Source organism: Williamsia sp. 1135 (assembly GCF_002095395.1).
GTDB lineage: Bacteria > Actinomycetota > Actinomycetes > Mycobacteriales > Mycobacteriaceae > Williamsia.
In genome coordinates this window covers 114,895-157,784 of the sequence record NZ_MJEI01000096.1, presented here as the reverse complement: position 1 = coordinate 157,784, position 42,890 = coordinate 114,895, and the positions used below count along the sequence as shown (strand labels likewise).

The following is a 42,890-nucleotide window of genomic DNA, read 5'->3' as shown; positions in this document are numbered from 1 at the left end:
TCCGAGGGTGGTCAGTTCAAGGCTTTGACCCCCTGTCCGTGCAGGGCTTGTGCGAGGCGGACTGAGTCTCCGCTGGTCTGGCAGAGGTGTGCGTGGTGGAGCAGTCGGTCCACGGTGGCGGTCGCCAACGTTTTGGGCATCAACTCATCGAACCCGCTGGGATGCAGGTTCGACGAGACCGCGACCGATCGGCGTTCGTAGGCTGCTTCCACGATCCGGTAGAGCCCCTCGGCAGCGTCGGCGCCGACCGGGAGGAGCCCGACGTCATCGACAATGATGAGCTCGGCGCGGACGATCTTGGCGACGGCTTTGCCCAAAGAATCATCAGCACGATGGGCACGTACGAGTACCCCGAGCTGTTCGAGGGTGAACCAAGCCACCGGCATACCTGCTTCAATAACATTGTGTCCCAATGCTTCGAGGAAAAATGTCTTCCCCGTCCCAGCTGGCCCGCACACGACCAGGTTCTCCCGCCGCCCCACCCATTCCAGGGTGCGCAGCGCGTGCTGGGTGGGCAGTGGGATCGAGGAGGCATTCTCGTCCCACACATCGAAGGTTTTGCCGGTCGGAAACCGTGCGGCTTTGCGGCGGGTGGTGAGCATCGACCGGGCTCGACCAGCGGCTTCTTCAGTCAGCAACGCTTTGATGACCTCGGCCGGATCCCAGCGTTGTGAGCGGGCGGTGGCCAACACGTCGCCGGCGACCGCCCGTGCGTGGGGAAGCCGCAGTTGGCGCATCAACTGCTCCACCTCGGCCGGCAGCGTCGGGGTACTCATGCGATGTCCTCGTCGTTTACGTGAGAATTGTTGAGGCCGAACGAGTTCCATCCGGTTGTTCCTTGAGCCAAGGAGGTGTCTTCGGAGGCTTGGTGGCGAGTCGGGTCCATTCCTTTGCTGGCGAGGATCGAGTCGAGGTCGCCGGTGGCGAACCGGCCGTGCACCGCGGCGTGACCCAATGCCCAATCCACATCCGGGCGGCTACTCAGGGTCGAAAGGTCCACGGCGTGGGTCATCTTCTGAAAGATCCGTTCGGTCCCGACGGCGGCGGCTTCTTTGAGCCACACCACCGCGCCCTCTCCGATCGCCAGGAAAGCGTGCTCAGCAGCGCTACGAGCGCGGATCCGGTAGTCACCGGGGATCTTGCCGGGCTGATCCGGGAAGTGGGCGTCATCGATTGCGGGGGTGCCGCGGGTGGTGCGGCGGTGCCGGGCCACTTCGACCGGGCCACCGCCGTCGAGGGCGCAGATGATGACCTCATCGGTACCCGGGTGGTGGCGCACCCACACACTGTGTCCCAATAATGTTGACGGGATGGAATATTGGCCGTGCTCGAAAGTGATCATCGGAGTGTTGTCCGGTACTTTGCGGGTCACCCCCAGGCCCGCGGTGTGCGGCAGATCGGGCACCGCATGGAGCTGGGTGCGTTCGATCTCGAGCATCTCGGCCGGTACCCGGCCGGTGGCCCTGTGGACCCGGTTGTTGACAAGCGTCATGAACTCGCCGCACGCGGTCTCGACGTCGACGAAACTCGCGTACTCGCCTAGCAGGTTCGTCTCGGTCGGCACGATGTCGGCTTTAGCGAGTTTGACGGCGTTCTCCACCCCGCCTTTGGAGGCCGGGTCGGCCGGCTCACACGTCAGGACGGAGATGCCGTAGTAGCGGCCGAAGGTCACCGCATGACGGTTGCGGACCGGAACCCCCGCCACGTGCCCGGTCGTGACCGTTTTCTCGTTGTCGGTCAGCAGGTACGTCGGAGCGCCGCCGACGATGCGAAATACACGGTCGAGGCCGGCGAACACGCTCGGCCCGGTCCGGTCGTGCAGGGCGATGACGATCCGAAAGCGGCACCACGCCAACCACGCGACCAGCAGCACCACCTTTCGGCCGTTCACGATCGGGCCGTCACCGAAGTCGTACTGCAGCCACAATCCGGGTTCGGTGACCCACGGTCGGTGCACTCGCGTATTGCCCAGGCGCCATTGAGCTTTGATCTCCGCCAGTGCCCGGCGGGTGGTGCGTTCGTTGCCGGTGTACCCCAACGCGGCCAAGCGTTCGTGGGCTTTGTCGCCGCGGATCTTGCCGTGCGAATCCTGCACCCACTTCTCCAGGTTCGGGGTGAAGTCGTCGATCAGTCGGGCCCGGCGAACCTGCGGCGGCAGGCCGGCATCGCGGTCCTCGACCGCCTTCTTGACCGTGTGATGCGAGCACCCGCAAAGTTCGGCTGCCGCGCGATACGACCCAGTCAGATCGTAGGCATTGAGTATTTCCATGAGTTCTCCGTCAGACTTCAATGTGGTCTCTCCCGGGTGATTCGAATCGACTAGGCATCGACATCGAACCTCGGGAGAGGCCCCCACGGCGCAGACGCGCCGCACTGGGATCAACAGGACTGGGCAGATTCATGGCCGGCAACGGGCACATTCGTGCCCGCCAGTGAGCAGTTCTTATTGGCCGTCAGTGGGCACTTTCATGTCCGCCTACGGGCAGTTTTTCATGTCCGCCGACAAGACACCGAGTGGTCACTCAATTCGGTTTCGAGGTCGACGTACACCGCCGAGCGAATGTGCCCTCTTTCGTATGCCTCACGACCGTCGGGGGCCTGCAGGGACCAGCGCACGTCGAGCAGTCGCAACCCACCCCGCCGTTCTTCCAGTTCGGTTGCCAACTCGGAAACACTGATGAGACTCACGTCGACCCTCTCAAATCGCTTGGTGGGATTTCGCCCTGACACCTCCATCTCAGCATGCACGGAGGGCATACTGCCCTTCACCACCTCTGACATGGACGATCTCAGGGCCGAATGCGGTGCCGGTCGGCACGGGTGATGGCGCGGATGTCCTCGAGAACGTCGTGCCAGCCGTACAGGACGTCGTCATACGTGATCCGCATCGTCAGCCATCTGCCTAGCAGGGCATTGCGGTCCCGGCGCCGGTCGTTCCGATAGTTCTCAAGGCTGGTGTGGTGACGTTCGCTGTCGCATTCGATCAACAGGCGGCCGACCCGGAGATCTACCCACCCGACGTCTGGAATATCCGGTTGCACGTGGACAGTGAATCCGGCCGCCCGCAGGCGCAGGCGGGTCAACGACTCCGTTCCCGACTGCGACTTCGGGTCGCATTTCCTCATCAACGCCCGCAACTGCTCAGGCACCACTCCCATGTGAAGTTGCAGATCGGGAATGGTCCATCCGGCACTGTTCAGCGCGGAATCGCAGACCGTTATCCAATCCTCATCCGTCATACACTTCGCCGCAGTTCCGAGCGCCACGGGAACGGAGTCAATCGCTGTGACCACCGGAGTCGCAGTGCCGTAGCCATGGCAGAACTTTGCGACTTCTCGTCTGCCGTGTTTACTGACCCGCACGTGCACGCGCTCGTATCCGGGCGGTACCCACAGTCCGTGGTGCCGCAGGGCGGAGACGCAGCCGAGGGCTCCACCCATCCGGACTGCCTCCACTGCGACTGGATCAGCGATCGGTGTCGCGTACCAACCAGGACGCAGTCGGATCAACGATCCGTCACGGACCTGCTTACGCACAAGCCAGTAGTTCATCTGCCGCTCTCGCAGCTCAGCCAGGCTGAACACCCCACACCCCATGCATATTCGACGCGCAGCGGGCCGGTGGCGACCCACCGAGCCTGAGATCGTCCATCTGGGCACCGATAAAGGGCATATTTCCGTTTGGCTGCGCTGAAATGGACGATCTCAGGGGGATTACCCGAGCATGTTCCGAATATCGTCGGCACCGACGGCCGAGGAGAACATCTCACCATCGTCGACGACAGCGGTGAACAGTTCGCGTTTGCGATCCTGGAGCGCAACAACTTTGGCTTCGATGGTGTCGGCGGATACGAGCCGGTAGACGGTGACGGGTCGGGTCTGGCCGATCCGGTGGGTGCGGTCGATCGCCTGGGCCTCGGCGGCGGGATTCCACCAGGGGTCGCAGACGAAGCAGTAGTCGGCCTCGGTCAGGTTGAGTCCGAAACCACCGGCTTTGAGGCTGATCAGGAAGACCTGGGTCTTGCCTGATGTGAATGTCTCGACTGCGGTGGCCCGTTCTCGCGACGACAACGAACCGTCGAGGTAGCTGTACCGGATTCCCTTAACGTCGAGAGCCTTCCGCAGCACATCGAGGAATCCGGTGAACTGACTGAAGATCAGGGCGCTGTGCCCCTCGGCGATCAATTCCGGCAGTTGTTCGCAGATGAAGGTCACCTTCGCCGAGTCGACGTCGCCGTGGGCGGGATCGACGAGACCGGCATGCAGGCTCAGTTGCCGCAGCATCGTCAGCGACCGGAAGATCTGGAAACGGTTCTTCTCCCAGTCCCCCAGCAGGCCGAGGACGACTTCGCGTTCCCGGACGAGCCGGGTGTCATAGATCTTGCGGTGCTTCTCCGACAACTCGATCTCGAGAGTCTGCTCCTGCTTGGCCGGCAGGTCCCGGGCCACCTGATCCTTGGTGCGCCGCAGCATCACCGGTTTGATCCGCTTGCGCAAAACCGGCAATCGCTCCGGATCCTCACCCTTCTCGATCGGCTTGCGGAAGAAGGCCGCGAACGACTTCGGGTCGGGGAACAGGCCGGGCACCGTGATCGACAAGAGCGACCACAGTTCCATCAGGTTGTTCTCCATCGGCGTGCCGGTGATGGCGAGTTTGAACGGCGTGTTGAGCCGTCGGGCGGCCTGGTGATTCTTCGCGTTGTGGTTCTTGACGAACTGCGCTTCGTCGAGAACCATTCCGGCCCAGTCCTGCCCGTTGTAGGCGTCGATGTCGAGCCGGAGCAGGTTGTACGTGGTGATCACGACGTCGGCGTCGGCGATCACATCGGCCAGGAGCGTACGGCGCTTGGCCTGGGTCGCGGTGACGGTCACGGCCTTCAAGTCGGTGAACCGATGGCACTCGGCGGCCCAGTTGATGAGCACGCTGGTGGGCGCCACCACCAGAAAGCGCCGGGTCTCCCCGTGCTCCCGGGCCCGCCCGAACATCGCCAGGGTCTGCAAAGTCTTGCCCAGGCCCATGTCGTCGGCCAGGATCCCACCGAAACCGTTGTCCCACAGAAACGACAGCCAATTCAGACCCTCTAGCTGATAGTCGCGCAGAGTGGCATGAAGCATGGCCGGGGGTTCCACCGCGGTCGGCGGGCGCGCGGCACTGAGCTTCTCGACCCGCTCCTGCCACTGCTTGAGTTGGTCGTCGACGACCCCGAGCTGCAGGAGCTCCTCCCACAACGTCACGTTGGCCGGCTCTGCTTTGGCGCCGCGGTCATCGTCGAACTCGCCGAGCGCCTCGGCCTCGTCCATCAACTGTCTGAGCCGGTTCAGTTCGGGCGCGTCCAGCGGGAAGTACACGCCAGACGGAAGCAACATGTGGGTTGCGCCCGTCGACAACTCGCTGATCACGTCTTTGATCGGCACCTGCTCGTCGTCGACGTCCATGGTGATCTCGAGGTCGAGCCAATCCGACCCGATCGTCTCTGCACCGGTGAACCGCAGACGGGCCCGCTCCTTGACGCGGCGGTAGCGCTGCGACTTCTCGTCGACCTCGACCACCAGGTCGTCGCGTTCGTGGAGCCCGGGAAGGACTTCGGCGCAGAATCGGGCCGTCTCCAGTGCGCCGAGATGCAGACCCCGCCGGAGCGTCGTCAGCGACTGCGCCCGGACCGCCTCGTCATAGTCGGACTGTTCGATCTGGTCGGCCGGCGGCAGCACCCCCATGGGATATCCGCCGCCGGTGTAGGCGGCGAGGGCCTTGAGCGATGCACGGTCGACGACGAGCACCACCGATGCCAACGCGTCACGCAACCGTTCCCACAGTTCGTCTTCCGCCGCGCGGTCGCGCCAACGTGGCACCGTGCTCACCGCACCGGGATCGATGTCGTGGGGTTCACCGTTGACCAGATACCGGGTCGCCCACTCGGTGTGGGCGACGTCCTCGGTGAAGGACACGGTGAGAAGCCCGATCGGCCCGGTGACCGTCGGCGGCGTGAACAGTCCCTCGGGTACGTGCACCGGTACCGCGTCGAGGAGTCGCGGCAAGAAGTCATTGGTGAACGTGAGGGCGTCGGCAGCCGGGATGATGATCGGCTGAGTATGGAGCAGCTTTGCGATGTGCCGAAATTCAGGATCGAACGGCGCGAGCGTCGCCACACCCTCGTCGTCCAGGTAGCAGATGCCATGCGGCTCATGCTTTCCCAGCACAGTCACGTCGTCCGCCGTCAGCACCTTGTCGTCAATTGCCATCTCGACAGTGACGTGTGCGTCTTCGCCGTGGTCTCCGCTGAGGTCGACGGTCAGCGTCGCCTCCTTGGTGATGCGGATCTCGACGATGCCCGACGCCGGGTCCCCGAGAATCGGGATTCCGGCCGCCAGGGCCTCGTCGAGTTGATGCCAAATGGTCGACGGCGCGGTGGCGAGGATCAGGCCGTGCGGTAGCCCGTAATCCGTGGCCCGGAGCGAGTCGGACCCCATCCTCGTCAGGATCGAGAGGTGCCGCCCGTCGAAGTGATCGGGGCTCGCCTGCATCAGCGTCGGCCAGTCGATCCCGGATCGGATCCACTCGGTGCGCGTCCCGGGGCGCAATGGGCGCAGCGCGACCTGGGGTGCGCCGCTCCGCCGCCGGGGGTCCGGTGTGGTCACGAACATCTGCAGACCCAGAGGTTCGTTGCGTGGTGGGGTCGGGGTCAGCAAAGGCCGCAGCTTCTGCTCCCAATCCGGGGTGGGTGGCACGAGCGTCAGAGCGGACCGAGGCGACTCCGGTGCGTCACGGGCGAAATCGAGAAGCAGGGCGACGGAGTGTTTGCAGAAATAGCCGACCGGGCAGGTGCACGAGGCGTCGGCGATCTTCCAGGCCGGTCCCAGATGGCTGAAGACGATCTTGATCGAGTAGATCGAGACTCCCGAGCCTTGGCAGCGTCCGGTCAGGCGGCGTTTTGCCTCGTCCCAGGTCACGCCCACGAGCCGCCGCTGTCGCGCGTAGGCCGACCCACGCTGGATCGTCCCGGCGTCGTAGTCGCTGCTCAGCGACGCCGCGGTGATCAGGTACGCCCAGTCGGTGGTCATTGGTTGCAGGTTAACGCGACCCGCCGACTGATCACCCCATCTGCTGCCGTCGTCGCCGGTTGTACACAGAGAGGGCGGCTATCCACACTCCGGCGTCAGAGAGCCTCGAGGGTCTCCGTCATTTGTTTCTCGGTCTCGTCGGCCAGTCGCAGAAACACCAGTTTGACGATGGGGTCGGCCAACTTCGCGGCGCCGTTGAAGACCACGTGCGCGTGATAGGTCACCACGGTTTTGTCAGGGCCTTCGGCTTCGAACCTGATGTCGTCGACACTCGTCGCGGTCTTGTTGGTCCCGGTGAGCACGATGTGTTCGGGATCGTCGCGGGTCAGCTCGTAGACCAGTTCGGTGGAGATGCCCGCGATCTTCGACGTGTTGTCCCACTTGGTTCCCAGCGTGACGGGACCCGGTGTGCTCTGGACGCAACTCTGGGTCCCCGGGTCCCATCGGGTGGCGTTGGCGAAATCGCGCAAGAATGTACGCACCTTTTCCTTGTCCGCGCTGACGGTGAAGGTGCGTTGCACGTCGACCATGGGTCGTCCTCTCGTAGATCTCGGCCCCGACCGATGGCACCGAGAGCCGGATTGCTGCCTGCCGGGTCACGGGCGCCTGAACCCGACTGTAGGCGAACTCTCGTGCCACCTCGATGACCTGCGATGATGACGGGCGAAGCGAACGGTCAGGCGTCGGAACCACCGATCCGCTGTCGACGTATTTCGCGGCGGCGCGCTCGCTCCGCCTGGTCCGTCGCGGCGAGGTCTGCGAGTTCGATGGCGAGCTGCGCGCCGAGCTCGGGCAGAAATCCACCTGCCGCGCCGGTCTCGGCGATGACCACATCCACGATGCCGGAGGCGTGGAGATCCGTGGCCCGAATACCTTGTCGCGCGGCCATGTCGGGCGCATAATTGACGTCGCGGTGCACGATCAGGCTCGCTCCCTCGGGTGGGAGCGGTGAGAGCCAGGAGTTCGCCATGGCGATGACCCGATCGGCGGGAAAGAGCGCCAGTGCGGCACCGCCTGCACCTTGACCCAACAGCACCGACACCGATGGCACCTCAAGTGCGGTCAATTCGGCTATGCAGTGGGCGATCTCGTTTGCGAGCCCGCCTTCTTCTGCGTCGACCGACAGATCTGCACCCGGGGTGTCGATCACCGTGACCAACGGCAGACCCAGGCTCTGCGCCATGCGCATCCCCCGCCGGGCCAGTCGCAGGTCCGCGGGGCCGACCAACGCTCCGGGCAATTGCCGATTGCGGTCCTGTCCGACGAGCACCACCGAGTGGCCACCAAACCGCGCCAGTGCCAGCACGATTCCGCTCCGGGCGTCGATCTCGCCACCTCCGGCAAGCTCTGCGGCCTCCTCCGCGGACACTCGGAGCAACTGCGCGACCCCCGGCCGGTCCGGTCGCCGCGACGCCTCGACGACGTCCCACGCCGACGACTCGGCGACACCGGCGTCCGGCGACCGCGGCGCCGCTTCGCCGACAGTGCGTACCGGGTCAGCGAGAATCCGAACGATCTTCGCCACCGTCGCACCCAGATCAGCAACGGACACAACAAGATCGATCAGCCCGTGCGACCGCAGGTTCTCGGACACCTGGACCCCGGCAGGAAAAGGCGCACCATAGAGACCTTCGAAGACCCGCGGACCGAGGAAACCGACCAGCGCACCGGGTCCCGCCATGCTCACGTGGCCCAGCGAACCCCAGGACGCGAAGACGCCACCGGTGGTCGGGTGCCGCAGATAGACCAGGTACGGCAGCTTCGCGGCCTTGTGGTCGACCACAGCCGCGGTGATGTTGACCATCTGCAAGAACGCGGCCGTCCCTTCTTGCATGCGGGTTCCACCCGAGGCCGGGAGCGCCAACAGTGGGAGCTCCTGCGCGGTGGCCCGGCGGATGGCGGACACCACCCGGCGACCTGCATCCCGGCCGATCGATCCTCCGAGAAAGCCGAACTCGCTCACCACGATTGCGACGCGGACGCCGTGCACGGTCGCCTCACCGCAGATGATCGATTCGTCCAGACCGGTCTTCTCACGAGCTCGCGCGATGTCGGCGGCATAGTCGGGATCTGCGGGCAGCGTCGTGATCTGCGTGTCCCAGGGTTGCCAACTGCCTTCATCGGCCAACTTCGCCAACAACTCCGTCGCGGGCACCTTCTCCGGCCCCTGTGTTTCGTCGCTCACCCGTCAACCGTAGAGGGGCTTGCGCGATGCGCTACTATTGATAATCATTCCCATTAAGCAGGAGGCGTCGTGAAAGTCAGAAACTCGTTGAAGTCACTCAAGAACCAGGCCGGATCCCAGGTCGTCCGCCGTCGCGGCAGGACCTTCGTGATCAACAAGAAGAACCCTCGCCTCAAGGCCCGGCAGGGCTGATCCGTCCCGGTGTTGGTGGGTTCTGGCGGCGCCGACCTGGGCAAACGCTCGCCACAACCCACCAAGATCGGGATCAGAAGTACTGGGCACCGCCGTCGACGGACAGGTGTTCGGCGGTCATGAAGGACGACTCGTCCGATGCGAGGAAGGCGACGACGTTCGCCACCTCTTCGGGTTCGGCGAAGAACTGCTCGAGGAACGAGGTGCCCATCGAGGCGAGCTTCGGGTTCGCCGCGTTGGTCTCCTCGATCCGCGCCACCATGTCCCCGGAACCCATCGGCGTGCTCACCGCACCTGGGTGAACGCTGTTGACGCGAATACTGTGCGCCCCGAGTTCGGCCGCGAAGGCCCTGGTCATGCCCGTGACCGCGTGCTTGCTGGTCGTGTAGTGCACCATGAACGGCTGCACCTTCTTTCCGGCATACGAGCTGATCAAGATGACCGAACCGCCGCCACGATCTATGAGATGAGACGCCGTCGCCATCACGGTGTTCCAGACGCCGGTCACGTTGATGTCCATGTGGTCGCGGAAGATCTCCGGCGTCGCCTCATCCCAGGTCGCCGGGATACAGATGCCCGCATTGGCGACCACGATGTCCAGGCCACCGAGCTCGGTCACGGCATCTGCGGCCAAGACCTTCAATCCATCGAGGTCCCGGACGTCTCCTTGCCGCAGCAACGCCTTTCGACCTTCGGCCTCGACCAGCCCGGCGGTCTCCGCGAGGTCGGCCGGCGTCGCCGACTCGTACGGCACCCGGGCAACGGGCCTGCCAGATCGACGCCGACGATGTCCGCGCCCTCCCGTGCCAGGCGAACCGCGTGCGCGCGACCCTGCCCGCGGGCAACCCCGGTGATGAATGCGACCTTGTTGGTAAGACGTCCCACGTGCGCTACCCACTCTCGGTTCGGTGCAGTACGCCCACACTCTAGGCAGGAGAGGCGAACCCGCACGTCAGGACGGCCCCGCCGGACTACGATCAGGGCCATGATCGACCACCTGAGTCTGCAGTCCGCCGACCCCGGCGCGAGCGCGGCGTTCTACCTTCGCGTCTTCGAGCCACTTGGGGTGAAAGAAGTGATGCGATTCGACGGGCCCGATGGCCTGCTGGTCGCACTCGGCAACGGCGACTTCCCGGAACTCTGGTTCGGGCCGCTCGTGGACCCCGGCGTTCGGCCGGTGCATCTCGCGCTGGCCGCCGCGAGCCGCGAAGTCGTCGACGAGGTGCATGCTCTCGCCGTCACGGCAGGCGCGGAGATCCTGCACGAGCCGCGCGTCTGGCCCGAGTATCACCCGACCTACTACGGCGTTTTTCTCCGCGACCCAGACGGAAACAACGTCGAGGCCGTCAGCCACGGGTTCGAGCGCCTGGGCTTCTAGCGCGTCACCACCCGTTGAGGTGTATGACCGAGTCGAGGTCTTTGCGGGGTGCAGGCTTGAAGTCGGTGCCCTTGGTATACGCCACGGGCAGCAGCGATCCCCAGAGGCCGGCCTGATTGCCTGCGGGCAGGTCGTCCTCGTCGATCTCGATGGCCCCGATGACCAACACCGGCACGTCCCCCATCACCTGCGCGAGGTGCTTCGAACTCGAGACGATCCGGGCTCGCGACGGATCCTCGGCCGGGTCCACCGCCCCTGTGTACGCGGCATGCGAGGCGGCGTAGTACTCCGCGACCTTCTTCTTCAGTTCTGGATCGGTGACGATCAGCCAGTGCCACTTCTGCTTGTTACTGCCAGAGGGTGCCTGCAACGCGACCTCGAGCGCTTCGCGAACCACCTCGACGGGCACAGGTCGCTCCAGGTCGAGCCGCTTGCGCACGGTACGCGTGGTGGTCAGCAGCTCATCGGGGTTCAGTGGCAGCAGGTCGGTCACAGTGGTCCTCACGTCGACGGTTGGCTTCAGTGTCGCAGGCCTCGCATCGACGTCGGACATTCCGCCGATAGTTAATCTCCCGCTGATCCGAAGGGTTCCGCTGATCCGACCCGGGGCGGATGCTCTCCGTATTCGCCTCTAGACAAATATGATTCGACCAGCATTGGAGATCGCCGAATGACCAGCACCAACCGTTCCGTCGCCATCATCGGAGCCGGCCAGACGGGTATTTCAGCAGCCGTCGGGTTCCTGAACGCCGGGTTCGACGTCACCGTCTACAGCGAACGCGATCAGCAGAGCCTCTTCCGGGACATCCCGGCCACCGGAACCGCAGTGACGTTCGGACTTTCGCAGCAATCGGAAACCGCACTGGGAGTAGACAATTTCCTGGGTCGCGCACCCCAGGTCACCGGCATCAGCGCGCGGACCATCACGGGCAGTGGGCACGATTACTCCGAACTCCTCGATTTCGACGCAGACTTTCCGGGCTGGGAGGCGGTCGGTGTCGACACCCGGCTCAAGGTCGATGAGCGCCTGACGCAATTCCTGGAAAAAGGTGGACGCTTCGTCGTCGAGAACGTCGACCCCGAGCGCCTCGACACCATCGCCGGCGAGAACGACCTCACCTTCGTCGCCACCGGCAAAGCCGGTCTCTCCGACCTGTTCTCGGTCGATGAGTCGCGGTCGCCCTACCAGAGCCCCCAGCGCAGTGTTCTGCTCCTCACAGTCGGCGGACTCGGCCACGGTGATGACGTGTTCGCTCATCGGAGTTCGGCGGGAGCCAAGCATCAGGCCTTCAACTTCGCCGATCAGGGCGAGGGCTGGTGGGGTCCGTATCTGCACAAGGACGCCGGGCCGTCCTGGTCATTCCTCGGCTGGGCACAGCCGGGCAGCGAATGGGAGCGGCGATTCCAGTCGGTCATCGACGCCCATTCCGCGCACAAGGTCGTCATCGACCTGCACCGCGAATACTTCGACTGGGACCTTCCCGAAGTACTCAGCACCCGTGTCATCGAAGAAGACCCGCATTCGTGGATCCAGGGAGCTGTTCGACCCGTGGTCCGGAAAGCACTGGGACACACCGCAAGCGGTCACCGCATCGTCGCACTGGGCGACACCGCCGTGTCCTACGACCCCATCACCGGACAGGGAGCCCAGAGTGGCTTCATCCAGGCTGCCCAGTTCCTCGCCGCCGCCAAGGACCATGAAGGCGAGTTCGACGACGCCTGGATAACCAACACGTACAACACCTTCCTGACCAGCCGGGTGGATGCCGCAAACCTGGCGACTCGGGTCTTCCTGCGCGATCCCGAGTTCGCCGATCTGGCGGCGGTCCTGTTCCCGGCGGCGGCGACCAACCCGAAGTTCGGATCGGCGCTGTTCGGGCTGCTGTCGGATCCGTCCCCGGTGCTGTCGATCAACTCGGTCGATGATGCGAAGTCGCTGATCACCCAGGTCACGGGAGAGGACGCCGACTCGATCCTGGCGAAGTTCGCTCCCGCGGGCCGCTTCTCACGGTCGCAGTACCAGGCGTTGGAGCCGGCCGTCTGACCTGACCCGACACGCATTTTTGGCCAGTGGCGGCGATCCATTCCGGATCGCCGCCACTGGCGGTTAATCTCGACCTCATGGATGCGGAGTTGGTGAGGTCGGGGCTGGCTCTGGCGGCGAACCGGCTGGCCCAGCGCGGTCTCGTGATCGGGACCGGCGGCAACCTGTCGATGCGGGTCGACGATCGCGTGGTCACAACGCCCAGCGGCGCCGATCTCCAAGACGTGACCGCCGAACAGATGGTCGTGACCGACCTCGACGGACTGGTGGTCGAGGAGACCGAGCACAAGCCCACGTCGGAGCTGTTGCTCCATCTGGAAATCTATCGGTCGACGGACGCTCTGGCCGTGGTCCACGCACATCCGATCGCCTCGATCGCGGTGGCGAACCTCGTCGACGAGCTACCCGCTGTCCACTACACGGCTGCGTTGTTGGGCGGGGCGATCCGCGTGGCGCCCCACGAGATCTTCGGAACCCAGGAGTTGACGGACGCGGTCGCGCATGCGCTGACCGAGCGCACCGCAGCACTGATGCGCAACCATGGCTCCGTCGCCTATGGCGACACACTCGGAATGGCGTGCGAAAGAATAGAACTCGTCGATTGGCTGGCCGAGATCTATCTGCGAATGGCCGCGGTGGGTGGCGGCGCCACCCTGAGCCAAGACCAACTCATCCAGGTCGCGATCGCGGCGGCGCAACGCGGCTACTCGCCGATCAGCAGGAGATGACAGATGCAGGTAGTGACGTTTGGCGCCCACGTTCTCGACGTGGTGGTACATCCCGTCGATCAGATACCGGAAGGGCAAGGCGCCGTATTGGTCCCACACATCCGACTGGTTCCCGCCGGTCCTGCGGGTGGCACGGCGATCACCCTCGCCAAACTGGGAGCTGAAGTGTCCACCGTCGGGGCCCTGGGCCGCGACGACTCCGGCGACCTGCTGATCACCCAACTGCAACGCTTCGGGGTCGTGACCGAACATCTTCTGCGAGTAAATGATCAACCGACGTCGATGAGTGTTCTGCCCATACGGAGCAACGGCGATCGGCCCGCCCTGCACCTGCCCGGCGCCAACTTGGCGTACCCGCTGGACCAGGTCCCGATCGAGCTCCTCACATCGGCGGACCACGTACACATCGGGGCACCCGAGCTGCTCAACCCAGCCGAGCTCGCGCCGACGCTCGAACGGATCCGCGCTGCAGGGGTGACCATCTCGGCCGACATCCTGGCACCCGGCGACCCCGGGGTGCTGGCGTGGATCGAGCCCGTTCTGCCGCATCTCGACTATCTGCTGCCCAACGACGAACAGGTACTCGGTTTCACCGGGGCCACTGACCTCGTCGCAGCGTGCCGCGTGCTGATCGAACGCGGAGTGGGATGCGTGGCGGTGACGGCGGGCGCCGACGGCGCCTGGGCGGTGACGGCCACTGCGGCCGAGCACGCCGCAGCCACCGATGTCGAGGTCGTCGACACCAGTGGCTGCGGGGATGCGTTCTCGGCCGGGTTCATAGCTGGCCGGTTGAACGATTTCAGTCTGCTGCGGGCCGCACAGCTGGGATGTGCGGTCGCCGGGGTGGTGGCGACGGGTCTGGGCAGTGACCACGGCGACTTCGACTGGACGTCAGCGACGGCGTCACTACCCGACTGACCACTCGTTACGCGGGTGCGGCACCCTTGACCGCCTCGGCGATCGGGGTCTCGCCGCTGACGAAATCGATGGTGGTTCCGACGCTCGATGGCGTCTGCAGTGCAGCGGCGATGACCGCAGCGACGTCCGCGCGTGGCACCCCGTCGTAGTCGGCGCCGCGCTCTTTGGTCGCGATCCTGCCGGTGCCGGCGTCGTCGGTGAGCTTGCCCGGCCCGATGATCGTCCACAGCAGCGTCGTCTTGCGCAGGTAGTCGTCCGCCTCGGCCTTGGCCTCGGCATACGCGTAGAACGAATCCCCTTCGGGGACTCCGTGATCCAGTCCGGCGCCGAAGTACGAGACGATCAGGTATCGGGGTACGTCAACCTTCAGGGCGGCGTCGATGCTGCGAATGGCCGCATCCCGATCGACCGCGTACGTACGGTCAGGGTTGCCTCCGCCGGCACCGGCCGAGAACACCACGGCGTCATGGCCCTTGATGGCCTCACCGATCTCGTCGGTGGAGAGATTCTCGACGTCGGCGATGACCGGGGTCGCGCCGGTTGCCTTGATGTCGTCGGACTGATCCGGGTTACGAATCAGCGAACTGACCTCGTGCCCTTCGCCTGTCAGAATCTTGGCGAGCTGGAGCGCGATCTTGCCGTGACCTCCGATAATGGCAACACGTGACATGTGAATCCCTTCGTCGTTGATGGGCTTGCCCTGCTAGGGCACTTGTTGGTCCAACAAGACCATCAGCGATGGCATTCCACCGGCGTCATCGGCTCAAACCAGAGCAGGGTGGGTCAGGCGGTCACCGAGGCCGCCGACAACTCGTGCAGCGCGGCAACCAATGGAGCCAGCTCGGGTGTCCGGCAGGCATCGTCGAGAGCTGACTCGAGAGTCGAGTCGTGGGTGGGGCGAGCTTGTTCGAGCAGCTCTCGCCCGCCCTCGGTGAGTTCGGTGTAGATACCGCGCCGGTCATCCGCGCAGATGATGCGCCGCAGCAGCTTTCGATCCTCGAGGCGGTTGACCAGCCGGGTGGTCGCACTGGAGCTGAGGGCGGCCGCTCGGGCCAGCTGCGCCATGCGCATATGCCAGCCATCTTGGCGGCTCAGGGCGTCGAGCACCGTGTATTCGACGACCGAGAGTTTGTGTTCACGCTGCAGCGCGCGTTCGAGTTCGGTGTCGAGAACCCCGTGCAGCGCGGCCAACGTGCGCCAGCCCTGCGATCGGATCTCCACCGCGTCGTCTGCGATCCCCATCGGCACAGGTTACCAGCTTGCACAGGTAGTCAGCGTGTGCAACTAACGTCAGGCCGCCAAACACAAACCCACCCGTTCTGGCCAAAGCCAGGGGTTCGAACCCCGTGGTTTTGACCGGAACGGGTGGGTTTGCTCGAGAAGGACTACTTCTGGGCGGGCAGCACGTGCTCCCCGGTCTTGTCACAGGAGAGGGCCAACGAACTGATGTATTGCTTCTCTCCGTTCGGACCTGGCTTCGCCGACATGAGCATGTCGGGACGCTCGAACTCGATTCCGGTGACGCAGCACATGAGCTTGTCGTCGGCCGGGTTGCCGTGCTCGTCGAACATCGGCAGGTCGATGCCGTCGTCGGTGCGTCGCAGGTAGTACTTACCCTTCGTCGCGAGCGCGATGATCGGCGGCAGGAACAGCCCCAGGATCAACGCGATAAGAGGTGAGTACGGCTGGATGGCATCACCGAACGCGTGGAAGTACACCAGGATCGAGAGGCCACCGGCGAGGATCACGCTGACGAAGCCGACCGGGTTGAAGTTGTAGAGCATGCCGCGACGGAACTCGGGCACCTTCGGCGAGATCTTCAGCAGGTACTTGTTGATCGCGATGTCCGAGGCGACGACCACGATCCAGGCGATGGCGATGTTGGCGTAGAAGTTCAAGATGTTGTTGAGGAAGCTGAACATGTTGGCTTCCATCAGGACCAACGCGATCGCGACGTTGAAGAACACGAAGAACAGGCGACCCGGGTACGTCTTGGTGACGCGGGTGAAGCTGTTGGTCCAGGCCAGTGAACCCGAGTACGCGTTGGTGACGTTGATCTTGATCTGGGAGATGACGACCAGGATCACCGCGAGGGTCATGGCCAGCCAGTGCGGCATGAACTCCTCGTAGACCGCCAGGAACTGCTGCACCGGCTCGTTGGCGACGTCCGCCTCGTCGGCGAAGTTCATGATCAGGTAGACGGCGAGGAACAGGCCGACGATCTGCTTGATGGCGCCGAAGAACACCCAACCGGGTCCGGCCGTGATGACGGCGGTCCACCAGCGACGCGAGTTCTCGGGCGTCTTGGGCGGCATGAACCGCAGATAGTCGATCTGTTCGGCGATCTGCGCGATGAGGGACAGACAGACACCGGCAGCGAGCATCGTGCCGGCGAAGCTGACGCCGTGACCACCCTGCGCATCGGTCCCGCCGCTGAACGCGAGGAAGTCACCGATGGCATCGGGATGCTTGATGACCAGGTACAGGAACGGGAGAACCATCATGACCAGCCACAGCGGCGTGGTCCACACCTGCAGGGTGGCAAGGGTCTTCATGCCGTAGATCACCAGCGGGATGACCATCACCGAGGAGATCAGGTAGCCCAGCCACAGCGGGATACCTAGGCCCAGCTTGAGGCCCTGGGCCATGATCGAGCCCTCAAGGGCGAAGAAGATGAAGGTGAACGACGCGAAGATGACGTTCGTGAGCACCGACCCGTAGTAGCCGAAGCCGCTACCGCGGGTGATGAGGTCGAGGTCGATGTTGTACCGAGCCGCGTAGTACGCCAGCGGATATCCGGTGAGGACGATGACCACCGCGAAGATGAGAATGCCCCACAGCGCGTTACCGGTACCGTTGGCGATACCGATGTTGGCGCCGATGGCAAAGTCGGCGAGATAGGCGATACCGCCGAGAGCAGAGGTCGCGACAACCGCGGGACCCCATTTGCGGTAGCTGCGAGGGGCGAATCTCAAGGTGTAGTCCTCGAGCGTCTCGCTCATCGCATTGATGTTGCTGGGTAATTCGGCACCCGCTAACGGGTCCGCCGCCTTCCCCGAGTTGTCCACTGACATTCATATCCCCTCACGTGCAGCATCCCGCGCGCCCTCTTTGCTGAAGACTGGCTGAACTTATGGCCGCCATGTATCTGGCGGGCTGCTGTCGTGTTACCGATATGAAAACCACTAGAAACGGACATTTGGGACCTGCCGCCGCGGGCCCGGAGATTCAGCTACCGGAACGGCGCGTCAGCGACCGGTGAAGACGGGCGGACGCTTCTCCGACCGCGCGGCGCGCCCCTCTGCCATGTCCTGGCTCTGCCAGGCCTTCACCATCGCGGCGCGGTGGGACTCGGGAGCCGGGTTGCGCGCACCGTCGTCGCTGAGCACCAGCTTGTAATGCTGCAATGTCAGAGGCGCCAGTGTTGCGATCATCTCGGCCCACCGCTGCGCCTCGCCCAGATCACCGATGCGATTGGCGAAGCCAACCGCGGACGCACGCTCGGAGGTCAGCGAGTCGCAGCCGATCAGGATCCCTGCAGCGTCGCCCGCGCCCACCAGCGACACGAGCCGCCTGATGGTCCACTCGTCAACCGTGACACCGATTTTGGCCGCAGGAATTCCGCAGAACGCCGTAGGCGCCATGACCCGAAGGTCCGCCGCCAGCGCGAGCTGCAGACCCGCACCGATCGCCGGGCCGTTCAGAGCCGCGATCACCGGCACCGGGATGCTCTCGATGACACCGAGCATCGCCAACAGCTTGTCGAGGAAGTTCTCCTCGTACACCGGCCCCGACAGATCGGCGCCCGCACAGAAAACGGTGCCCCGACCTGTGAGGACGATGGCGCGCGCTCCGGCGTCGACCGCGTCGGTCAAAGCCTCCGACAGCGCCTCCACCAGTTCGTGGTTGAGCGCGTTTCGCTGGTCTTCTCGCTGGAGTTCAATGGTCAGCACGTCGCCGTCCCGGCTGGTCCCAATCATGGGGGTCAGCGTACAGCTACTGTTTGAGTGGTGAACGATGATGTCCTCGGAGGTCGCACCGATGTGCTGGTGATCGGCGGCGGTCAGGCAGGTCTGTCCGCCGGGTACTACCTTCACCGGTTCGGTCTCGGTGACCGCACCCTCATGCTGGACCACTCCCCGGGCCCCGGGGGTGCGTGGCAATTTCGCTGGCCGACACTGACTTTGGCCGGAGCAAACAATGTCCACGACCTCCCGGGCCTCGGATTGTCCGAGGCGCTCGGGATGAAATGCGACCACTGGCCCGCACGCACGGCCGTACCCGACTACTTCGCGCAATACGAGGAGAAGTTCGGCCTGAACGTGCAGCGTCCGGTTCATATCCGCGCGGTGTCCAAAGACGGCGACGATTTCCGGGTGACGGCGTCCGACGGATCAGACCTGCTGGCGCGCACCGTGATCAACGCGACCGGCACCTGGGACCGCCCCTTCATCCCCTATGTCCCGGGAATCGAAACCTTCACCGGCGCACAGCTACACACCCACGACTACCTCGATCCCGGCGCGTTCGCGGGCAAGCGGGTCCTGGTGGTCGGGGCGGGCATCTCCGCCGTACAGCTGCTGATCGAGATTGCACGCAACGCCGACGGGGTGCAGACCTTTTGGTGCAGCAGGACGGAACCTCGATTCACCGAACGCTCTTTCACCGCCGAGCAGGGCCGCGCCGCGGTCGCCCGGGTCGAGGAGCGCGTGCGCGCCGGCCTCGCACCGGGCTCCGTGGTGTCGGTGACAGGTCTGCCCGTCAACGACTCGATCCGGCAGGCCAGGGCCGACGGCATCTTGGAGTGGCGACCGATGTTCACCCGCATCACCGAGACCGGCGTGTGCTGGGATTGCACCACTGGGCAGGCCGGCACCGATCACCTGGACGTCGACGTCATCCTCTGGTGCACCGGCTTTCGCAGCTCACTCGACCACCTCGCGCCGCTGAAGCTACGCGGACCGGGCGGCGGCATCGTCATGACAGGCCGACTTGCCACCGTGGTCGAAGCCGAACCACGTGTGCAACTGCTGGGTTACGGTCCGTCGGCCTCGACGATCGGCGCGAATCGGGCCGGACGCGAAGCCGCCCGGGTGGTGCAAGCCGTACTCTCCAGGTCCCCCGAACGGACGTAAAGTCACCGACCGGCTGCGCAGGCAGCGCCGCCGGTGGTCAGATGTACAGGTCAGAGTGGGTCCGTGCGAAGCAAGAGGTGCCGCATGCGCAAGCGACAACGTGGCAGGACCGTAGCCGTGGCGATCGGTGCGATCGTTGCCACCTGCCTCGGATCACCCGCGGTCGCAGCGCCGGCCCCCGTCTCCGTCGCGCAGGTCCCCGTCATGGCCGCCCCCTCACAGAGCACACACCCCGACGCCTCGCGGTACGCCCGCACCCATCCGGGCGCAGTGCCGCCAGGGGTGAACGATTTCACCTGCGTCCCGTCGGCGGCACATCCCCGACCGGTAGTTCTCCTGCACGGCACGGATTCCTCCGCATACTCCGACTATGCCGCGATCGGTCCGTATCTCGCCGATGCCGGTTTTTGTGTCTACGCACTGAATTACGGCGCCGCGCCGGGGGCGAGCACCTTCGGCACCGAGGACATCCCCACGAGCGCCGGGCAACTCGGCGCATTCGTCGACGAAGTCCGCCGATCGAGCGGGGCCGCCGAGGTGGATCTGGTCGGCTACTCCCAGGGCGCGACCGTCTCGCGCTTCTACACCAACCGGCTCGGGGGCGCCGACGCGGTGAGACGGTGGGTCGGCCTGGCGTCGCCGACCTACGGCAGCACGCTGTACGGACTCGTCACGCTCGCCGAACTGATACCCGGCTCGATGGACCTGGCCAAGACGGTGCTGCCCGCGGAAGTCGTCTCGACCGCGCTGTGGCAGCAGTCGCAGGGCTCACCCCTGTTGGAGGGATTGAACAATCCCACCGACACCGTCGCAGGTGTCGAGTACACGACCATCTCCTCGCGGGTGGATGAAGTGATCCAGCCCCTGAGCAATGCCGGCCTGCGGGGTGCCGGGGCCACGAATCTCGTGATCTCCGATGTGTGCCCGAGAAACCAGAGTGGTCACTTCCGGATGCCCTACGACGCGTTCACCATCGCTCTCGTCCACGCCGCGCTCGACCCCACCGCCGGGGTCACCGCCCCGTGCACCGAGGTACCCCTCGGCGACGGCATCCTCGACATGATCATCGCCGAGAACTCCTGAGCCGACGGCACCCTCTGGTGCGGAGTACGTCCGAGGGCCGGGGCCTGGTCACCGACCGATTAGCGACCACCGCTAAATATTCCGCACAACCAAATGGTCGCCGCTATTGACATCTTGTTGTGTTTTCACAACACTTAGTTCTGTGAGTCCGGTCAGGAAGGCAGAGCACCTGCCGATCTACAACCGCATCGGCGTCCTACGCGCGGAGCGCCGGATGTCGCGTGCGCAATTGGCAGAACTGGTCGGGGTGAATGTCCAGTCCATCGGATCACTGGAGCGGGCAGACAACTACCCGAGCCTGGATCTGGCCTTTCGCATCTGCGACGTGTTCCGGCTTCCGGTCGAGGCCGTCTTCAGCCGCCACGAGTTCAGCGCGATGTCAACCCAGCTGTACAGCAGCAACAACGGAGGGCCGTCATGAACCATCCGAACTCCGCCATCCCCGAATCGGCGAAGCCCTCGTGGTGGCTGCGGTATGAGAACTGGCAGGCCAAGAGTCACGAGAAGTTCCTGCGACGCTGGGGAACCCGATTTCCGAGACTGCGCAATCGCCGGTCCGCCCGACGACTCGTGATCACGCTGATCCTGAGCTGGATCCTCGTGTTCGTATGCAGCATCGCGGCGTTCTTCACGATGTGGTTCGTCGTGCCGTTCCTCGTCCTGATCAGCCTTGTCTTCCTTCCCGCCCTCTACGTCTTGCGTGCCATCACGTTGAACGTCAGTGATGCACCCGCCGCAGCGCTCGACGAAATTCAGCTCTCGACGCGCAATGCCGCCCGATCCCTGGCGTTCACGGTGCTGTGGGTCGGGATGTTCATTCCCTACCTGCTGCTCATCGCGATCTCCCGCGGCTCCGACACCGTCGACGGCCAGGTGATCTATGGAACCGGCATGCTGCTGATCGTCCTGGTGGTCGCGGCCACGAGCATCCCGATCTGCATCGTCGGCTGGTGGCTGAGCGACCCCGACCCCGAGGACTACGCCGTCTACGACCCACCGCAGTACAGCCAGGTACCCCCGCACGAAACCACAAATGCCACCAACACAGGAGGATTGGACCAGTGACCGCGCCGCTGATCGTCGACAGACTGACCAAGAGATACGGGTCCCTCACGGCCCTGCAGGACATGAGCTTCACCGTCGCACCGGGCGAGATCTTCGGATTCGTGGGGTCCAACGGCGCTGGCAAGTCGACCACCATGCGCATCATCCTCGGCGTACTCGGCGCGGATTCGGGACAGGTACGCCTCGGTGACCAACCCATCGATCTCGACCTGCGCCGGCGCATCGGGTACATGCCCGAGGAGCGGGGCCTCTACCCCAAGATGAAGGTGGGCAAACAGCTTTCGTTCCTCGCCCAGCTACACGGGTTGTCGCGGGCCGAAGCCGACGATCAAGTCGAGACCTGGGTACGCCGACTCGGGATCCACGACCGGATCAACGACGACGTCAACAATCTGAGTCTGGGAAATCAGCAGCGGGTGCAGCTCGCGGCCGCCCTGGTCCACAATCCTGACGTCCTGGTCCTCGACGAACCGTTCTCGGGCCTCGATCCCGTCGCCGTCGACGTGATGAGCGACGTGCTCAAAGAGAAAGCAGCGCAGGGGGTCCCGGTGATCTTCTCCAGTCACCAGCTCGAACTGGTCCAGCGATTGTGCGATCGGGTCGGGATCATCACCAAGGGAACCATGCGAGCTCTCGGCACGGTCGACGACCTCAGATCCACCGGGGAGATCCGGCTGGACGTCGGTGCACCGGCAGCGCCGTCCGGATGGGCCGATCACTTACCTGGCGTGCAGGGCAGCGTCCGACGCGGCGACCTCACCACGGTGAGCCTGATCCCTGGCACCGACGAACAAGCCATCCTCACCGCCGCGCTCGCCACCGGGCCGGTCACGCACTTCGCACTGTCCAAGCCCGATCTCACCGAACTGTTCCGAGAGGTTGTATCCGCATGAGTGTCAAGCCGTCTCAGACCCCCAGCTCCGGACGCCTCGGTGCCGGCCGGGCGATCAGCCTGGTCGCCCGTCGCGAGATCACCACCCGTGCCGCGACCAAGTCCTTCATCATCACCAACATCATCCTGCTGGTGGTCATCATCGCAGGCATCATCGTCCTGTCGATCTTCACCGGCAACGACAAGGCCACCAAAGTGGGCCTGGTCGGCGACAATCCGGAGATGTCACAGACGATCGTTGCGGTCGGTGACGCGTCGGGCGAGAAGATCGAGATCGTACCGATCGCCGACGCCGAGGAAGCCCGCACGCAAGCCGAAAAGGGCGACGTCGAGGTGGCCCTCGTGCCGACGGGCTCGGGCAACAGCTACGACGCCATCACCAAGGACGATCTGGACGGAACTCTCGAGGGGGTGCTGCGCACGTCCGTCAGTCAAGACGGGTTGAGCAAGGCCCTCGCGGCCGAGAACGTCGACCTCGCCGCCATCACAGCGGACTCCACGCTGAACGTCACCGAAACCGAACCGGCCAAACCCAATGAGGGTCAACGGATCGCCATCGCCTTGACCGGCGTCTCGTTGCTCATGTTCGCGGTGCTGCAGGGTGGTTCCATGGTCGCCGCCGGCGTCGTCGAGGAGAAGACCTCACGCGTCGTCGAACTGCTGCTCGCCACCATCAAACCGCTGCATCTGTTGTGGGGCAAGATCCTCGGCATCGGACTGATGGCGTTCGCGCAGGTGGTCCTACTCGGAGGCACAGCCCTGATAACGGCGCTGGCGACCGGCCTCCTCGACGTACCGTCCACAGCAGGTTCCATGTTCGCCGCCGTCATCGTCTGGTTCATCCTCGGATTCCTGTTCTTCGCAACGCTGTACGCCGCCACCGGCGCCGTCGTGTCGCGACAGGAGGAGTTGGGATCGAGTTCGGCGCCGCTGACGATCCTGGCCATGGCGGTCATCTACGCCGCGATCTTCGGCATCAACGCGCTCGACAGCACCCTGATGCAGACCCTCGCCTGGATCCCGCCGTTCTCCGCATCGATCATGCCGATGCGGATCGCGACCGGTGACGCATCGATCTTCCAGGTGATCGCCACCATCGTGCTGATGATCATCGCCTGCGCCATCGCCACCTGGCTGGCCGCCCGCATCTACCAGCGCAACATCCTGCGCACCGGTGCCCGCGTCAAGTGGATGGAAGCCATCAAGGGCTAGTCCCGACGACCGGAAATGGGGCCTTTTGGCGAGCAAACCCGCAGGTGAACTCCGCCAAAAGGCCCCATTTCCGCGATGATGTCCACTGCCCGCGACACCGCGATATCCGGGGCAACCATGTGTTGCGCGAGCAAACGTGCGTGCTCGTCCGTCTCCGGCGCCAAGATCTCGCGCAGACCCGCCGTCAGTGTGGCCTCGTCGAGGCCCTTGAGCCGGGTGGCGGTGCCGACCTTCAGACGCGTGATCTGAGCGCCCCAGTAGGCCTGGTCGGCGCCGCCAGAGCAGACCATGGTGGGCAGCCCCGCCCGCAAGCCCGCAGCCGTGGTGCCCGCTCCCCCGTGGTGCACGACCGCCCGGCACTGAGGCAACACGGCTCCGTGGTCGAGGGCCCGCGCGTAGTAGACGTCCGGATGATCCGGGTCCTGGCCGTCGGGGCGGCCCTTCATCGTGATCAGGGCGCGGACGCCCACCGCGCGGGTGGCAAGGATGATCGTCTCCGTCAGCGCATCGGGATCTCGGACCGGGACACTGCCGAACGTGATGTGCACCGGTCGGTCGCCCTCGGTCAGCCACGACCACAGGCCGGGGTCGGACCGGGACGATTCGGCGAGGCCGCCGCGTGCATCGGCGGGGAGATCGAGGTACCCGACGATCGGCTTCGCCTCACCCCACTCCTCGGCGAGCCCGGGGAACACGATCGGATCGTAGGCCTGCACCTGGACGGCACCGTCGCGCGTGAGTCGCTCCTGCAAGGATCCTCTCGCCGGACCGAGGTCGAGCTTCTTCCGAAAGGTGTTCTCTGCCCCCTTGGTGAATGTCCACGTCAGCGCGTCGGACACACGCCACGACGCCCTGTTGACCGTCGACGGCAGGTTGCGGGTCACTCCCGGGACGGCGCTGATGATCCCGTTCTCCGAGAACGGGCCGAACCTCATCACCGTGAACGGAACGCCGAGTTTCTCCGCGAAGCCGTACATGCGCTCCTGGCACAACGGTCCGCTGACCAGCGCGTCGACGCCTGACAGCACCGGGTCGGGTCCGCAGAGCAGGGCGATCATGTCCTCGTCGAACGCGGCGAAACCCGCCTTGATCGTCGCGGTCGCGAGCTTGAACTTGGTGTACGGATTCTTCGTCGCAAGAATCTTCTTCGCGTCCGGGGTATCCCAGACCGACGAGGTGTCGAGGCCGACCGGGTAGGCGCGCAGCCCCAGGCTGGTGGCGAAATCGACGAAGTTCGGCGGGACCGTGATCACGACATCGTGACCGCGTCGCTGCAATTCGAGACCTGCCGCGACGCCGGGCTGGATGTCGCCGCGGCTCCCATAGAACATCAGCACAATCTGCATGACCGCACGATAGTCATCGAAAACCGTTGTTGCCGAATGCGATGGCCTTGCGAAGGCCGGGTGCGAGGGCAGTAACGCGTGCGTAACGCGGAAGAAACCAGCGCCGCCTAGCGTCGCGGGATATGAGCTCTGCCGACATACCGGACACCGATCCGGTCGCCACCACCAAAACCGCGCGCCCGCTGGGCACCGGGATCGACATCTCCGGGCTGACCAAGGAGTTCAAGTCTGCGGGCCTGCGCGGCGGTTCGTCTGTGACCGCGCTGCACGATGTCGACCTGCGGACCTCCGAGGGCGCCTTCCTCTCGCTGCTCGGTCCGTCCGGCTGCGGCAAGTCGACTGTGCTCCGAATCCTCGCCGGACTCGAGGAGGCGACTGCGGGTACCGCCCTGATGAACGGGCAGTCGCCCAAGGAGCTGCAATCCCAACACGGTCTTGGCATCGCATTCCAGGATTCGGCGTTGCTGCCCTGGCGCAGTGTCGAATCGAACATCAAGCTCCCGCTGCAGGTCGCCGGACTCCCGGTCGACAAATCGGCGATCGCGGATCTGATCGAGCTCGTGGGCCTCAAAGGTTTCGAGAAGGCCAAGCCGGCCACGTTGTCGGGCGGTATGCGACAACGTGTCTCGATCGCCAGGGCTCTCGTGGTCAAGCCGACCGCACTGTTGCTCGACGAACCGTTCGGTGCCCTCGACGACATGACCCGCCAACGACTTAACATCGAACTGCTCCGGATCTGGACCGAGAAGCCGGCCACCACTCTGATGGTCACCCACGGCATCGGCGAAGCCGTCTTCCTCTCGGACGTGGTCGCGGTGATGAGTCCGCGACCCGGCACCATCCTCGAGACCGTCGAGATCGACCTGCCCCGCCCCCGGGTACCCGAGATGATGCGTACCCCCGAATTCCATGCGCTGCACGACCACCTGAGCGGGCTCCTCTTCGGCAGCAAGGGAACGGTGGGAGTGGCGTGAGCACCCTCACTGCCGCAACACAGTTCTCCGGGCGCGCGCAACTTGCCGGGAAGCGATGGGGTGCAGGAGCGGTCGGTATCGTCGCAGTCCTGCTGCTCTGGTCTGCGGCCGGGCATTTCGAATGGTTCAAGGGGACCATCCCGACTCCGTGGGCCGTCGTGCAGACCATCGGCGATCAGGGATGGACCTACTACGCCAACAACTTCGGCCCGACCATCGAGTTGTCGCTACGTGGATTCATGTGGGGCAACGTGCTCGCCATCGGACTCGCACTCATGGTGGTGATCATTCCGCTGATCGAAGGGGTCGCGACCCAGCTCGCGATCATCAGCTACTGTACGCCGATCATCGCCGTCGCCCCGATCGTCCAGGTGGCCTTCGCCGAGGTCCAGACCATGATCATCTTCCTGGCCGCCATCTCCGTGTTCTTCACGACGATGATCGGCACCCTGGCAGGTCTGCGATCGCCACATCAGGCCAGCCTCGACCTCGTGAAAGTGTATGGCGGCGGGACCATCGCCCAGCTCGTCCGCGTGCGCGTTGTCTCCGCCCTGCCCAGCACCTTCGCCGCCCTGAAGATCGCCGCCCCGGCAGCCGTGCTCGGCGCGGTGCTCGGCGAGTTCCTGGCCATGCCCGAACGTGGGGCCGGACCGGCGCTCATCGTCGCCCAGCAGCGCGGCGACATCCCGGCGGTATGGGCCATCGCGCTCCTGGCCGGTGCCGTCGCCGGTGTGGGTTACGCGATCGTCGCGGTGATATCGACCTATGTCACCCGCTACAGCACCGGAATGGCAGGCACCAGATGACCGCCACCACCAAGGCACCGCCGTCAGCACCGGTCCCCGCTGCCGCTGCGGCGCAGGCCAACTCGGGCAACGCCAAGGCGATCACATGGGAGATCGCCAAATTCGTCGGCTCCCTGATCATCTCCTTCTTCCTGATCTTGGTGATCTGGTGGCTGTTCCTGCTGGCGTTCCCCGACATCGGCCCGATCATCGGCAAGACGCCGGTCGACGTGTTCCACTACCTGTTCACCGAACCGACGTCGGCGACAAACCGTGGTGAGATCTTCGACAACCTGTGGATCACGTTGAAGGACGCGGGAATCGGCTTCGTGTGCGGCATGGGTGCGGCCATCATCGCGGCCGCGTTGTTCGTCATGTTCCGGCCCGTCGCCCAGACGTTCATGCCCATCGCCATGCTGCTCCGTTCGGTGCCGCTGGTCGCGATGACGCCGCTGATCACGCTCGTCGTCGGGCGCGGGGTCGCGGTGGTCGCCGTCATGGGCGGCATCGTGGTGTTCTTCCCCGCCCTGGTGATGATCATGACCGGACTCGCCAACGCGCCCAAGCAGATCAACGACGTCATCGTCGCCTACGGCGGAACCCGGATGACCTCGATGAGGATGGCATCGCTCCCCTCGGCTGTGCCCGCGCTGTTCGCCGCGGCCAAGGTGTCGGTGCCCGGCGCCATGATCGGTGCCACCGTCGCCGAGTGGCTCGGCACAAACACAGGCCTGGGTGCCACGTTGCAGCAAGCCCTGCCCGCAGCCGCCTACAACGAACTCTGGGCGTCGGTGCTGGTCATCACCGTCGCGTCCATCGTGCTCTACGCGTTCGTCGGAGTCGCGGAGAAGCTCGTCCTGGCCCAGATGGGGACCCAGCCCACATAACGGCGAACCCGATTACGTAACAAAGCAATCCGCGCGCGAAATCTGGCTGAAACCAGGCCGCCCTACCGTCTTTCGAAGCAGCTCAACACAAGGAGTCCTCAGATGGCCTATACGTTCGACCGCCGGTCCTTCCTTCGGTATTCAATGATCGCCGGCGGCGCCGTGGGCAGCGCGAGCGTTCTCGCCGCCTGTAGTTCCGGCAGCAGCGACAGCGGTGGTGACTCTGCCACCAACCCGAAGGTGCAGCTGTCGTGGCAGAAGAACATCGAGTTCGCGGGCGAGTACTTCGCCATCGAGAACGGCTACTACGAGGCAGCGGGTCTCGGTACCCCCGACCTCATCACCGGCGGCGGCCCGGGCACCGGCGTCGAAACCGGCCTGACGTCGAACAAGGTGTGGATCGGAATGACCGCACCGCAACTCACGGCGCCGGTCATCCTGCAGGGCGCCGCTCTCAAGACCATCGCCGCGACCTTCCAGAAGAATCCCTTCTGCATCGTCTCCGGCGCACAGACGCCGATCCTGTCGCCGCAAGAGATGAAGGGCAAGAAGATCGGGGTCCAGGCGTCCAACGAGAACGTCTTCAAGGCGCTGCTGACCGCCAACGGAATGGTCGAGTCCGACGTCCAGAAGATTACCGTCCAGTACGACCCGACCCCGCTGACCACCGGAGAGGTCGACGGCTGGGTGTCGTACGTGACGAACGAACCGATCACGCTGGCCGAGGGCGGTTTCCCGAACGCCAACTTCCTGTTCGCCGACTTCAACCTGCCGCTGGTCGCCGAGACCCTCGTGGTCCGGCAGGAGACCATCGACAACGAGCGCGACAAGCTCAAGGCGTTCCTGAAAGCCGACATCCAGGGCTGGTACGACGCGGTGGCCGATCCCGCGAAATCCGCGGAACTCGCGGTCACCAAATACGGCAAAGACCTCGGGCTCGAGATCGGTGAACAGACCAAGGAGGCCGAGGCCCAGAATCTGCTGATCGTCAACGACGACAGCAAGGCCAACGGACTGCTGACCATGACGCCCGCGCTGATCGACCTGAACATCGAGGCACTGGCCAAAGCCGGCTACGAGATCACCGCGGAGCAGCTGTTCGACATGTCGCTCATCCAGGAGGTCTACGCCGAGAACCCGGACCTCAAGAAGGCCATCTGACTCGGGGGCCACGCGCCGGGCCGCTTGATACGTTTCGTGCATGCCGATTCGTGAAGAGGTCCTGGGCCGCACCCTGATCGTCCACCTGGACCGGGAGGGCAAACGAAACGCCATCAACGTGGAGATGGCGCTTGGGATCAGCGCAGCCCTCGACCGACTCGATGACGACGACTCGCTGTGGGCGGGGATCATCACTGGCACACCGAACGTCTTCTGCGCGGGCACGGACCTGAAAGACTGCGCCGGGGCCCGTACCGACCGTGGTGGCGAATACGGCGTCATCCGACGTCAGCGGATCAAACCGCTGATCGCTGCGGTCGAGGGTCCGTGCATGGGTGGAGGGCTCGAGATCGCGCTGGCCTGCGACCTCATCGTCGCTTCCACGACAGCGCGGATGGCCCTACCCGAGACCCCGCGTGGTCTCGTCGCCACCTCCGGGGCGCTTTTCCGGGTCACCCGCGCGCTGCCGCCCAACATCGCACGGCAACTGCTGATCACCGGCGCGGGGCTGACAGCGCAGCGGGCGTACGACTTGGGGCTGGTGAACGTGGTCAGCGAGCCGGGGCAGGCACTGATGGACGCCCAGGTGCTCGCCGACGACATCAACGCCTCAGGGCCCGTTGCCGTACGCGCGACGCTGGCTGCGCTGAACGAACAGTACGAAACGGCCGACGCTGCCGGCTGGGTGGCGACAGGGCGGGCGCAGGAGAAGATTCTCGCGTCCGACGACATGCGCGAAGGCATCGATGCTTTCTTCGAGAAGCGGCCGCCGGAATGGAAAGCCCGGTAGCCCCCGTCGAACGGGCCCTAAGACAGGCTCTTGTATCGGTCCAGGGCAACCTGACGTTCAGTCTTGTGATCGACGATCGGCTCGGGGTAGTCGTCGGGTCGTGCATCGCCCGGCTCGTGCACCGCGGAGCCCTTGATCTCGCGCAGTTCCGGCACCCAGCGACGCACGTAGTCACCCGAGGGATCGAACTTCTTGCCTTGGGTGGTCGGGTTGAAGACGCGAAAGTAGGGCGCAGCGTCGGTGCCGCAGCCGGCCACCCACTGCCAGCCATGCTGGTTGCTCGCCATGTCGCCGTCGGTGAGTTGATCAAGGAACCAGGCGGCTCCGCGTTGCCACGGCAGGTGCAGGTCTTTGACCAAGAATGAGCCGACGATCATTCGCAGCCGGTTGTGCATGAAACCACTACCCGACAGCTGTCTCATCCCGGCGTCGACGATCGGGAAGCCGGTTTTGCCTTCGCGCCAGGCATCGAAGTCAGCATCAGCGTCCTTGCCCGAATCATGTTCGATGGCATCGAATTTCTTGTTCAGGTTCCACCAACTGCTGTCGGGACGCTGATGCAGGACGTCTGCGTAGAAGTCCCGGAACGCCAGCTCGCGGATGTACGCCGCACGACCTTTGCCTTCGCCGTTCTCGAGTTCGGCGAGAAGGGCGCGCGGGTGAATGTTGCCGAACTTGAGGTATGCCGACATCCGGCTGGTCGACGCGTGGTCGGGGCGATTCCTGTCGTCGTCGTACCCGCTGATGTCGTCTGCCATGAACTCGGCGAATCGCGCGTACGCGGCCCTTTCGCCGGCAGGGATGTCCAACTCACCCTTGGACTTTGGGATCTTGATGGAGCGGATCCCCGATACGTCACCAGGTTCGATCCACGTCGCGCTGTCGACGCCGGTGTCCGCTGGGTCGCGCCAACCGTGCTCACGCCACTTGCGGAAGTACGGGGTGAACACCCGGTATCGCTCGCCGTCGTCCTTGAGGACGCGGCCGGGCGCGACCGCGTAGGGCGAACCCTCGGCTCTGAGAGGAATGTCGCCCAGAGCCTCCTTCACCTTGTCATCGCGGCGCATGCCGTACGGCGAGTAATCCGCGCTGATGTGCACGGCCTCGGCGTCGACGGCCTTCACGATTTTCGGGATGACCTTCTCTGCTTCGCCGCGCACGACGAGCAACGATCCGTCGAGTTGGTCCTCGATGTCGCGCAGCGAGTCGTAGAGAAATGACAATCGGCGGTCACCTGACGACGCCTCGAGCGTGGGGTCGAGGACGAAGCACGCCAGCACCTGCCGTCCCTGCGCTGTCAGCAACGGGGGCAGATCACTGAGGCGCAGGTCGCGCCGTAACCACAGGACGATCGGTTGTTCGCTCATCACACCATCCTGCCGAAAACGCTCACAGGAAGAGTCCTACCCGTGTCCGCCTGCCTCGAAACGGCACGCTCGGCGGAAACGACGGCACGCAGACCTCACCCGAGCAAAACAAGCAGAAAGCTCAATGGTGCGACCTGTTCGGCGGACGCAGCAACAAATCGATCACCAACGCCGTCCACCCGGTCTGGTGGCCGGCCCCCAGTCCGGCTCCGTTGTCGCCGTGGAAGTACTCGTTGAACAACAGGTTGTCTTTCCAGGCCGGGTCTGTCTGGAGGATTCCGGTCCCGCCGTAGACGGGGCGTCTGCCGTTCGCATCGGGTAGCCAGATGGAGATGAGGCGTTCGGCCATGTCGTGCGCGATCTCGAAGAAGCTGAGTTCATCGTCCGATCCGATCGGATAGTGAATCCTGGTCTCTTCTCCGAAGAACCGCCCGTATTGCACCATCGCTCGGATGGCGAGGTAGTTGATCGGGAACCAGATCGGGCCGCGCCAGTTCGAGTTGCCACCGAACATCGCGGTTCGTGATTCGGCCGGCTCGTAGTCGATCACGGCACCCGCCTCGTTGGGCAGGACGTACGGCACCTCGTACTTCTTCGACACCGACCGCAGGCCGTACGGCGAGAGCATCGCTTTCTCGTCGAACACGGTGTGCAACAGCCGCTGTAGCTGGTCGGAGTTCAGCACTGACAGAAGTATCCGGGTGTGGCCGGCCGCGTCGGTCCGGAATCGCCAGGATCGCTTCTCGCGTTTCGCGACGTTGGTGAACCGCCGTTGAAATCGCTTGCGCAGTTGCTGCGCCCGGGTCGCGTCGTCGAGTGACACCGTGGCCGCGGCCAACGCCGGGATGACCCCGACCAGGGATTGCACCTTGATGGCCGAGGTATTGCCCGCGGAGTCGGTGAACCGGTCGTAGAAGAAGCCATCTTCTCGGTCATACAGCCCCGACTTCTCGAGGGCCTCCCCGATCAGCGCGAACTGCTCGAGGAACTTGATGACCATGTCGTCGTACACCGAATCGGTGTCGGCGAGATGTTGGGCGATGCTCAGCATGGCGGCCGAATAGAACGCCATCCAGCCCGTGCCATCGGACTGTTCCAGCGTAGCGCCGGGTGACAGGTGTGACCGGTCGACCGGGCTGATGTTGTCGAGGCCGAGGAATCCGCCTCCGAAGATGTTGTTGCCCTGGGGATCTTCCCTGTTGAGCCACCAGGTGAAGTTGAGCAGTAATTTCTGGAAGACCCGCTCGAGGAACTGTACGTCGGTGCCGCCGTCGATGATGAAGACCCGCAGCGCCGCCAGCGCATGGACCGGCGGGTTGACGTCGTCGAAGTTCCATTCGTAGGCCGGTAGTGCACCGTTGGGATGTTGGAACCATTCCCGCAGCAGCACGACGAGCTGATATTTGGCGAATGCCGGATCCAGATGAGCCCACGGGATGGTGTGAAAAGCCAGATCCCACGCGGCGAACCACGGGTACTCCCAGGGGTCGGGCATGGCGAGGATGTCCCGGGCGTCCAGGTGCCGCCAGCCCTCGTTGCGCACGGTCTTGTGACCGGCCGGCGGTGCCGGTTCTCCCGGGTCGCCGTCGAGCCAGCGGCTCACGTCGTAGGAGTACATCTGTTTGCTCCAGATCAGCCCGGCACTGGCCTGGGTGACGATCCGCATCCGTTCGGTGTCGATGTCGTCGGGAGCGAGCGCGGCGTAGAACTCATCGGCGTCCGCCTGCCGTTCGGCCTGCGTCTCCTCGAATGCGGTTCCTGCCCAATCGGTGTCGCGGTCGGCGGAATCGGCGTCGGAAAGCCGGAGCCGGAGCTGCACCGTCTGCCCCGACGGGACCGTCAGCCGGTAGTGCCACGCCGCCTTGGTGCCGGTGCGGTCCGGGTTGACGGTGGCGGCACCGGACACCACGTGGTCGTTGATGCCGTCCTTGGGGTAGGCCGTGATCGGGTCCCCACCGAAGATCTTCGGGATGTTGGTCTCGTTGTCGCAGAACAGGACTTCCGGTTGTGTGCCATCGCTCGCAGCGGCGGCTTGCAGCCGGTATCCACCGAGGCGATGGTGATCGAGGACCACCGCGTCGCCGGTGAACGACAATCCCGGAATCTCCGAATTGCCGCCCGCCCGCCAGGAATTGCGGAACCATCCGGTCGGCAGCACATCGATGGTCGCGTCGTCGGGTCCGTTGTTGGTGACATCGACCTGCATCAGAAGATCGGTCGCGCTCGCCTTCGCGTAGGTGACGTCGACGATCCAGAACCGCTTGTCGTCGAAGATTCCGGTGTCGAGCAACTCGTACTCGAAGTCCTCCCGGCCGCGTCTGGCGTTCTCCGCGATCAGGTCCGCGTACGGGAACTCCGCCTGGGGGTAGTGGTAACGCCATTGCAGCAGAGCATGACTCGGCAGACCTTGGAGATACCACCAGTACTCCTTGACGTCTTCGCCGTGGTTGCCCTGCGGTCCGGTGAGACCGAACATCCTTTCCTTGAGGATCGGATCGACCCCGTTCCACAACGACAACGCCAGACAGAAGTCATGGCTGATGTCGGAGATCCCGGCCATGCCGTCTTCGTTCCAGCGATAGGCCCGGGACCGCGCGTGGTCATGGGGGAAGTACGACCACGCGTCGCCGGAGTCCGAATAGTCTTCACGGACCGTCCCCCAGGCCCGTTCGGACAAGTACGGACCCCACTCATACCAGGGGTTCGCGTCGTGCAATCCGTCCTCGAGACGGCCGGTGGCCTCCGCCAGTCTCCCGTGTTCGACGGTGCCGGTCGGTGGTTTACGGTGCTCGTTCACGCGTGCTCCTCAGATGATGCCGAATCGATCGGGTCGATGCGCAGCAGATGCCACAGCCATGGGCCGAGTTCGACGAACATTCCCCTCCGCAAGTCGTCGCCCTTTCGGATGAACCGCAGGTCCCTGGTGTCGTCGACCAGCTCGAACTCCCTGCCGCGCAGATCGTCCCAGTCGATACTCACCGCTGCACTGGCTGTCTCCGCACTCAGGTTGACCACAACGAGCCACCGTGACGAATAGGTCGAGCTCCGCTTCGCTTCGTCTCCCGAATAGGTCGAGCTCCGCTTCGCTTCGTCTCCTGTCGAGCCCGTCCACGTCCACGCGATCAGGTCCTGCGACGTCGGGTTGTCGGGCCAGCCGCGGGTATCGCAGAGTTCCCATCGTCCCGTCCGGAAGGTGTTGTCGTGCACCACCGCGAGCAATCGTCGATAGAAATCGGCGAGCTCTCCGTCATCCGCTTGGTGGGGATACCGTCCCAATTGCACGGGCAGTCGCGTGGTCCGGCCCTGCAGCTGCCCGTCGTGAATCAACCGGGCTCCCAGCGTCGTGAATGCTGCCACCGCTGCGACACGTTGCTGGTCATCGTCGAACACCGCTGCAGCACGCGGCTCGTCGTGATTTTCGAGGAACCGGATCAGTCCGCGCTGATACCGACGGTCGTCGGCCAGCAGACCACGCACCGGGTCAGCGCCGTCGTGCGCCACCAACTTGTCGTACAGACCCTTGTCGTAGCAGTAGTCGAATCCCTGATCCTGCAGCCCGGCCTCGAGATCCCAGTAGGCCTCCGCGACGAACACGAACTCCGGGTGCTCACGTCGAACGGCCCGAATGACCACTGGCCAGTACTCGTTTCGTGGTCTGGGTCCGGCACGGTCGCCCCAGGTTCTGGCGAAGACGTCGTTCATCATCAGCATCGCCATATCGCAGCGGACACCGTCGCACTGCGATGCGATCTGGAGCAGCGTCTCGATGGCCGCCGTCCGGAGCAGCGGTGAGAACGCATTGAGCTGGACCACGTCCGTCCACGCCGCGAAGTAGGGGTCTTTCCCGTTCGCGAGGACCTGCCCGTCGACCTCGAGATAGGACAACGGATCCTGCTGCAGTTCATCGGCCGTGCCGTGGATGAAGACCTCGGGATGGGCGGCCACCCAGGGGTGGTCGGCGGCCACATGATTCGGCACGAAATCGAGGATCAGCGACAACCCGCGCTGCGCCAACTCCTCTCGGGCGCGGGCGAGTCCGGCCGGACCTCCCAGATGGTCGTCGACCACGTATTCGCGGACCGCGTACGGGGAGCCGACCACGTCCTCGGACGTGTAGTCCGGCAGGGCTTCGCCGAAGGTGTCGACGAGCGCGTTGTCGGACAGGGCGATCGCAACACCGGCCGGGCTCCGACGCCACACACCCATCAGCCAGACGGCGTCGCAGCCGGTCGCCGCGATGGCATCCCACTCCTCGCCGGGCACCGCACCGAGCCCGACGGCGCGGCCACATCGCTCGCCGACGTCATGCAGCCACGGCCAGGTGTTGATCTCGTAGACGAAGGGGTTCGCGATCACCCTGCAAATCTATCCCGACGCCAAATGCCCTGCGCGTGAACCGCGCAGGGCATGAGGAAGAACTGTTGACTCGGGTCTAGCCGACGCCCAGGAGGTCGATCACGAAGACCAGGGTCTTGCCGGACAACCGGTGTCCGGCACCTTCGGGGCCGTATGCCAGCAATGGCGGCACGATGAGCTGGCGGCGTCCGCCGACCTTCATACCCGGAATGCCTTCTTGCCAGCCGGGAATGAGCCGGTCGAGCGGGAAGTTGGCCGACTGGCCCCGGTTCCAGGAAGAGTCGAACTCCTCACCGGTCTCGAACTCGACGCCGACGTAATGCACGTCGACGATGCCGCCTGCGACGGCTTCGGCGCCCTCACCGACGGTGATGTCGGTGGCAACCAGCTCGGTTGGGGCAGGGCCTTGCGGGAACTCGATCTCAGGTTTAGTCATGGTTCAGCGTTGATCCATATTCAGGTAGTCGCGTTCGGTGTAGCCGGTGTAGATCTGCCGCGGACGGCCGATCTTTCCGGTCGGGTCGGTGTTCATCTCACGCCAATGCGCGATCCAACCGGGCAACCGGCCCAGAGCAAACAGCACAGTGAACATCCGGGTCGGGAAGCCCATCGCACGGTAGATCAAGCCCGTGTAGAAGTCCACATTCGGGTACAGCTTGCGAGAGATGAAGTAGTCGTCGGACAGGGCCACTTCCTCGAGCCCCTTGGCGATGTCGAGCAGGTCATCGTTGACTCCGAGGAGTTCGAGGATCTGGTCGGCAGTCTCTTTGACGATCGCGGCACGCGGGTCGTAGTTCTTGTACACCCGGTGCCCGAAGCCCATGAGCTTCACGCCGTCTTCCTTGTTCTTGACCTTGTTCATGAACTCCTTGGTGTCGCCACCGGAGGCCTTGATCTCGTCGAGCATCTCGAGCACGGCCTGGTTGGCGCCGCCGTGCAGCGGGCCCCAGAGTGCGTTGATCCCGCCGGAGATCGACGTGAACAGGTTGGCCTGCGACGAGCCCACGAGGCGCACGGTCGAAGTCGAGCAGTTCTGCTCGTGATCGGCATGCAGGATGAACAGCATGTCGAGGGCCTTGACCACATCCGGATTGACGACATAGGGCTCGGCCGGGAAGCCGAAGGTCATCCGGAGGAAGTTCTCGACGAGGTTGAGCGAGTTGTCCGGGTACAGGAACGGCTGCCCGACCGACTTCTTGTACGCGTACGCAGCGATCGTGGGCAGCTTCGCCAGCAAGCGGATCGTCGAAAGCTCGACCTGCTCGGGGTCTTTCGGATCCAGCGAGTCCTGGTAGTAGGCGCTCAGCGCATTGACCGCGCTGGAGAGCACCGGCATGGGGTGTGCGTTGCGCGGGAATCCGTCGAAGAACCGTTTGAGGTCCTCGTGCAACAGCGTGTGGCGCTGGATCTTGTCCGTGAAGTCGGCGAGCTCGGACGGGGTCGGCAGTTCACCGTTGATGAGCAGGTAGCTCACCTCGAGGAAGCTCGAACCCTTGGCGAGTTGCTCGATCGGGTAACCCCGGTAACGCAGGATGCCGGCATCACCGTCGATGTAGGTGATCGCGGACTTGGTCGACGCGGTGTTGACGAATCCACCATCGAATGTGGTCAGTCCGGTCTCGGCAAGGAACTTGCCCAAACCGACGCCGTCGCTGCCCTCGGTCGCCTTGACGATGGGAAGCTTGATCTCTCCACCGGGATACACGAACGAGGCGTTGGCCTCCGCTGCGTTTCCATTGGCAGACACTGTTTCGGCGGACACTTGGTCCTCCCCTTTTCGACGGGCTGCACCGGTCTCGTGAACCGATGCAGGTGTTTGACCTCCGGGGTCGCCCGAACTGGTCGCGCGATCCGCCTAACAACCTAGTCGGTTTAAAGCTCGCCCGCCCATGGAGGGTCTGCCCCGGGCCGCGAGACGGTCACCGCGGCTGCGGTGGCAGCGAAACCCAACGCCTCCGACCAGTCATTTTGCGACATCTGCCGGACCGATCTCGGCTCCAGCAGCCGGTGCGTATCGAGCCAGTGCAGCAGCGCACCGCAAATCGTGTCCCCGGCGCCGATGGTGTCGACGACGGTGGCCGCGGGCGCCGGAACCTCGACCGAGAACCTCTCGGTGAGGACGCTGAGACCATCGGCTCCACGAGTCATCAGCACGGCGCCGACCCCCGCCTCGATCCACTGCTCCGGTCCGTCGCCGCGCGGGGCGAGCCACTCCGCGTCATCGTCGGAGACCTTGAGGATGTCCAGGGAGGGCAACCAGGAATCGAACCGGGCCCGATACGCGTCGGGGTCGTCGATGACACCCGCGCGGATGTTGGGGTCGAGCAGGGTCAACCGGCCCTCGGCGTGACTGCGGTGCAGCAGTGCCTCGTAGACGCTCGCGCCGGGCTCGAGCACCATCGACAAGGTGCCGAAAGCCAGCGCACCGACCGTGCGGGGCAACTCACCCGGGTCGATGACGAGGCGGTCGGCGGTGTTCTCGAGGTAGAAGCTGTACTGGGCGGACCCGTCCTCGGCGATGCTCGTCAGGGCGAGGGTCGTGGACTCGGAACCGCGCTGCAGCAGAGACAGATTCACCCCTGCCGCCCGCAGCGCATGGGCGAGCGCGTCACCGTACGGATCGTCCGACAACCGCGAGATCAGGGACACCGCGGAGCCGAGACGACCCAGGGTGATGGCCACGTTGAACGGCCCACCGCCGAGGGCGGGGACCAACGGGCTGAGCGGGCCGGCGCCCGCGGGCACCAGGTCGACGAGGCCTTCCCCGCAGACAACGATTTCCTTCACCGCGTACCCATTCCAGTCAGTTGCTCCCGGTCATTCCCGATTGTCCCCGGCGCCGCGGTATCGCAGACCCCAGCGTCCGGTCCAGATCTGACCCGGTTCCAGTTCGATCAGATCGGTGCCGCTCGCGAGGGCGTTCGGCGGCGCCGTCATCGGCTCGATCGCCACGGCACGGCCACGTCCCGGATACGGCTGGTCGTGTGCGGGATCGGCGGTAAAAGCTTGCACCCATGGGAAATTGAGATCGGTCCACAGTTCGGTCGCGTCCCCGTCCGGACCGATCAGTCGGTGCGTGATGAAGCCCGCCACGTCGGCCATGTCGGTGAACGGGGTGTCGAGCCAATGTCCCGAGACCGGTTGTGGCGTGGAGAAATCGAAGTCGGTGCCCGCCGCGTCGACCGGCGGACCGTCAGGAAGCTGACGCTCGGGGTCGAGGGGCTGATACTTGCGTGCCGCCAGTTGCAGCTTGCAATCGTCCGCGGGGACATCGCCGAGTCGCACGAATGTGTGCTGCCCCAAGGCGTATGGCGCTTTTTGTTTCCCGGAGTTGGTGGTGGTGTGCGTGACCGTCAGGCCGCCTGCGTCCAGCGAGTACGTGACGGTCAGCTGCAGATCGAATGGCCAGCCCGGATGTTGCCCGACCGCGATCCCCAGCGTGACCGAGGAACCGGTCGTATCGAGGACGTTCCAGTCGACCATGCGGACGAAACCGTGGTTGGCATTGTTCCGGGCGGCTTCGGTGATCGGCAATTCATAATTCTGGCCGTCATAGGTGTACCGACCATCTCCGGTGCGATTGGGCCACGGCGCCAGCACCAGTCCGCAGGACAGCGGGGGCTTGACCCCCGGCTCGATCTCCCAGGTCTCGGTGAGCAGCCGATCGCCCCACCGGACCGCCCTCAGGCCGGCACCCGTACTCGCGATCTGTGCGCTATATCCATTCGCTTCGATGCTGTGACCGGCCACGAGTGCAGCTTAGCGGCCGTGGCCTCGATGCCACCTCGTGTGACGCGCCGATGACTCACCCTCACCGAAGCGTCTGGCCAGTCGATATTTTGGTCCCGACCTGGTTGACATGCGCACTGAGACGGATCTAGAGTTTCGTCTCAGACAGCTTGTCGATGGAAGGTGCGCCCGATGACCGACGTCCACGAATCCGAACAGATCTCGAAGTCGAGTCCGGCAGAACCAGCCCCCCCTCGGGCCCGACTCGGTGACCTGGAAGTTCTTCGGGGGCTGGCACGGCATGCTGATCGGCCTCTGGTCAGGATCGATGCAGAACATGCACCCGAAACTGGGCGCCGCGGTCTGGGAGCACTCGGACTTCTTCGGCGAACGCTGGCAGCGCCTCAACCGGTCGCTGTACCCGATCATCGGGGTCGTCTTCGACGGCACCACCGACACCGGCCGCGAGGTCCGCGACTATCACCGTGAGATCAAGGGCGCGATGCCCGACGGCAGCCGCTATCACGCCCTCGGCCCCGACGTCTTCTACTGGGCTCACGCCACGTTCTGGTACGGCAACATCCGGTGCGCGGAGGTGTTCGGACCGCCGATCACCGAGGCCGAGAAGCGAGAACTATTCGAGGAATCGCGGACCTGGTACGCCATGTACGGCGTGAGCACCCGGCCGTGCCCCGACACCTACGAGGAGTTCCTCGAGTACTGGGATCACATGTGCCGCAACGTCCTCGAAGACCATCCTGCCGTGCGGACAGTGCTCGACATCTCCGAGCTACCGCCACCGCCGTGGATGGCGCGCCTGCCCAGGCCCGCGTGGAAGGTGATGGTCAAGCCGACCGAGAAGTTCTTCACCTGGCTGACCGTCGGGCTGTATCACCCGGCTGTCCGAGAGATGATGGGCTTCACGTGGTCGGACACCGACGAACGCCGATTCCGGCGGTTCGGCAAGGCCGTCAACATCTTCATGAACGCGTTGCCCGAGCGCTACCGGAAACATCCGCGCTGCCGCGACGTGTGCGATCGCCTGGCGGGCACGGTGCCCGTCGACGCACCACTGCTCGAGACGCCGACCCGCAACCTGCCGCCCGAAGCGGTACGCGGCGGATCGATGCACTACTGCCCGGTCACCACGGCTCGGCGGGCGAATCTGCCCTGGGAGGCCAACGAGACCGGGGTATGTCCCGTCCCGCACTGATCAGGGCATCCCCTACTCGTCGCGTGAACCACCGGCGTCGCAGTCTTGGTGCCGGCTTCGTGTACGGGTACCGGCTCTGCAACACCGGCAGCGTTGCGGAAAGCCGGCAGATCTCGGGGTGGGCGGCGCAGAAAGTGTTAGCGACGACACAGGCAATCGTCGGCGTGGCGCGTTAACACCGTGGCCTGCGTTTTCGACTCCTTATCAGTACGAAAACAGCGCAGCGCGGTAACAACTGCGGCCTGCGGATATTGATCGACCTGGCGATATCGGCCTGATGCCCTAAACTCACGCGGAGCATTCCGGCAATCGAGTAACTGTGGCCCCACCCGGGCCGCGCCAGGCAAGAAGTCGCATGCGGAGGACCTATGACGATCACGACCGAGAAAGCACCCCTGACCCTGCAAAAGGTGTCGCTCACCACCGAGGCGGCCCGTATCGGGGCCACCGCGTGGCAAGCCGTGTGCGGTGGAGCCCGCTTCGCCGCTCGCGTACCCGGAGCAGGTGACCTGGCCTCCAAGGGCGCCGGAGAGACGCGCAACACCTTCGCAGCGCTCGGCCCGACCTACGTCAAACTGGGGCAGCTCATCGCGTCGAGTCCCGGAGTGTTCCCCAAGGTCCTCTCCGACGAGTTCCGCTCGCTCCTCGACCGGGTGCCGGCCGCCGACCCCACCGAGGTCCGGGCATTGCTGACGGCCCAGCTCGGCAGCGACCCCGACGAGATCTTCGCCGAGTTCGATCCCCAGCCCATCGCGTCGGCGTCGATCTCCCAGGTCCACACCGCAACTCTGCTGACCGGCGAGTCCGTCGTCGTCAAGATCCAGCGCCCCGGCATCAAGTCCAGGCTTGCTGCCGACCTGCAAATACTGCAGCGGGCGGCCGCCATCGCGGAGTTCTCGTCGTACGGTCGCATGCTCAGCGCCAAGGCCGTCATCGAGGACTTCACGGCGAACCTCAATTCCGAGCTCGACTTCCGCACCGAGGCCGCGGCCATGGAGGAGTGGACGAGCGCCATCTCCGGCTCGCGTTTCGCCGACAAGGTTCGTGTCCCGCAGGTGTATTGGGACTACACAACCGAGAAGGTCCTCACCCTCGAGTACGTCGATGCCATTCGCATCGACGACGTCAAGGCCATCCGCCGAGCGGGCCACGATCCCGCCGCGATCGTCAAGACCCTGCTGATGTCGTTGCTCGAGTCCGCGTTCACCGACGGCATCTTCCACGGCGACCTCCATGCCGGGAACGTGTTGGTCGACGCGCAGGGCCGAATCGTGTTCCTGGACTGGGGCATCGTCGGCCGCTTCGACGATGAGACCCGCATGATCGTGCGTTCGCTACTCGGCAACATGATGCGCAGCGACTACGAGGCCGCCGGTCAGGCACTGGCCTCCATGGGCACGTTCGGCAAGCCCGGAACTGTTCGGGAGACCGCCAAGGACCTACGTAGGGTCGCAGCGCCGATCGGCGGCACCGAGCTCGGCGACATGTCATACGCGAACCTCGGCCGGCAGCTGGCCTCGATGGCCAAGACCTATGACGCCCGGCTCCCCCGCGAGCTCGTCCTCGTCGGCAAGCAGTTGCTGTACGTCGAGCGGTACATGAAGCTACTGGCGCCACGCTGGAAGGCGATGTCGGATCCGATGGTCGTCGGCTACACCGCCGGCCTGCTCAAAGACTCGAGCCGGGCCCGCACCGCCGCCGCCCGGTAGCCCCGGAATTGGTGGGTCAGCGGGTGATGCGGTAGCGGACGAACGCCGGGATCGCGAGGGCTGCGATCACGGTGCCGATGACGACGAGAACGCCGCCGCCCGCGGTCGCCACTGCGGTGCCGACCGAGGCTGCCGCGGCGCCATGAGCGACGTCGGCGATCCGGGGACCGCCGGCCACCACCACGATGAAGACGCCTTGCAAGCGGCCGCGGACCTCGTCGCTCGCCGCGGCCTGCAGCATCGACTGGCGGAAAGCCGCCGAGGCCATGTCCGCGGCTCCGCCGATCATCAACAGGGTGACCGCGACCGGCAGCATGGGAAGTGCCGTGCCACCGGCGAATCCGACACTGACGCCGACCCCGATGATGGCCACGCCCCAGATCAGGATGCAGATGATGACGGCGCGACCCTGCCGTTCGACGCGGGAGACCCACCCCGAGAAGACACCGCCGATCACCGACCCGATGGCGATCGCGGAGAACAGCAGCGCGAACGCGACACCACCGCCGTCGGGACCGCCGAAACTCTCATGAGCCATCTGCGGGAACAATGCCCGCGGCATGCCGAAGATCATCGCGATGAGGTCCACCAGGAAGGACGCCATCAGGACCTTGTGCCCGGCGAGATACCGGAATCCGTCGATCACGGATTTGAGTCCGGGAGTCTGCGCCTTGGTGAGTCCA

38 protein-coding genes and 1 pseudogene (1 of these 39 running past the window's edge) are annotated in these 42,890 nt (G+C 64.8%); 18 read left to right on the top strand and 21 right to left on the bottom strand.

Features of this window, described 5'->3' with window-relative positions; all coding sequences use genetic code 11:
* Positions 1 to 11 precede the first annotated feature (11 nt).
* The 6 genes from istB to BFL43_RS16180 all read right to left on the bottom strand — a co-directional run bounded on the left by istB (position 12) and on the right by BFL43_RS16180 (position 9,243).
* Positions 12 to 776 (bottom strand): IS21-like element helper ATPase IstB, encoded by a 765-nt coding sequence (gene istB, locus BFL43_RS16210; protein ID WP_084889766.1) that lies wholly within the window; start codon positions 774 to 776, stop codon positions 12 to 14.
* The gene (gene istA, locus BFL43_RS16205; RefSeq protein ID WP_084889768.1) at positions 773 to 2,290 is read right to left on the bottom strand and encodes an IS21 family transposase; all 1,518 of its coding nucleotides are present in this window, start codon (positions 2,288 to 2,290) and stop codon (positions 773 to 775) included. Before istA ends, istB begins: the two co-directional genes overlap by 4 nt.
* Before the next feature lie 499 nt (positions 2,291 to 2,789).
* A complete protein-coding gene (locus BFL43_RS16195; protein WP_346425974.1) occupies positions 2,790 to 3,551 on the bottom strand; it encodes a hypothetical protein in 762 nt (253 codons plus the stop codon).
* A 162-nt stretch (positions 3,552 to 3,713) separates the two neighbouring features.
* Positions 3,714 to 7,058, bottom strand: a complete 3,345-nt coding sequence (locus BFL43_RS16190) for a DEAD/DEAH box helicase (RefSeq protein ID WP_084893525.1) — start codon at positions 7,056 to 7,058, stop codon at positions 3,714 to 3,716.
* A gap of 95 nt (positions 7,059 to 7,153) precedes the next feature.
* Positions 7,154 to 7,588: an SRPBCC family protein gene (locus BFL43_RS16185; protein ID WP_084893524.1), complete on the bottom strand. Its 435-nt coding sequence runs from the start codon at positions 7,586 to 7,588 to the stop codon at positions 7,154 to 7,156.
* Between the two features lie 146 nt (positions 7,589 to 7,734).
* A complete protein-coding gene (locus BFL43_RS16180; RefSeq protein WP_084893523.1) occupies positions 7,735 to 9,243 on the bottom strand; it encodes a carboxyl transferase domain-containing protein in 1,509 nt (502 codons plus the stop codon).
* A gap of 69 nt (positions 9,244 to 9,312) precedes the next feature.
* Here BFL43_RS16180 and ykgO point away from each other — a divergent pair, with 69 nt between their 5' ends.
* A complete protein-coding gene (gene ykgO, locus BFL43_RS16175; protein WP_084835712.1) occupies positions 9,313 to 9,435 on the top strand; it encodes a type B 50S ribosomal protein L36 in 123 nt (40 codons plus the stop codon).
* A 73-nt stretch (positions 9,436 to 9,508) separates the two neighbouring features.
* Here ykgO and BFL43_RS16170 read toward each other — a convergent pair.
* Positions 9,509 to 10,320 (bottom strand): annotated as a pseudogene (locus tag BFL43_RS16170) (mycofactocin-coupled SDR family oxidoreductase).
* A gap of 100 nt (positions 10,321 to 10,420) precedes the next feature.
* On the opposite strand from BFL43_RS16170, the gene BFL43_RS16165 reads away from it, so the two are divergent.
* A complete protein-coding gene (locus tag BFL43_RS16165) occupies positions 10,421 to 10,813 on the top strand; it encodes a VOC family protein (protein WP_084893522.1) in 393 nt (130 codons plus the stop codon).
* Positions 10,814 to 10,817: 4 nt separating this feature from the next.
* On the opposite strand, the gene BFL43_RS16160 is transcribed toward BFL43_RS16165, so the two are convergent.
* Positions 10,818 to 11,306: a nitroreductase family protein gene (locus BFL43_RS16160; protein WP_084893548.1), complete on the bottom strand. Its 489-nt coding sequence runs from the start codon at positions 11,304 to 11,306 to the stop codon at positions 10,818 to 10,820.
* A 177-nt stretch (positions 11,307 to 11,483) separates the two neighbouring features.
* Between BFL43_RS16160 and BFL43_RS16155 the strand changes: the two genes are divergently transcribed.
* The 3 genes from BFL43_RS16155 to BFL43_RS16145 all read left to right on the top strand — a co-directional run bounded on the left by BFL43_RS16155 (position 11,484) and on the right by BFL43_RS16145 (position 14,503).
* Positions 11,484 to 12,857, top strand: a complete 1,374-nt coding sequence (locus BFL43_RS16155) for a styrene monooxygenase/indole monooxygenase family protein (protein WP_084893521.1) — start codon at positions 11,484 to 11,486, stop codon at positions 12,855 to 12,857.
* Between the two features lie 77 nt (positions 12,858 to 12,934).
* The gene (locus BFL43_RS16150) at positions 12,935 to 13,585 is read left to right on the top strand and encodes a class II aldolase/adducin family protein (protein ID WP_084893520.1); all 651 of its coding nucleotides are present in this window, start codon (positions 12,935 to 12,937) and stop codon (positions 13,583 to 13,585) included.
* A 3-nt stretch (positions 13,586 to 13,588) separates the two neighbouring features.
* Positions 13,589 to 14,503 (top strand): carbohydrate kinase family protein, encoded by a 915-nt coding sequence (locus tag BFL43_RS16145; RefSeq protein ID WP_084893519.1) that lies wholly within the window; start codon positions 13,589 to 13,591, stop codon positions 14,501 to 14,503.
* A 7-nt stretch (positions 14,504 to 14,510) separates the two neighbouring features.
* Here the strand turns inward: BFL43_RS16145 and BFL43_RS16140 are convergent, their stop codons facing one another.
* From BFL43_RS16140 to BFL43_RS16125, 4 genes are all read right to left on the bottom strand, one after another.
* Positions 14,511 to 15,173 carry an NAD(P)H-binding protein gene (locus BFL43_RS16140; RefSeq protein ID WP_084893518.1) on the bottom strand — a complete coding sequence of 221 codons (663 nt, stop codon included), beginning with the start codon at positions 15,171 to 15,173 and terminating at the stop codon, positions 14,511 to 14,513.
* A 113-nt stretch (positions 15,174 to 15,286) separates the two neighbouring features.
* Positions 15,287 to 15,745 (bottom strand): MarR family transcriptional regulator, encoded by a 459-nt coding sequence (locus BFL43_RS16135; RefSeq protein ID WP_084893517.1) that lies wholly within the window; start codon positions 15,743 to 15,745, stop codon positions 15,287 to 15,289.
* Between the two features lie 143 nt (positions 15,746 to 15,888).
* Positions 15,889 to 17,577: a hypothetical protein gene (locus tag BFL43_RS16130; protein WP_084893516.1), complete on the bottom strand. Its 1,689-nt coding sequence runs from the start codon at positions 17,575 to 17,577 to the stop codon at positions 15,889 to 15,891.
* 174 nt (positions 17,578 to 17,751) lie between these two features.
* The gene (locus tag BFL43_RS16125; protein ID WP_084893515.1) at positions 17,752 to 18,483 is read right to left on the bottom strand and encodes an enoyl-CoA hydratase; all 732 of its coding nucleotides are present in this window, start codon (positions 18,481 to 18,483) and stop codon (positions 17,752 to 17,754) included.
* A gap of 30 nt (positions 18,484 to 18,513) precedes the next feature.
* Here BFL43_RS16125 and BFL43_RS16120 point away from each other — a divergent pair, with 30 nt between their 5' ends.
* The 6 genes from BFL43_RS16120 (at position 18,514) to BFL43_RS16095 (ending at position 23,890) form a co-directional block, all read left to right on the top strand.
* The gene (locus BFL43_RS16120; protein ID WP_240498303.1) at positions 18,514 to 19,638 is read left to right on the top strand and encodes an NAD(P)-binding domain-containing protein; all 1,125 of its coding nucleotides are present in this window, start codon (positions 18,514 to 18,516) and stop codon (positions 19,636 to 19,638) included.
* Between the two features lie 84 nt (positions 19,639 to 19,722).
* A complete protein-coding gene (locus BFL43_RS16115) occupies positions 19,723 to 20,721 on the top strand; it encodes an alpha/beta fold hydrolase (protein WP_084893513.1) in 999 nt (332 codons plus the stop codon).
* Positions 20,722 to 20,863: 142 nt separating this feature from the next.
* Positions 20,864 to 21,142, top strand: coding sequence for a helix-turn-helix transcriptional regulator (locus tag BFL43_RS16110; RefSeq protein ID WP_084893512.1), 279 nt, complete (start codon positions 20,864 to 20,866; stop codon positions 21,140 to 21,142).
* The gene (locus BFL43_RS16105) at positions 21,139 to 21,786 is read left to right on the top strand and encodes a hypothetical protein (protein WP_206186688.1); all 648 of its coding nucleotides are present in this window, start codon (positions 21,139 to 21,141) and stop codon (positions 21,784 to 21,786) included. The genes BFL43_RS16110 and BFL43_RS16105 overlap by 4 nt, the downstream gene beginning before the upstream one ends.
* Positions 21,783 to 22,679: an ATP-binding cassette domain-containing protein gene (locus BFL43_RS16100; RefSeq protein ID WP_084893511.1), complete on the top strand. Its 897-nt coding sequence runs from the start codon at positions 21,783 to 21,785 to the stop codon at positions 22,677 to 22,679. The genes BFL43_RS16105 and BFL43_RS16100 overlap by 4 nt, the downstream gene beginning before the upstream one ends.
* Positions 22,676 to 23,890 (top strand): ABC transporter permease, encoded by a 1,215-nt coding sequence (locus BFL43_RS16095; protein WP_084893510.1) that lies wholly within the window; start codon positions 22,676 to 22,678, stop codon positions 23,888 to 23,890. Before BFL43_RS16100 ends, BFL43_RS16095 begins: the two co-directional genes overlap by 4 nt.
* On the opposite strand, the gene BFL43_RS16090 is transcribed toward BFL43_RS16095, so the two are convergent.
* The gene (locus tag BFL43_RS16090) at positions 23,887 to 25,236 is read right to left on the bottom strand and encodes a glycosyltransferase (protein WP_084893509.1); all 1,350 of its coding nucleotides are present in this window, start codon (positions 25,234 to 25,236) and stop codon (positions 23,887 to 23,889) included. The two genes, BFL43_RS16095 and BFL43_RS16090, sit on opposite strands and share 4 nt — an antisense overlap.
* A gap of 122 nt (positions 25,237 to 25,358) precedes the next feature.
* Between BFL43_RS16090 and BFL43_RS16085 the strand changes: the two genes are divergently transcribed.
* From BFL43_RS16085 to BFL43_RS16065, 5 genes are all read left to right on the top strand, one after another.
* Positions 25,359 to 26,210: an ABC transporter ATP-binding protein gene (locus BFL43_RS16085; RefSeq protein WP_084893508.1), complete on the top strand. Its 852-nt coding sequence runs from the start codon at positions 25,359 to 25,361 to the stop codon at positions 26,208 to 26,210.
* Positions 26,207 to 27,016 (top strand): ABC transporter permease subunit, encoded by an 810-nt coding sequence (locus BFL43_RS16080; protein ID WP_084893507.1) that lies wholly within the window; start codon positions 26,207 to 26,209, stop codon positions 27,014 to 27,016. Before BFL43_RS16085 ends, BFL43_RS16080 begins: the two co-directional genes overlap by 4 nt.
* Positions 27,013 to 27,882 carry an ABC transporter permease subunit gene (locus BFL43_RS16075; RefSeq protein ID WP_084893506.1) on the top strand — a complete coding sequence of 290 codons (870 nt, stop codon included), beginning with the start codon at positions 27,013 to 27,015 and terminating at the stop codon, positions 27,880 to 27,882. The genes BFL43_RS16080 and BFL43_RS16075 overlap by 4 nt, the downstream gene beginning before the upstream one ends.
* A gap of 102 nt (positions 27,883 to 27,984) precedes the next feature.
* Entirely contained in the window at positions 27,985 to 29,043 is a 1,059-nt protein-coding gene (locus BFL43_RS16070; RefSeq protein WP_084893505.1) for an ABC transporter substrate-binding protein, read from the top strand.
* A gap of 40 nt (positions 29,044 to 29,083) precedes the next feature.
* A complete protein-coding gene (locus BFL43_RS16065) occupies positions 29,084 to 29,833 on the top strand; it encodes an enoyl-CoA hydratase-related protein (RefSeq protein WP_084893504.1) in 750 nt (249 codons plus the stop codon).
* A gap of 17 nt (positions 29,834 to 29,850) precedes the next feature.
* On the opposite strand, the gene BFL43_RS16060 is transcribed toward BFL43_RS16065, so the two are convergent.
* The 7 genes from BFL43_RS16060 to BFL43_RS16030 all read right to left on the bottom strand — a co-directional run bounded on the left by BFL43_RS16060 (position 29,851) and on the right by BFL43_RS16030 (position 39,306).
* Positions 29,851 to 31,200 (bottom strand): deoxyribodipyrimidine photo-lyase, encoded by a 1,350-nt coding sequence (locus BFL43_RS16060; RefSeq protein WP_084893503.1) that lies wholly within the window; start codon positions 31,198 to 31,200, stop codon positions 29,851 to 29,853.
* 121 nt (positions 31,201 to 31,321) lie between these two features.
* A complete protein-coding gene (locus tag BFL43_RS16055; RefSeq protein ID WP_084893502.1) occupies positions 31,322 to 33,997 on the bottom strand; it encodes a glucosidase in 2,676 nt (891 codons plus the stop codon).
* On the bottom strand, positions 33,994 to 35,556 hold the full coding sequence (locus tag BFL43_RS16050; RefSeq protein WP_143695354.1) for an alpha-amylase family glycosyl hydrolase: 1,563 nt from the start codon (positions 35,554 to 35,556) through the stop codon (positions 33,994 to 33,996). The genes BFL43_RS16055 and BFL43_RS16050 overlap by 4 nt, the downstream gene beginning before the upstream one ends.
* Positions 35,557 to 35,632: 76 nt before the next feature.
* Positions 35,633 to 35,992, bottom strand: a complete 360-nt coding sequence (locus tag BFL43_RS16045; protein WP_084835735.1) for an FKBP-type peptidyl-prolyl cis-trans isomerase — start codon at positions 35,990 to 35,992, stop codon at positions 35,633 to 35,635.
* A gap of 3 nt (positions 35,993 to 35,995) precedes the next feature.
* On the bottom strand, positions 35,996 to 37,318 hold the full coding sequence (locus BFL43_RS16040; RefSeq protein ID WP_084893500.1) for a citrate synthase: 1,323 nt from the start codon (positions 37,316 to 37,318) through the stop codon (positions 35,996 to 35,998).
* Positions 37,319 to 37,428: 110 nt separating this feature from the next.
* The gene (locus tag BFL43_RS16035) at positions 37,429 to 38,343 is read right to left on the bottom strand and encodes a carbohydrate kinase (RefSeq protein WP_084893499.1); all 915 of its coding nucleotides are present in this window, start codon (positions 38,341 to 38,343) and stop codon (positions 37,429 to 37,431) included.
* Positions 38,344 to 38,373: 30 nt separating this feature from the next.
* A complete protein-coding gene (locus BFL43_RS16030) occupies positions 38,374 to 39,306 on the bottom strand; it encodes an aldose 1-epimerase family protein (RefSeq protein ID WP_084893498.1) in 933 nt (310 codons plus the stop codon).
* 247 nt (positions 39,307 to 39,553) lie between these two features.
* Between BFL43_RS16030 and BFL43_RS16025 the strand changes: the two genes are divergently transcribed.
* Positions 39,554 to 40,498, top strand: coding sequence for an oxygenase MpaB family protein (locus BFL43_RS16025; RefSeq protein WP_084893497.1), 945 nt, complete (start codon positions 39,554 to 39,556; stop codon positions 40,496 to 40,498).
* A 368-nt stretch (positions 40,499 to 40,866) separates the two neighbouring features.
* Entirely contained in the window at positions 40,867 to 42,207 is a 1,341-nt protein-coding gene (locus BFL43_RS16020) for an AarF/ABC1/UbiB kinase family protein (RefSeq protein ID WP_084893496.1), read from the top strand.
* Between the two features lie 16 nt (positions 42,208 to 42,223).
* On the opposite strand, the gene BFL43_RS16015 is transcribed toward BFL43_RS16020, so the two are convergent.
* Positions 42,224 to 42,890: the 3' portion of an MFS transporter gene (locus tag BFL43_RS16015; protein WP_084893495.1), read on the bottom strand. The gene runs 602 nt beyond the window's last position; the window shows 667 of its 1,269 coding nt (coding positions 603–1,269); its start codon lies beyond the right edge, outside the window; its stop codon occupies positions 42,224 to 42,226.

Excerpts from the sequence above, each read along its gene's own strand:
- BFL43_RS16190 (WP_084893525.1), bottom strand. The coding sequence starts at position 7,058 with ATGACCACCGACTGGGCGTACCTGATCACCGCGGCGTCGCTGAGCAGC.
- istB (WP_084889766.1), bottom strand. The coding sequence starts at position 776 with ATGAGTACCCCGACGCTGCCGGCCGAGGTGGAGCAGTTGATGCGCCAA.
- BFL43_RS16195 (WP_346425974.1), bottom strand. The coding sequence starts at position 3,551 with ATGAACTACTGGCTTGTGCGTAAGCAGGTCCGTGACGGATCGTTGATC.
- BFL43_RS16135 (WP_084893517.1), bottom strand. The coding sequence starts at position 15,745 with ATGGGGATCGCAGACGACGCGGTGGAGATCCGATCGCAGGGCTGGCGC.
- BFL43_RS16065 (WP_084893504.1), top strand. The coding sequence starts at position 29,084 with ATGCCGATTCGTGAAGAGGTCCTGGGCCGCACCCTGATCGTCCACCTG.
- BFL43_RS16150 (WP_084893520.1), top strand. The coding sequence starts at position 12,935 with ATGGATGCGGAGTTGGTGAGGTCGGGGCTGGCTCTGGCGGCGAACCGG.
- BFL43_RS16140 (WP_084893518.1), bottom strand. The coding sequence starts at position 15,173 with ATGTCACGTGTTGCCATTATCGGAGGTCACGGCAAGATCGCGCTCCAG.
- BFL43_RS16185 (WP_084893524.1), bottom strand. The coding sequence starts at position 7,588 with ATGGTCGACGTGCAACGCACCTTCACCGTCAGCGCGGACAAGGAAAAG.
- BFL43_RS16075 (WP_084893506.1), top strand. The coding sequence starts at position 27,013 with ATGACCGCCACCACCAAGGCACCGCCGTCAGCACCGGTCCCCGCTGCC.
- BFL43_RS16145 (WP_084893519.1), top strand. The coding sequence starts at position 13,589 with ATGCAGGTAGTGACGTTTGGCGCCCACGTTCTCGACGTGGTGGTACAT.
- BFL43_RS16155 (WP_084893521.1), top strand. The coding sequence starts at position 11,484 with ATGACCAGCACCAACCGTTCCGTCGCCATCATCGGAGCCGGCCAGACG.
- BFL43_RS16045 (WP_084835735.1), bottom strand. The coding sequence starts at position 35,992 with ATGACTAAACCTGAGATCGAGTTCCCGCAAGGCCCTGCCCCAACCGAG.
- BFL43_RS16060 (WP_084893503.1), bottom strand. The coding sequence starts at position 31,200 with ATGAGCGAACAACCGATCGTCCTGTGGTTACGGCGCGACCTGCGCCTC.
- BFL43_RS16085 (WP_084893508.1), top strand. The coding sequence starts at position 25,359 with ATGAGCTCTGCCGACATACCGGACACCGATCCGGTCGCCACCACCAAA.
- BFL43_RS16105 (WP_206186688.1), top strand. The coding sequence starts at position 21,139 with ATGAACCATCCGAACTCCGCCATCCCCGAATCGGCGAAGCCCTCGTGG.
- BFL43_RS16090 (WP_084893509.1), bottom strand. The coding sequence starts at position 25,236 with ATGCAGATTGTGCTGATGTTCTATGGGAGCCGCGGCGACATCCAGCCC.
- BFL43_RS16070 (WP_084893505.1), top strand. The coding sequence starts at position 27,985 with ATGGCCTATACGTTCGACCGCCGGTCCTTCCTTCGGTATTCAATGATC.
- BFL43_RS16165 (WP_084893522.1), top strand. The coding sequence starts at position 10,421 with ATGATCGACCACCTGAGTCTGCAGTCCGCCGACCCCGGCGCGAGCGCG.
- BFL43_RS16115 (WP_084893513.1), top strand. The coding sequence starts at position 19,723 with ATGCGCAAGCGACAACGTGGCAGGACCGTAGCCGTGGCGATCGGTGCG.
- BFL43_RS16095 (WP_084893510.1), top strand. The coding sequence starts at position 22,676 with ATGAGTGTCAAGCCGTCTCAGACCCCCAGCTCCGGACGCCTCGGTGCC.
- BFL43_RS16125 (WP_084893515.1), bottom strand. The coding sequence starts at position 18,483 with ATGATTGGGACCAGCCGGGACGGCGACGTGCTGACCATTGAACTCCAG.
- BFL43_RS16130 (WP_084893516.1), bottom strand. The coding sequence starts at position 17,577 with ATGTCAGTGGACAACTCGGGGAAGGCGGCGGACCCGTTAGCGGGTGCC.
- BFL43_RS16020 (WP_084893496.1), top strand. The coding sequence starts at position 40,867 with ATGACGATCACGACCGAGAAAGCACCCCTGACCCTGCAAAAGGTGTCG.